Genomic DNA, 45,726 nt, shown 5'->3' with positions numbered 1-45,726 from the left:
GTCCTGGCACAGGCAGCGGGGACGACGCCTGATCGGGTAGCGGTTCATACGCTGCATCAACACGATGCCCCGAGCGTGGACTTCGATATTGAGGAACTGCTAGCTCCCCGGGGTTTGAGCGGCAGCACGTTCGACGTGGCGTGGGCCCGGGCTGCGGTTGCTCGGGTTGGGGAGGTTGTGTCGAGGAGTCTTGGCCAGCCGCGACGGGTGACGCACCTGGGGCTCGGGCAGGCGAAGGTGGATCGCGTCGCGTCAAACCGGCGGGTCCTGGGTCCCGACGGGAAGGTTCTTTACGCACGCATGAGTGCCTGCACGGATCCGGTCGCCCGAGCTGCACCAGAGGGCACCGTCGATCCGGACGTCAAGTTGATCAGTTTCTGGGACGGCGATGTGCCGCTGGTGTCGATGACCTATTACGCAACTCACCCCCAGAGTTTCTATGGTCGAGGGTCGGTCAGTGCGGACTTCGTAGGCTTGGCGCGGGGGCTGCGGGAGGCGACGGTGCCGGAGGCGGCGCATGTGCATTTCAACGGGGCGGGGGGGAATTTGGCCGCCAGCAAGTACAACGACGGTGCCCCGAGCCGCCGGTTCGAGCTGGCCGGCCGGCTGGCGGACGGCATGGCTCGGGCATGGGACAGCATGAAGAAGCAGGCCATCGGCGCGCAGGATGTCGGTTGGCGGGTACTGCCGGTGAAGTTTCCGATCCGGAGAGATCTTCACGAAGCGAAGTGCCTGAGCGTCCTGGATAATCCGAACGAGAAACTGGTCGAACGAGTGGTGGTCGCCAGCGAGCTGATCTGGATTCGCCGGTGTGCCCGGGGTGATATGCTCGACCTCTCACGGCTGCGTCTGGGCAGCGCCGACGTGCTGCACATGCCTGGTGAGCTGTTCGTCGAGTACCAGCTCGCTGCTGCGGCCATGCGACCGGATCGGTTTGTCTGCATGGCGGCGTACGGTGACTGCACGGTGCAGTATGTCGGCACAGAGATCGCCTACTGTCAGGGCGGCTACGAGACCGGGCGATGGTCGCGTGTCGCCCCGGAGACTGAGCAGGTGCTGATGCCGGCCATGCGGACGCTGCTGGGGTGAGACTCACGCAGTGTCGGAGTGAGCAACACGGGACCTGTGAGGGGCCTGAGTCTAGGCGGCCTTGACCTGCTTGTGGCCCGCCTGACGATGTGCTTTGTTCCGCCTCGGGTCACAAACCGCAAAGCCGTCGGCACCGGGAGATCGAAAAATGGTCGGCGCCTTCGCACTGCGGTAGGATGTCTATGTTACTGGAAGAAATCGATCGAAGCGATCGCTCTCCCTTCTGCAGCGAGGCTGGCATGGCATCCAAGACACTACTCCCTGGTTGGTTTGCATATGCGGTGATCGCGGCGATGGCGATGCTGCCAACCTCCGAGGCTGGGGTGCTCGAGGCGGCCGCCGAGCAGGCCCCCCGACCGAACATCGTGCTCATCCTGGCCGATGACATGGGCTTCTCCGACATCGGCTGCTACGGCGGGGAAATCGCCACGCCGAATCTGGATCGGTTGGCGGAGGGTGGGTTGCGGCTGACCCAGCTGTACAACACGGGTCGATGCTGGCCGACGCGGGCGTGCCTGATGACCGGCTACTACGCCCAGCAGGTTAATCGCGACCCGGCGGGGCAGCGTCCCGCATGGGCGGCCCTCCTGCCCCAGCTCCTCAAGCCGGCCGGCTATCGCAGCTACCATTCGGGCAAATGGCACGTGGACGGCAAGGTGCTGAACGGCGGGTTCGACCGCTCCTACCACTTCGAGGACTGGAATCGCTACTTCACGCCCACGGCCCATTTCCTTGACGATCAGCAGGCTCCGCCGGTCAAGCCGGGCGACGGTTACTACGCCACGACCGTCTTCGCCCAGCGGGCCGTTGAGTTCCTTTCCGAACATGATGCCCAGCATCATGGTGAGCCGTTCTTCCTCTACTTGGCGTTCATCGCTCCGCACTTCCCGCTGCATGCCCTGCCTGCGGACATTGCCAGGTATCGCGACCGCTACATGGCGGGCTGGGAGGTCGTTCGCCGAGCCCGGTGGCAGAAGCTGCGCGCGGCCGGGATCGTGGACTGCGAACTGTCGGCCAGAGACCCGAGCTTCACGCCGCGCTATCTCAAGCCCACTCTCCTCAAGCAGATTGGCTCCGGCGAAGTGGAACGCGCGGTTGCGTGGGATTCGCTGACGCCCAAACAGCGGCGGCTGCAGGCCACGAAGATGGCTATCCATGCGGCCATGGTCGATCGGCTCGATCAGGAAGTTGGGCGGGTGCTCGAGCAGATCCGCAAGATGGGAACCTGGGGCAATACTCTGATCGTCTTTCTCTCGGACAATGGGGCGGACGCCACGCTGATGGTCCGGGGCGATGGGCATGATCGAGCGGCTGATCCCGGCTCGGCGGCCTCGTTTCTCTGCCTGGGGCCGGGCTGGGCCACCGTATCCAATGCCCCATTCCGCCGGCACAAGATCTGGGTTCACGAAGGGGGCATCTCCACGCCGGGGATCCTACATTGGCCGGCGGGGATCCGAACCGGTGGCCAACTGGGCCACTCGCCGGTGCACATCATCGACCTGGTGCCGACGTTTCTCGAACTGGCCGGAGTGACTCCGCCGCGGGAGTGGAACGGACTCGCCCGTCCGCCGTTGCCGGGCCGAAGCCTGACGCCGCTGTTCGCGCGGGATGTCACGATCCCGCACGAGTGCCTCTTCTGGAGCCACGAGGGGAACCGGGCCTTGCGAGTTGGCGACTGGAAGCTGGTTTCCGAATCGGACGGCGGAGGCGTCTGGGAGCTCTACGATCTAAAGGCTGACCGGATCGAATCGCACGATCTAGCCGCCGTCCAGCCCGAGCGCGTCCGAGAGATGTCTGCCCTCTGGGAGGGGCTCAATCGCGAGTACGAACAGCAGGCTGGGAACTCGCCGTCCCGGCCGGCTCAGAGTCAGCCGCGATAGTGTCGATCACAACGAGGCCCAGGGGTGTGCTGATGGCGGGTGGCCTCAGCGCTCGGCAACAAGCTCATGGAGAAGATCGAACACGTGCCTGGGCCCTGAAGGGGCACATCCGTGCTCAGTGCAACGTGTATTGGCCGGAACAAGCCGATCTTTCTGGCGTTACCCTGGTGTCAATTGACCGCGAAAAGGGCGTGGTTCAGGCAAGAACGGCGTCCGGGGCCCCAGTGTGGAGCATACCGCCGTGTTGGGTTAAGCTGACCTGGCTGCGAGGGTCGGCAAACGACGGCCGAACGATTGCGGGCGGATGGTATGGCTGAAGACTCGATATTTCTTGGTGTGGCTGTTCTGCTCCTAGCCAGCGTACTGGCCAGCAAGGCGTCGGAACGTCTGGGGGTGCCGGCGCTCCTCATGTTCCTGTTGATCGGCATGTTGGCGGGTTCGGAAGGGCCGGGGGGGATCTACTTTGATGATGCCCGCACGGCCAAGTTCCTGGGCACCCTGGCGTTGGCCTACATCCTGTTCTCGGGCGGGTTGGACACCGATTGGCAAAGCGTCAGGCCGGTCTTCCGAACCGGCATGATCCTTGCCACTGCGGGCGTCTTCCTGACCGCCGTCCTGGTGGCCGCTTTTGCGGTCATGCGGTTGGGCTTCTCCTGGCTGGAAGGTCTGCTGCTGGGCTCGGTGATCTCCTCAACGGATGCTGCGGCCGTGTTCGCCATCCTGCGGTCGCGAAGCGTCAGCCTGAAGGGCCGGCTCAGACCGTTGTTGGAGCTTGAATCGGGCAGCAACGACCCGATGGCGGTGTTCCTGACCGCCACCATGGTGAGCCTCTTGCAGAATCCCAGCGCCCCTTGGTGGAGCGCGGTCCCAGCCTTCGTTCAGCAGATGCTCGTAGGAACGGCCGTGGGCCTGCTGTTCGGCAGGGGGATCATCTACCTGATCAACAAGATTCGGCTTGAGTACGAGGGCCTATACCCGGTCCTGACGCTCGCGTGCGTGCTGCTGGTTTTCGGGGCGGCCGACTTGCTGGGCGGCAACGGCTTTCTGGCAGTGTACCTGGCCGGGATCATCCTCGGAAACGGAGACTTCCTGCACAAGCGGAGCCTGATGCGGTTCCACGGCGGCCTGGCGTGGTTGATGCAGATCGCCATGTTCCTGACCCTGGGTCTCCTGGTTTTCCCCTCCCGCCTGATTCCCGTGATCGGATCCGGAGTGATGCTTTGCGGATTCCTCATGGTAGTTGCCAGGCCGGTGAGCGTCATGCTCTGCCTTGCAGGAAGTCGGCTGACGTGGCGCGAGAAACTATTGACTTCATGGGTCGGCCTGCGAGGGTCTGTCCCGATCGTCCTGGCGACGTTCCCCATGATGGCTGGCCTGTCAGGCGCGGACACGATCTTCAACCTGGTGTTCTTCGTGGTTATCACCTCTGTTCTTCTACAAGGCAAGTCCCTTCCGCTGGTTGCCAAATGGCTGGGGCTCGACAGGCCCCTTCAACGCAGGCCACGGACCCCCCTGGAACTCGAGCGAACGGAGGAAAGCGCCCGAGCGACCATGGCCGATGTCGTTGTCGGCCCCGACTCGGGTGCCGCGGGCAAACGGATCATCGAACTGGGGCTCCCGCGAGGCGCGCTGATCGTTCTGGTCAATCGAGACGGCGAGTACTTTGTGCCCAACGGCGGGACCGTTCTTCAGCCAAACGATGTGGCGGTGGTGCTCGGCGATCAGGATGCGATGAAAGCCGCCCAGCGGTTGTTCCACCTACAAGAGAACCCTGCGGCAGGTTGACCGTCGTTCGGGCCTGAACCCGCCACCCGAGGACCGGCGCGGCTCTCGGCCCCAAGAACGCTTGACGGCCTGCCCAGCCAACCGCCATCCGAAGGACAATCTGGCTGACATCGCATGAAGCCCGGGCCCTTCGCGATCTGACGCGATCCACACCCCACCGTATGCCAACGCACCAAGCCCTGTCCAACGATCGGATCGAGCTTCAGCCCCTGAGAGGCCGCCGGCAGGCCCTGGGGCGTGCATTGTGGCTTGTCGGAACGCCATCTATAATGCTCCGGTCACGATTCTCCGGCCCGTTCCGGCAGAGGAGCAGTTTCCGGTGGATACCACCAAGTCACAGACTCCCAATTTGAACGAATTTCTGCTCCGCAGGCTGCATTCGCTGACCGGCGTCGTCCCGATCGGTACTTTCCTGGTGTTTCACCTGTGCGTCAATTCCATGATTGTGCTCAGCCGTGGGGGAGGGGACCGTTTCCAGGCCGCGGTGGACCGAATTCACGCCCTAGGCGTGTTCCTGGTCCCGGCGGAGATTCTGTTCATCTTCCTGCCCCTGGCATTCCACGCCGCACTGGGCGTCATGATCTGGCGAGAGAGCAGACCCAACGTTCACCTCTATCCCTTCTGGTGCAACTGGCGATACACCCTGCAACGGATCACCGGACTCATCGTGCTGGTTTTCATCCTGGTGCACCTGTGGCACGTGCACTGGTTTGGCGAGATCGTTCCCGGAGGTGCCGGGGCCATGTTCGAGCCGGAACAGGCATCGGCCACGGCCGCCTGGGCGATTCAATATCACCGATGGTGGTCGATTCCGGTCTACTCGATTGGCATCATGGCCTCATGCTACCATTTCGGGACCGGCCTGTGGACGTTCCTGATCACCTGGGGCGTCACCGTGGGGCGGCAGGCGCAGTATCGAGCAGGCGTGGTCTGTGCGGTCATCGGCACGATTCTGGGTGTGATTGGGCTGATTGCCCAGATGGGGATGCTGGCTTACCCCAACGCCGCCCCCCGGCAGCCGGCCCCGGCGACCGCGATGGATGCGGCATGGAACCAGTCAGTTGAGGTTGGTCAACACGTATGGCAAAGCAACGGGTAGTCGTGGTTGGCGGCGGGCTGGCCGGCCTGGCCGCCACGATGAAACTGGCGGAGTTCGGCATCCAGGTCGACCTCCTCAGCTTGGTGCCGGTCAAGCGGTCGCACAGCGTCTGCGCCCAGGGCGGCATCAACGCGGTCAACCACGTGACCCGGGCGCTCGGCGATTCCGAGTACAAGCACTTCGATGATACCGTCTACGGTGGAGCATTTCTTCAGCACCAGCCACCGGTCAAGGAGATGTGCGACTGGGGTGAGCGGATCTGCGATCTCATGGACCGCATTGGGGTCATGTTCAACCGCACCCCGGAAGGGCACCGCGACCTTCGGCGATTCGGCGGCACGCTGTACAAGCGGACCGCCTTCGCGGGTGCGACGACCGGCCAGCAACTGCTCTACGCCCTGGACGAGCAGGTGCGCAGATGGACGGCCGAGGGGACCGTCACGCTGTACGAACCATGGGAGTTTCTCGGCCCGGTGATCGACGACCGGGGCTACTGCCGAGGCATCGTGGCCCAGGATCTGCGCTCGATGGAGATGCGAGCGTTCCGAGCCGATGCCGTGGTGCTGGCCACGGGCGGCTGCGGGGCGGTCTTTGGCAAGAGCACCAACTCGATTCTGTGCACTGGGGCGGCCGGCACCCGGGCCTTCAAGGCCGGTGCCCGCTACGCCAATCCGGAGTTCATCCAGGTCCACCCGACGGCCATCCCCGGGGCGGACAAGGACCGGCTGATGAGCGAGTCGGCCCGAGGAGAAGGCGGCCGAGTCTGGGTCCCGCGCAAGCCGGGCGACACCCGCGATCCGCGCGATATCCCCGCCCGCGAGCGCTGGTACTTCCTCGAAGAACGATACCCTCAGTACGGCAACCTCGTGCCACGCGACATCGCCACCCGCGAGATCTTCGATGTCTGCGTCAACCTCGGCCTGTCGGTCGTTCAGGGCGCCTACTGTGTCTATCTCGATGTGACCGAACTGCCGCCGACCTCGCTCAGGAAACTGGGCGGCATCATCGAGATCTACGAGAAGTTCCAGGGGGTTGATCCCCGAGTGGAGCCGATGCGGATCTTCCCTTCGGTGCACTACACCATGGGCGGCCTGTGGTGCGACTACGAGAAGAACGACCGGACCGGCGGACTGACCCAAGCTTCGCCGCGCAACCACATGACCAACATCCGGGGCCTGTTCGCGATTGGCGAAGCCGACTACCAATATCACGGAGCCAACCGCCTGGGGGCGAACTCCCTGCTGAGCTGCATCTTCTCAGGGTTGCTGGTCGCGCCCGGGATCGATACCTGGCTGCGCAGTCTGCCTGCGGGATCGGCCGCAGACCTGCCGACCTCGCTCTTTGACGCCGCCGTGGCCGAACACAAGACCCAGGAGGATCGACTCCGCAACAGCCGGGGCCAGGAGAACCCCTATACCCTCCACCGCGAACTCGGCCAAACCATGACGGCCAGTTGCACGGTCGTGCGGTACAACCGGACCATCGAGCAGACCCTGGCCAAGATCGACGAGCTGAACCATCGGTATCAGCATCTCGAACTGTCCGACGACGGCCAGTGGATGAACCAGAGCTTGAGCTTCGCCCGGGCACTGGGCGACATGCTGGTCCTCGCTCAGGTCATTGCTCGGTCCGCCTTGCTCCGGGACGAGAGTCGGGGTTCGCACTTCAAGCCGGATTGTCTCATCCCGCCGCCCAAGAGCGACGACCCGGATGAGATTCACACCGAGGCCCGCAGGTGGTGTGAGGCTTTCCGCCGGCAGAATGATCAGTGGCTCAAGACCACGATCGCCACCTATCGACCCGGCGGGACCACGCTTTCCTACGAAGCCGTGGATACGTCGTTGATCCCGCCGCGACCACGCACCTATGGCCTGGTCGGCGCGGAGGTGATCGAGCAGATGTGGCGGACCATGCAGCAGGAACAGAACAAACCCAGGGCGCGGGCCCATGACGCCAAGTGACGGTCCATGCGTCACGACCGCGGCCGGAAACCGAGGACCAGCGATCGATAGGCGGATAGCGAACATGGCTGAACGCAGAGTCAGGCTCAAGATCCGACGCCAGGATGGACCGGGCCAAGCCAGCTACTGGCAGGACTTCGACATTCCCTACGAAGCCCAGATGAACGTGATTTCCTGTCTGCAGCGCATCGCCGAGATCGGGCGAACGGCCCGAGGCGAGAAGGTGGCCCCCGTGGCTTGGGAGTGCAGTTGCCTCGAGGAGGTTTGCGGGGCATGCACCATGATCATCAACGGCCGGGTGCGCCAATCCTGCACCGCGTTGGTCGACAGACTCACCAAAGAAGAGGGCGAGGTCATCCGGCTCGAGCCGATGACCAAATTCCCCGTGGTCCGCGACCTGATCGTCGATCGCTCGCGCATGTTCGCCGACCTCACCAAAGTCAAGGCCTGGAATCCGGTGGACGGCTACTATGATCTGGGCCACCCCGCCCGGGTGTCACCCGAGGAACAGGAGATCGGCTACCCCCTCTCCCGGTGCATGAGCTGCGGCTGCTGCCTGGAGGCCTGCCCCCAGGTCGGCGAACCCTCGGGCTTCATCGGCCCGGCCGCAATCAATCAGGTGGCCCTGCACAACACCCACCCCACCAGCAAGGCGATCGCCCCCCAGCGGCTCGAGGTTCTCATGGGACCCGGCGGACTCAGCTCCTGCGGCAACGCCCAAAACTGCGTCAAGGTCTGTCCGAAGGAAATCCCCCTCACCGAATCCATCGCCCGCACCGGGCGGGCCATCACCGCCTACGCATGCCGCAAGTTCTTCGACCGGTGAGAAATGAACGCCGCCGTGGTATCCTGTTCACCCTCAGAAGAAGGGCGTCTGACCGCGGCCAGGAACCGAGGGTCGGCGACCCGGGACGTCCCGAACGAGATACGGCTCTTGTCGAAGGTAATCATCATGCAAACGATCTGGCGCATAGGCCTGCTTGTGTCGCTGTTGCCGAATGTCGTGCTCGCAGAGTCGAAGGCCGCTGAGCCGATATCCACCGACCGGCCCGCCGATCCGCTCAATCCACCCGTCGGTGTCTTCGCCGATGAGTGGTACACGGTCATGCTCAACGGGCACAAGTGCGGACAGATGCACATTCAGATGAAGCGTATCAAGGGGGCGGACACCGACATCATCCAGAGCTGGACGAAGATGAAGCTAAGCGTCCGCAGAGAATCGGTCGAGATCGGACTGGGCATCGATCAGAAAACACGGGAGACCATCGACGGGCGCCCAATCTCCTATTCCCAGACCCAGTATCTGGGCAAGAACCCGGTCACCACCAAGGCTACCTTCAAGGACGGTCAGGTATCGATCAGCCAGAGCCAGTTTGGCCAGGAATTGCCCACCAAGGTCCATGACCTTCCCCCCGGAGCCATGCTGGACTGGGCGGTCTACCGCGAGCAGTTCAAGCACGGCCTCAAGGCCGGTACCCGCTACGAGATCGGGATCTACGACCCCACCCTGTCGCCCACCAAACTGCTGCCCACCCGCGTCGAGATCATCGGGCCGGAGACCGTGGACCTGTTCGGCCGCAAGGTCGACGCCATCCGAACCCAGCAGAAGATACACATGCCGGGGACGTTCGGCCTGGGCGGCAGCGATCTGGAAACCGTCACCTGGGTCACCGAAAGCGGCGACGTCGTGCGGATGAAGATGACCGTCATGGACATCCCGATCGAACTGCTGGCTTGTTCGCGGGCGGTCGCCACCTCGGACAATGACCCGGCCGAATTGACTCTCAACATGCTCGTCAAGCTGAACCGGTCAATCGACCCGAAGGAAGTCCGCAAGATCACCTACCGGATCGGACTCAAACCGGGAACCGATGAGATCAAGATGCCCGACTTCCCGGAGACCAGCATCCAGAAAGTCACCGCCAAAGACGATGACAGCGTGACTTTGGTTGTCACGCGCCCGTCGGCCCACAGCGGTCCTAAAGCCACCTCCAAGCTCTCGGCGAGCGAGCGCGAGGACTACCTCTCGGCCAGTTCCTCCGTCAACTGGAAGGATGCGGAGGTCAGCAAGCTGGCCGACCAGGCCGCTGGCGACGAGGAGGATCCACGACAACTCGGCGAGAAGCTCACCCGATTCGTGAGCGAGCACATCAACAGCAAGAATCTCAGCGTCGGGTTCGCGACCGCCAGCGAGGTCGCCCGCAGCCGAGAAGGCGACTGCAGCGAGCACGGCATTCTCCTGGCCGCCCTGGGGCGAGCCAAGGGCATCCCCACCCGCGTGGTCACGGGGCTGGTCTACGCCGACGGGGGATTCGGTGGCCAGCAACACGTGCTGGTCGGCCACATGTGGAGCCAGTTCTGGATCGAAGGGGAGTGGGTGGATCTCGATGCCGCCCTTCGACAGACCGACGTCGATCCAAGCCACATCACCATGTCGGTCAGCGCCAACGGAGACGCCGGGCTCGCGGACATGGTCACCTCAACCTGGCTTAATCTCGGCCGACTGAGAATCGAGGTGATCGAGACGGAGTAGTATCCTGGCGACACGCTCCACTGGTCGCCCTACTGGAACCTCCGGACGCCGGCCCGCCAAGCCAAGCCGGCAGCCCTATTCCCCGGGACCTGGGCTCGTTGACGCTGACGCCCAATCATGGTACTGGTATCGCTACCATAGCCCTCCGTCTCGACAAAGCGGGGTGAGCTGCGAGGAGTTACAGTGTGAAGCAATATACTCCAGTCATAGCCATCGTCGGCATCATTCTGGCGGTCGTCTTGGTGGGGATGTTCACCGCCTCACCCCTGCAGTCGCCGGAAGCCAGGCTCTTCAAGCAGATCGATGCCCAGGTGGAGATCGCCAAGCGGATGTTGTGGGACTACAACCCTGCGGACATCCGGCTTGCGGCCATCCTGGGACCGTCGGCCAGCCAGCCCGCGGACGTCCCGACGGAGAAATGGCAGCAGACGCTCGCGGATCTGGAGCGAAACAGCTTCGACCAGTCCCTGCAGCAGCAGAAAGAGCGCGAGTCTGAATTGGGTAATTCCTATGCTCAATTGGCCGGCGTGTCTCCGCCCGACTCCGCCGAACCGGAGGGCGCTCAGGCCTACCAGACGCTTCAGGAAAGCCTGAACCGCAATGCCACCCTGCTTTCCGAGGCCCTCAAGATCGTCCAGGAAGCTCGCGGGCTGAGCGACGGAGAAGCCACCGGTGAGAATCACCCGACCGCGACGCGACTTGAGGCCATTCTGTGCTACCAGCAGGCCGACCTGAATCGCCGTCAGGCCGCCGTCCAGATCGCCCTGGCCGACCAAGCCCGTGAACAGTTCGACGCGAACGTCCTGGCCTGGAATCGACTTGAAGTGGAGGTGACCTCGATTGCCCGCGAACTCGGCCAGGAGCATGTTCTTGTCCATCTGGACGACACCGGCGTGCCGGCGTCGCAGACGGGGGCTGCACCGGCCGCCTCAGTCGACGAACCCGCCAAAGCCGTCGCGGGGCAACCCGCGGCCCAGCCGACCGCCGGCGCAAAGAAGAGCGGGCTCGGCAGTCTGATCAACAAGCTGCTCCATCGCAGCAAGAGGGACCAGGAGGCGCCCAAGCCGGCCACCGTCGAGGCCGCCAAGAAGGCCCCGGAGGCCGAGGTCGCCGAACAATCCGCAGAGAATACCCAGCCTCTGGACGCCCAGATCGCCAAGCTCACCGAACGGAAGGGCCAGGTGCAGGCGGCCATCGCCGCCGCTGAAAAGACTGTGGCGAAGCTGACTGAGCAGATCAAGGGCGTTCAGACGCGGCTGGCGGCCGCCCAGGCCCAGGCCTCGGAAGCCGAGCAGAAGATGTTCAAGCTGGAGGATGCGGGCGTGAAGTCGACCGACCCTGCAGCCCTGAACAACTTTGTCAAGGACTACAACGCCGCGTCGGCCGCCAACCGGGCAGCTTTCCGCGAGTCGACCATGCTGGCCCAGGGAGCCATCAAGGGAGCCAAGACGGACGCGGTACACGAGGACGACATCCTCAGCGCCCCGTTATCCGGGGATCAGGGCGCAGAGCGGGGCCTGGTTGCGCTCCAGAGTGATCTCAAGGCCGAACAAGGGCTGATCGAGTCGAACAACGTCCTGCTGAAGGAAATCCAAAGGCAGACCGCCGAGCTCAATCGCCGCCAGGACACACTGACCAAGCAACTCGCCCAGTTGAAGGCCGAGCAGGCCACCTTCGCGGAGCGGGCTGGCGAAGCGGCGAAGGCGGCGATCGCCGCCCTGCTCGAAGCCGAGCAGTTGGCCGCCAAGGGGATCGGATTGGCCGAGGGCGCTGGCCAACAGGCTGCTCGGCGGGCCAAGGCCGCGGCCGAGAACCGGATGCAGAACGCGGAGCGATTGAACCAGGATAATGCTCCGGAATCACGCAACCCACGCCTGACCCTGATCGCGGGCAACAAGTTCACCGCCGGCCACGCGATCGCCCTGGAGGGCGACATGGCCTATGTCGTAGCGATGACCCAGGCCCAGCGCGAAGAGAGCCTGCGACGGCACGCCCGACTGCTCGCGGTGCTTGAAACCCTCGGCGTCAAGCCCGAGGCCAGCTTGCTGCCCGAGGGGGCCAACGCCGCAGAGTTGCCCCAGGCGGTCGTCAAATCTGACGCCGCCGGCACGACTGCCGACGAGGCCCACGCCGCCGCGGTCAAGGCCGCTCGATCGGCCCTCGAAACCTACAACCAGGCGGACGACCCGCTCAAGCAGCTCTGGGTCCTGCATGCCAACCTCGGGGCGATCAACTACCTGCTGGCCAATCTGAGCACCGGCGACGAGGCCCAGCAGTACCTGGCCCAGGCTCGCCAGCAGTACCAGCGGGCGCTCAAAGGGCAGGAGGATCGCCCGGAAGCTCAGCCTTACAAGGAAGTGCTGGCAGGCATCGCCCCACCCGCGAAATGACGCCGCAGAACGTCGAGCCTCCTCCCGTCAGGGATTTGAGCGAGAGATACCTGTCATCGGCCTGATGGCCAGGACCGTCGCGGTCCGATGCCCGGGGCGATCTTCGCCCGTGGGAATAAGGATCGTCCTGCCGCTCAGGCTCGCCGAGGTCGTCACCGCAAGTGATGGCAAGCCCTGTGCGACCGCCCATCCATCTGCCCCGGTGTCGTAGACAAGGACTTCACGCCGGAAGCCCGGATGACCATTGCCCAGGGTAGCGCCCTGGGCGGCCAGTCGTCCGTCATCTCCGCCGAAGACCAGGATCTGACGATCGCCCCAGGCAACGACGGGGGCCGCAACCACCGCGTGAGGCAGGTCGGCGATGCGGCTCCATCCCTGTCCGGGGCGGTATCGGTAGGCGTCGGTCAGGTAGCGGCGTTCGGACAATCCGTCCTTCCCGGGCACCAGTTCGGCGCCACTGAAGACGTAGACCGCGCCATCCTGACCGACCACACAAGGGAAGATCCGGGCCGGGCCGGGCCAAGGCTCCAACTCGCGCCACCCGTCGCCGAGCCGATCCAGATCGAGAGCGAGGAAACGACGCATCGCCTGGGGGGCATCGGGGGCCGAACGCCCGCCGGCCACATAGACGGTGTCTCCGAGCCGGGTTCCCTCGAGATAGGCGGCCGGCCGGGACAGCGGCGGAAGGGTATCGAAGTGTACTCGCCCGTTCGCCAGGGTGAGCAGCCGGACCGTGTCGAAGTGCCGCTGGGCATCGCCGCCGCCGGCCAGCACCACGCCGCGTGGTGTCGTGATGGAGGCCCCGTAGGCCAACGGCGGCCCCAGGCGGCCCACCATTTCCCAGGCTCCCGCGCCCGGAGCCAGGGCGAAAACGCGGCCATCCCACTGCTTCACTCCCCCGATCCAGGGCGGCACCGAGAAGAACGTGCCTCCGGCCACAAGGAGGGTATTCCCGGCCAGGCCGGAATACGCTCCGCCGAGCCCCAGCGGCATCGGGGGCAGCATGCGGTATTCGAGACGAGGTGGTTCCACAAAGCGAAGCGACGGACGCCCACACCCCGCGCACACCGGCGCGAAGGTCAGCACGACACCGAGCAGGCCGCGAACCACGGCAACAGGCTCAAACAGGCGACTGAACCGCATCTCCCTGGTCTATCCCGTCACGACTTGCAGGGCAAGTCCCGCGCGCAGAGTCAGCTTGATCAGCATCCGGATCGACACGTCCGCGGAAGCATCCACCTTGGCCGGGTCCGAATCCTTCGCTGCCGGCCGTGCCGCGGGCAGCCAAAACGACGCCACCCCCGGGGACCAAACGCCGGGGGTGGCGTCAAGAGGCACTATGGCGTGCAGCTGCTTGAAGGTCAGTTCACGCACGCGGGATCGTAACTGTGGCCGGCTCCACTGTAGCACTCCTGGAACACGCCGAAGTCCGCCTGATCGACGTCGCCATCCTTGTCCACGTCGGCTCGCGTGCAACCCTGGATGGTCTGAGGAATCGCCGGCCCGCTGAAGCATTGGGCAAACCCGGCCAGATCGGTGTTGTCCACGTCCAAATCCTTGTCCCAATCGAAGGGGAACGGCTCGCTGAACTCGAAGATCCAGATCCAGCCTTCGGTCACGTTCTGAGTGGTGTCGCACACCACCATCTTCTTGCCGTTGTTGGAGAACTTGATGCTCGGATCGTGGAAGTTGATCTGGTAATCCGGGCGTGTCTCGCCCTCGCGGTAGAAGGAGACTTCCAACTGAGCCTCGCCGGTGACCGGATCGATCGACCAGAGCTGATCGAGGTTGTCATCGCCGACCCAGATGCGGCCATCTTTGGGGTTGACGCCCATCGAATCGAGATTGGCTAGCGTGACGCCGGTCACGGCGAGTTCACGCAGGAAGGTGCCGTCGGCCGCGAACTTGACGATCTTGCCGTTGTCGAAAGACACGTACATGACGATCTCGTTGCTGCGGGCCGGGTCGGGCCCGAAGGACATGCCGTCCATGTCGGAGGGGTATGCGCTGAGTGAGGACGTAGGCACAAGGAAGGTGCTGTAGCCCGTCAGGGGTGCTCCGGTGTAGAGCGCAGGCGGGAAGACGTACACGCCTTGCGGAGGGTTGTCGTCCACACCGCGATCGCCGATGATGATATCGCCCGGGCTGACGAGTGTGCTGGAGAAGCCCGGCGGCGCCGCGGCCACGGCGATCGGATCGTCGTCGCCGGAGCCGAGGAACGAGCTGATCACCGGCTCGACGATATAGGGTGCTCCACTGCTAGGGGAAACGACTCGGAACAGCGTGCCGGCGAAGTCATGCACCCACCAGAGGGTGCCATCCGGCGTGAAGGTCAAAGAAGAGGGGTTGGCAGCGCTGGCGATCTGCTCGCCGAGCTCATAGCTGTCATCGCTCTTGTGATTGATGCGATAGATGCCCCCGCCCGATCCTGGGGTGGTGCTGGCGGAGTTGTCCTTGGTGATGTAGATGGTGTCGTTATCGATCGGGTCGAACGCGGCGTCACCCGGATAATCGCCGTTGGCGAAGACCGCGGATGCCTTGGCGATGGTCGTGCCGACGGGCAAAACCACGCTGACCGCGGGCATGGTCAGATAGACCGAGGCGCAGGCCACGTTGTCCGTGGCCTGATGATCATCCAGTTGTAGCGTGAAGACGTAGCTGCCTTTGACCGGCAGGGTCACGGTGGTCACGGGCGCGGTCGGCGTGGCGATGGTCGCGGTCGCCGGCCCCCAGGCCTGCACCCACTGGTAGGTCAGCCCGGCGATTCCGCCGTCGCCGTTCGTGGAAGTGCTGCCATCGAGCACGGCCGTGGTGCTGCCCATGATCCCGCTGGGCGGGTCGGTCACGATGCGCACCGTTGGGGGGTGATTGGTTCCCGTGGCTTTCTTGAATATCCAGACGTAGCCTGGGGTGTAGGCATCGCTGACCGTGAACAGGCTTCCGTCGGCGTTGAACCGTAGCGAGGGGTCATTGAAATCGATGGTCGCGGGCACGGCCGCGCCGGTACGAGCGAACTTCAATTCCCGCTGGACGGTCTCGGTCGCTGGATCGATCGACCAGACCTCATCGAGGTCGTCGCTGGCCACCCAGATGCGGCCGGTGACGGGGTGAGTGGCAATCGCCGCCGGGTTGGGAGACGCCCCGGCGATCGACGCCTCTCGAAGGACGTTACCGCTGGGGTCGAGCTGCACGATCGTGCCGTTCGCGAACAGGGTATACAGGCTCGCCCCGTCGAGCGAGAAATCGAAGTCGTTGATGTTGATGTTATCGTAGGCCCCCAGCGTGGGAGTCGGGGCCATGTAGTTGATGAAGGCCAGCGGGTCGGTGGGCGTGCCCGGGTCGCCGGGTGTCGCGCTCGCGGTGTAGACGTAGAAGTCATTGGGAACGCTACCATCATCGTCCCGGCCGCGGTCGGCGATAATGATGTCGCCGGGCCTGGCTACCGCGCCGCTGAACGCCGCCGGAGCGGTTCCCAGAGCGATGGGATCATCGTCGGCCGCACCTCCGAACTGATCGATCGCGTGGTCAACCGTATAAGGCGATCCATTTCGTGGGGTGCGGATCGCGTACACGTCACCGGGGTAGTCCAGACAGGCGACCAGATCCCCGTTGCTGGCGAAGGCCAGACCGGACGGCCGGTCGAGTTGGGCGACCTGATCGCCCGGGACCATCGCCCCGCCGGGCAGGGTGTCTACGCGATAGACGCCGCCGCCCAAAGCGATGGTAGCGTCGACCGCTATGTACATCCGGCCACCGTCGGTCGGATCAAACGCGGTGTCGCCCGCGGAACTCGGCATGATCAGCAGCTGGTATGGATAGTATTCCCCCTGGTCAACGGAAACCTGCACAAGTTGTCCCTGCACCTGGCCGCCCATCGCCAACAACACCGCCAGGACACCGAGGGCCCCGGTCCGCGCAGAGCGATACCTCTTTTCCCCACAATTCGCGTTCATCATCCGTCCTCCTCGCTAGGTAGCTGTAAAGCCCCAGCTCCTGGTGCGTCCAGGAACCGGGATGCTCGTCAGATCGTCACTACTTGGCACGATACCGGGTGTGGCCATCCTCCGTGGTCTGCTCCAGATGCGGTTCATACACGGCAGCACTGGGGTTGTTCCAGCCGGTCGGTGGCCACTGCCAACTGGCCGTGTAGATGCGGGCCAGCTGCTTGGGCTTGGCGAAGACCACGTGGCCGTCCAGGAAACCGATATTAAGGCCGGCCTCCTTGTGGTTGTTCCGCAGGTCGGGAGCGTTGTTGGGATCCGTGTCGTCGGCGTCGATGAGCAGAATGGTGTCGAACGGCCGCTTGACCGTTCGATGGGTCTTGATGACGTGGCTGATGGTGACGTACTTGGTGTCGCTGACCTTGATGGGGACCAGCTTTCCGTCAATCAGGGTGTTGTCCGGGTAGCGGCAGACCCCGTCGTAGAAGCCCCAGACCTCATAGCTATGGCCTCCGCGGTTATCGGCCGCATCCGCTGCATTGTCATCAAGATCCGCCTGGTAGTTGGAGAGCGCCTCCTCGCCACCCCGAGGCGGCGGAACCACCTTGTCGGCGGGACTGTCGCGAACGATATTCTCGGTGCTGGGGCAGATCGCCACCCGGGGATCCCTCAAGTAGCGCGGGATGATGTGCAGCAGGCTATCGGTGCCGTTGTTGTAGTTGGCGGGGTTCCGGTTGAACATGTAGTTGCCGCCGCGGTCGCTGTCGGCATACTGGATGCACGCCATGTTCATCTGCCGGATGTTCTGAGAGCACACTCCGCGCCGGGCCTGCTCGCGGGCGATCGAGAGCGATGGGATCAGGATCGCGATCAGCAATGCGATGATCGCCACGACCACAAGGACCTCAATCAGGGTGAAAGCCGCTCTCCTGCATTCGCCATGACACGACATGATCGTTCTCCTTCAGATGATGCGTTCGTTCGAAGCTCTCGTCGCTCTCGAAGGCCCGCTTTGCGGTCCGAAACGACAGACTTGTCGATCGAAGCCGCATACTTGCAGGTCTTGTCGGCGACGCGCCCTCGAGCCAGACTTCGGATGAATCGGGACTTCTCCACTCTCACTCCGCCCTCCGCGGCCCTCAGCCGGGGTGGCGATCTCGATCACCGGCATTCCCGTCATCCACCTGGATCATAGTCTAAACGCACGTACCCGGGCCTGCTACAGAGAGACTGAAATGCGCCCTTGGGCTCGCGATGTGCCGCCACGAACGAACCAGGAACCATGGTCTCACAAAGGGCGCGCGCAAAAAACCCCCGCGAACTACGCTACGCGGGGGCCTTTCTCTTTTATCTCTGGCCCGCCATACGATCCCGTGCAGGCCTGGGGCCCGCACTTGGCGCAACTTATAAGTCCTAGTATATCGTCAGAATCCATCTTGTCAAGGAGGAGAATGGGGCTCAAGGCAGGCGAAATCGGCCGTGGCCCCCGAGCCTACAAAGCAACGCTGTAATACGCCGAAATCCGATTGATCCACGTCGCCATCGCGATCGAGGTCGGCCGTAGTGCAGAAACCCACCGCCGGAGTCTCGCCCGGGGCAGTCATGCAGTCTCCGAACAAGGCCCAGTCGTCTGGGTCGACGTCGGAATCCAGGTCGAAATCGCACGGATGGATCGCCGGGTCAACCAGCCAGGTCACCCCGCCCGGGTGATCCGTGATGATGCCATCCACCCCCAGGTCGATGAAGCGCTGGACGGCCGCCGTGTCGTTGACCGTCCAGACGAAAACCTGCATGCCGGCCTGGTGGATCATGGTCACGGTTGCATCGCTCACGCCACCTTGCTCCCAGGCGACGATCGACGCACCGGCGGCCTGCATCTGAGCGATTGAGCTGGCGGTGAGCGTGCCGCTCCCCAGGGCCCCCAGACGGATGGCGGGATTGAGGGCGTGAATCTGCGATAACAGGCTCCAGCTGAAGCTCTGGACGAGCACATCCTGCTGGATCCCGAGGGCACGCAACTGGGCCACGTAGGCTGCTGCCTTGCCGGATTTGGCTTCGATCAACGGGGTCACATCGGGGAGCATGGTCAGCAGGATCTCTTCGAAGGTGGGGACTCGCTCGCCGATGAAATCCGAGGAGAACCACGAGCCCGCATCCAACGCCTTGAGTTGGGCAAGGCTCAGGCTGGAGACTGAACCCGTGCCATCCGTCGTCCGGTCTACAGTGCTGTCATGCATGATGACCAGCTCACCGGTCGAGCAGGGCATCACGTCGAACTCGCCGAGGTGTGCACGGCCTGCCCGACACGCATTCTCGGCCGATAGCGTGTTCTCCGGTGCGATGATCGAGTTCCCGCGGTGCCCGATGGTGACCGGCCCGTGCCATCGCGGCCGATGCGGTGTTCGGCTGACGATCACGGCGGCATCGTCCAGGTAGCCGTCCAGATTGGTGCCAGACGGATCGACGGCATCGTAGGTGAAGACCACGCGATAGGCGCCCCGGGCCAGCGGTTCCTGATGGAAGAAGGGCGAGGGACGCTTGTTGGCCCGGACGCGGCCGGAGTCGTAGTGGCTCAGCAGGCCACCGGCGGTATCATAGACATCTACGGTGACCTTGGCCTGCCCGACATCCTGGAAGCTGTACAACCACGCCTCGGTGCGAAGGAAGAACCGGTTCGCGGAGTCGTTGAGAACTGTGCGATTGAGCCCGCAGTGGGGGAGAACGATCTCCTGACAGGCCACCGCCCGATTGGGATCGGTGTCCATACTCCGCTGTCCGCCGGCCAGCATCCGGCTACCCGATTTGGCCGGGACGCCGTCGAGCCCGGCCGGTCGAGCCCGGGGGTTTCCCGCGGTGACCGTCCACCCCTGCGTTCCAAGCTCGAAACTCGGATTAGCCAAGAGGTTGCGATCGAGCATGGGCGGCGACGGCCAGACGGTCGGCCGGAGGAACACCCAGGCATCGTCGATTCGACCATCGTTGTTGTTGCCGGCGGCCTTGGTGAACTCGGCCTCGAAGCGGATGAACCGCGTTCCTGAGGGCAGGGCGATGGTTGCCGATTCAAAGAGTGTCCAGGTGTCAGGGGCCTGGAGGCCCGAGGTGTAGGCCGCGGCCTTCACCGCCTGGCCATGGTCCAGAAAGTAGATGGTGAAGCGGACAGCGTCGGAATCGCCGGGGTAGCTGCTCAGGTACGCCCCGGCCTCCATCACCAGCAGATGGCTGTCGAGTTCGGCTTCGGTGAAGCCCCAGGTCAGCAGGTCGATATCCTGCTTCATCGCCGCGACCTGGCCAAGGCCCGAGGTGAAGCCACCCCCCATGCCGTAGTAATCCCCGCTGTGACCGGTGCCGCTCCCGTCCGTGCGGATCCCGCAGACATCGTAGCCAGAATTGAGCCACCCCTGAACGCCTCGGCCGGTCGTGTTATCGGTCTGGAGATCGTATTGCACGGTGGAGCCACTCTGGTAGACCGCCGCCGCGGCCGTGGAGTAATCCTCAAAGCTGGGATTGCTGAGCAGATTGGTGTGGTACAGACCGGCATGAGCGGCTGGTGATCCGAGGATCATGACCAGGCCGATAACCGCACTGCTCCCTGGGCCCCGAGCGTGGATCCGCAACATGAGGTTCGCCCTTCCCCTTTGCGGGACTGACTCCGCGACATACCTCTTTGGAGAATCTACGGTTCATGATACCCGGCCGGCTGGCCAGATACAAGGCGTGGCGAGAAAGCCGGGGTTGACGCCCGCGTTGATGGCCCGTATCACCGAAGCATGACCAAGCCAATGCTCACCTGCGGCCTAGCGGTGGCCGCTCTTCTGATCGTCGTGCCCGCGGCCCGGGCACACCCGCTGGGCAACGAGAGTGTCGTCCATTTCAGCATGCTGCATGTTCTGCCCGACCGGATCGAACTGGATTTCCTGCTCGACATCGCGGAGGGACCGTCGGTGATCGTGCGCCGCGACGAGATCGACGCTGACCGCGATGGCGAGGACACCGATGAGGAACTGAAGGCTTGGCTGGTTCGCAAGGCCGACCAGCTCGCTCCCCTGCTGGTCGCGAAACTCGACGGTCAACCGATCACGTTCAAGCCCATCCCCGAGGAAACCGACCCTGAAACCGGCCAGATCACCAATGCGACCCGCATCCTTCTCAAGCTGCCCGGCGTGGCGGGCATGCCCACGTATCGGCTTGTGGTCCGCTATTCCGGGCAGTTTCCTCAGCCGCTGACCACCGGAACACACGAACTCGCGTACGAGGACACTAGCTTTCCCGAGCGACTCGGCCTGATGCGCACTCTGCTCCGTCGCGAGACCTCGCCAGGTTCGGCCGGTGGCGAGTCGGGCGCGGCCGGTTCCGAGTCTGCGCGCAGCGACCCCACCGTCGCCGGACGGGCCGGGCCACGGGTCATCGTTCATCCGCCGCGGCCTCCATTCATGGATGAATGCCCGATGGATCCGCTGATCTACGAGCAGTACGACCCGGCCAAGATGCCACGGGAGAAGAAGACGCGGTTTCGATTCACCGTCGAGCCCGCCGGGGCGCTGAACACGGCGACGCAGGCGGTGACCGCGACCACCGCGTCCGTTTCGACCTCCGCCCCGGCCCTTGGGGCCGATCGAATCTCGTTCTACGTCACCAGCCTGAGTGATCCGCGCAACGACCCCGCCCAGCAAAGCAAGTACCAGCGTGACGCCGGCCGGCTGATCAAGCTGCTGCGCGAGCCCTGGGGCCTGACCGTGTTTCTCACCATCACCGCCCTGTGCTTCGGCTGGGGGGCCGCCCATGCCCTCATGCCCGGCCACGCCAAGACGCTGGTGGCCGCCTACCTCATCAGCCAGCGCGGCACCTGGTGGCATGCGGTGCTCCTGGCGGTGATCGTGACGATCACGCACACCGCTCTGGTCGTACTCCTCGGCGTGGTCATCTGGGCCTATCAGAAGACCCACCCCGACCTGGGACAGCAGCTCCAGCTCTGGCTGGGCACGATCGCCGGCCTGCTCATCGCCGGCATGGGGGCCATGCTCATCTGGCGGGCGTGGAGCGGTCGCAGCGGTCATCGCCATCACCATGATCATCACGACCATGGGCACGCCCACGATCCTGATCACCATCACCACCAGGAGCACCATTCCCTTGGTCACGAAAAGGCTTGCTCCGACAGCCACGGCCACGAGCACTCACCCGACCGTCCGCACCGCCACGGCGGCGATCCGGACCGGATCACCGTTCGACTGCTGCTCCTCCTGGGTATCACCGGCGGCATCGTGCCCTGCCCGACCGCGACGATCATCATGTTCCTGGGCATCGGCACGAACGTGATCCTGGGGGCCCTGTACGCCGTCGGGATCTTCAGTCTGGGTCTAGCTCTGACGCTGATGGCAATCGGATTCCTGGCCCTCTACAGCCGCCGGTATGCTTCGCGGCTCCTGTCCGAGTCCCGGCATGAGGATCGCTTATCTCCGCTCGGGCAGCGGCTTCTGCTGCAGCTTCTGCCGGCGGCCAGCGGACTGGTTGTGGTCACGCTGGGCCTGGCCATCACCGCTCACTACTTCTACTATATGCGCACCGGGCTCTCGCTGTTCGGCTGGATACAGTGGTAGTACGTTCTATGTTTCATATCGGTATTCTGCAGCACTTCTGGTGCGAGCCTGCGGTCGAGTTCGAGTCCGCCCTGCTGGACGCCGGGCACCTGATCACCACCGTGAACCTCTATAAGGGAGAACCGGTGCCTTCGCCGGACGCGTTCGACGGCTGGCTGGTCATGGGCGGACCGATGAACGTCGACGAGACCGACCAGCACGCGTTCCTGGCCCCGGAGCGACGACTATTGGCCGAACTCATCGCCCGGGACCGCCCGGTGATGGGCATCTGCCTCGGCTCCCAGCTCATCGCCCGGGCCGCCGGGGCCAGGGTTTACCCCAGACGTCCCAAGGAGATCGGCCTGTTCCAGGTGACCCCGGCGCCGGCCGCCGCCCGCGATCCGCTGTTCAGTCTGCTGGCCGGTCCCACCGAGGTCTTCCAGTGGCACGGGGACACCTTTGATTTGCCTGGGGGGGCAACGCTGCTGGCCAGCTCGAAGCGGTTTCCGCATCAGGCGTTTCGCCTCGGCCGGCGGGTCTACGCCATCCAGTTCCATATCGAGTGCAACCTGACCATCGCCCGGCAGTGGGTCCAGACCGGGGCGGCCGAACTGGCCGAGCAGGCCCCGGAAGACGACTTCGCCCAGTACGAAGCCCGGCTGGAGGGGGCCCTGGCCCGCCAGAATGCCCTGGCTCGGCAGTTCATCGGGCGATGGACGAGCCTGTTCGACAGACCGGGCGAATCCGTCTAACCCCTGGTTCGGCAGTGGATTACAGATGGTCGAGACGCCGCGGTTCGACTTGGAGCGTTGCCCGGCGGTGCAGTTGACACCCCGCGATTGGCGATTACACTAATAGATTCAGGCCAAAGTGTCGGCTGACCAGCAGACGGCCGCCGGTTTCGCGATCGGGCGGCTTTTTTGTCGGCCTCTTGGCGGGCTCGTAGCTCAGTTGGTTAGAGCGCGTCCCTGATAAGGACGAGGTCAGAGGTTCGAATCCTCTCGGGCCCATAGAGGTATTTTGTCACCACCTGCCACTAACGGACATCCGGGGACAACGCCTGCCTTTTCAAGGTCTTGCATCCGATCCGCAAATTGGCTTCGTGCTGGACGCCCGGCATGGCGACGGTTACGCCGGCGACGATGCCCCGACGGATCCTGTCCCTTGGCCAAGCGGCCCGAGGACCAGCGTTATGGGCAGCCGGTGGACGGGATCGTCGGGCCGGTCCAGCAGACCGCGAACGCGCTGAAATCTTCCCCGGTGATGGCGCCACGCTGGCCGGCCCGATCGAAGCATCGGCACTGCGTCGACAACGAATCACCGGGTGTCGAGCCGGTGAAGCACGTCTGGAAGACGCCGAAGTCCGCCTGGTCCACGTCCGAATCGCCGTCCGCGTCGGCCCACGGGCTGTTGCACGCCCTGGCGATCGTCACGTCCAGACCGGTCAGGTCACCCCCGAACCACGCGTTGGGGCCGTAGTTGACGACGAAGTCGAGTTTGTCGCCGGCCGCGACGGTGAGGACCTCGTTGTAGGCCACATGATTGGACGTGCCGCTGGCGGCAATGCCCAGAGGGGCGTAGCCGTAGTTGCCGTCGATGACCCCGTCAAGCAGGGATGTGCCGACGTAAACGGGACCGTCGTTCATGGTGCCGTTGAGCAGAATATGGACGTCGGTGGTGGTTTCCTCGCACCCGTAGAAGAGGGCGTCGACCGTGACGGTCATGTCGGCGGGCGCTGTCCAGCGGATCATCGGTGCGTAGGATCCGCCGTAGGCGGCGGGGTGCAGCATGACCTTATGCGGCGCCCACCACTGGAAGGGGCCGCCCTGGGGCACATCGCTGTTCGTGTAGAACACGCAGCCGGCGTTCAGGTCTCCACCGGGGTTGCCCCAGTAACCGATCTGCCCGTTGCTGCCCGGCCAGTCGTAATACGCCGGCCAGGTGTAGGATCCGTCGGGATAGACCGCAGGATCGAACGAATCCGCCAGATAGACGCCATAAGTCCATTGCCGGTGCGGATTGGCTCCCTTCGCGAAATCCCTGTCCAGGACCCAGTCGGTCACGGTAAGGTCGGCCAGCTTGGTGATGGTCACATCGAGGCCAGTCAAGTCGCCGGCATAGCCGTTGCCGCCGTACCCGCAAACAAAGTCGAGTTCGTCTCCGGCCACGAGATCGAGGACGGCGTTGTAGCCCACACTGTTCGACGTACCGGTGGCGGGGATCCCCAGGGGAGCATAGCCATAATTGCCGTCGATGACGCCGTCGAGCAGGTGGGTACCGGTGTAGCTGGGACCGTCGTACATGGTCCCGTTCAGCAGGATATGAACGTCGGTTGTGGCGTTCTCACACCCGTAGAACAGGGCGTCGACCGAAACCCTCATATCCGCGGGTGCCGTCCAGCGGATCACGGGGGCATATCCCCCGCCCAAGGCCGCGGGGTGGAGCATGACCTTTCGCGGCGCCCACCACTGTACTGGGCCGCCCAGGGGCGTGTCACTGTTGGTGTAGAACACAGCGCCGGCCCCGAGGTCACCGCCGGGATTGCCCCAGTAGCCAATCTGGGCCTCGCTGCCCGGAGAATCGTAATACGCCGGCCAGGTGTACCACCCGTCGGGATAGGAAGGGTTCAGTGCGTCCTCGAGATAGACGCCATAAGTCCATGCCCCGTTCGGGTTGGTTCCTTTGGAGAAGTCCCTGTCCAAGACCCAGTCGGTCGCGACGGCCGGCGAGGCTGGGCCGGCGACCAGAACCAAGGTTACGAGCACCATCAGTGCAGGCTTTCTCACGATCAAGCTCCTTTCTCTCACATTGCAGGAATCGGAGACACAGGCTTTCTCGGCTCAGACTGACGGATGGGGATGAGACATTTGCGCGAACGACACTCCTTCTCGCGGTCTTCCCTCCGAGACTCTGATGAGAGGCAAGCCCATGCGGCCGACCTCCGGCCCGGACTCGTACTCCTTCGCCACGACGCGACTTATCAACCAACTTGCGAACTGGCCTCCCGCCACCCGGATCGCAGGGGAGCGGATCTGGATCCGATATCCGAGGGAGCAATAGGTGGTAAGACATCTTACAACACGCCGGGCCTGTTGTCCAGGAAAAACAGGGTGATTGGAGAAAGTCGAGCACGGTTGATCGCCGGAGACAGGAGAAGGGCGGACCGGCGCCGTTTTCTCCAACGACCCTGCGTTGCCCCCGCTCAGCGTGACCTGTCGATCTGGCCACCACCGACCGGCAATCGATTCGAACCGTTCCGTGCTGTACACTGTCCCCGACAGACCGGTTCGAAGGGGGCCCAGGATCCGCTTTCTGAAGCCTCGGTCGCCAGTTGTCGGTCCGAGAGGGTGGTCGTTCATGCCAACGTGCCGTCGCCTGATCATCGCCATCATCCTGAGCCTGACGCCGGTTACCTGGGGCGGGCCGGCAGCCGAGAACGTCTCCGAGGAATCCGCGCGGGAGTGGATTCGGTACCTCGTACCGCTGCCCAAGCGGGTCGAGCTGACCGCGGCGGTCACCGTGCCGGGGTCAGAGGTGGCCGTGGTCATTTCCGGGGGTGCCGATCGGCTCACATCCCAAGCCCGAGCGGAGTTGTACACGGTCTTGGGCAGTGACGCCGGGCGAGGCGGTACTCTCTCCTTCACGATCAGACTCTGGGTCGGCGGCGAGGAGGCCGCCCCGCTGGCCAAGCTGCCGCACCGCGACCAGGCTTACCTGATCCGCCCGACGGGCGACGGTACCGGCCTGCTGCTTGTCGGCGGTGGTGAGCGTGGGCTCCACTACGCCGCCAAGACGCTGCAGCAGTTGGTGAAGGCCAAGGCCGCCGGTGGGAAGGTGCGGATCCCGCTGGTCACGATCACCGACTGGCCGGACATGGAGGACCGCGGCTTCTGGGGAGCGGACAGTTCCATGCATCTTCGCTGGATGTCCGACCGGAAGCTGAACTATGACGAGCAGATCTCGCACTGTGGGGTGGACAAGGACAAGGTCTGCTTCGTCAGGTACGCGCCCTACAAGCAGCGAATGATCGACGAAGGCCCGACGTACGGGATCAATCCCGTGCCGGTCGTGCTGCACCTCGAGCAGCTCCAGAATTCAGGGCTTTTTGAAGCCTATCCGGAGCTGGCGGGCAAGAATGGGCGTCCGGGCTCGATCTGCTATTCGAACCCCCTGTTTGTTGACATTCTCTCGCAGTGGCTATTGCTCTGGCGTGGCAGACCGGGCGTGAAGGAGGTCGACGTCTGGATGGCGGAGAACCTCGGGGGTGAGAAGGGCTGCCAATGCGTGTCGTGTGCCGGGCAGGACCGCGACGTTTTGGAGGCCCGAGCGATCGTCGCCGCGTGGAAGAAAGCTCTGGACAAGCAGCCCGATCTCGGCCTGCGCATTTTGACCAGCGAGGAGACCGAGAAGAGCAATCCCGAGGTTTTTGCCGAGCTGCCCAAGGAGGTGAAGATCTGGTACTACCACAGCCTCTTCACCTACAACGCGAGCGAGAAGCCGATGATCCGGCCGTACCTGCTGGGGGCGATCAAGGAGGGCCGCTGGCTTGGTGTCTGTGCGAACGTCTGCGCGATCGTAGGCACCTACCAGCCGTTCACCGGGGCCCACTTCATTCACTTCCGCATGAACGAGTTCGTGGACAAGGGGCTGTCGGGTTTGCTCGGCTATCCCGTGCCCACCCTTGACCATGTACGGTTCAACGCCGAGGCCGCCGCGGAATGGTCCTGGAATGTCAAGGGCCGCTCGCCGCACGAGTTCGCCCTCTCGTGGGCGGTGCGCCAGGGCTTCAAGGATCCGGCCCGGTTCGCCGAGTGGTCCGATGTCCACGGCCCGGTGGCGTGGGACGTCTACGGGAGCGAGTTTCCATCGGGCGAGAAGCGCAGGTTTCCGGGCAAGGTTGCCGAACTGCTCAAACAGGGCAAGCTGCCCGAGCTGGGCTTCGTTCTGTGGGACGTGTATGCCCTGCCCTGGGGCGATATCAAGTCCGTCGAGCAACTGGAGGGCGACTTCGAGCACGCGGCGAGATCGGTCGAGCTCGCCCGCGGGCTGGGCATCCCCGAGTTTCTCCAGGAGAGCCTGGTGGTCCAGGGTTACGTCAACGCCCTCAAGGCTCTTTGGGAGCTGAAACGGATCGTTCATTCCGGCGTTGTGGCCGAGGTCGACAAGCCGGCCGCCGGCAGAATGTTCAAGATGTACCTAGAGGGACTGGAGCAGGCCCGTGCCGCCCTGCCCGCGTGGGAGGCAGCCATTCCGGAGCGTTGGTCGAGCCAGAAGTACACAGACGCCGCAGTCCGAGTCGTCACCGCGATGATTGCGGAGATGAAGGCGACGGCCGGCGAGCTTGGCTGTGACGGCCGGTAGGTTGCGTTCCGAGGCCTGTCCGCGGCGGCCTGGCCCTGACGGCCCTGGGGCATCTTCCAGACGGACTCAAGGCACGAAAGGACGTTTCTCATGGGACCAGTTGATCGACGGTCGTTCCTTCGCGGGTCTCTGGGTGTTGCGGCCGGTGTCGTGGCTGGTGGTGCATGCCCGGGGAGTCGGGCGCAGTCGGCGGAGTCTGACCTGCCTCGACCGTGTCCGCCTGGGGCGTGGCGCAAGCACGGTGTGGTCCTGGCCCCAACCGAGCCCTGGGAGGGTGACCACATCCAGAACTTCACCTGCCCCTGCGAGCCGCTCGACAGGAACGGTTGGCGGCTCTGGTACTCGGTCTGCGGTTCGACCAAGGCGTACACGATCGCTTACGCCGAGGGTGAGCCGGGCGGCCCGATGAAGAAGCACCCCGTCGAGGGCCGGTCCGGGCGGCCGGGCGACGGGCCCTTTGCCCTCGGCCATCTGCCCGACAGGTGGAATCCCGTCCAGGTGGTGCACCTCCGGCTGGGCGACGGCAAGCATCGGATCTACTTCTGGGCGCACGGTCCCGGGATTGCCCGCTACCTGGCGGCGGACAGCGAGGACGGGCACGGATACCGGGTTATCGATCCGCGGCGGCCGGTCCTGTACCACCCGCACGACCGGGCTGCTTTCGGTGTGCCTTCGCCGGACGGGCTCGTACTCCATAAGGCCCCCAGCAAGGACCGGCCGGCGGACGAGCCGCTCGCGCCCTCGCACCTGATCTCCAACGATGCCACGAACGTCTACCAGCTTCCTGACGGGTCGTTTGAGCTGTACTCGGTCGGGCTGGTCCAGGTTCCCAAGGACGACCCGGCCTACGTCGGGGAAGACAACGCCCCCGGCCTGCTCCGGGTCGTGGACCGTTATGTTTCCGCAGACGGCCTTCGCTTCGAGCAGCGTACCCGGATCATCCAGCGTGACGCCCGGGACCCGGCGGATCAGCAGTTCTACTACCTTGCGGTCACCCGAACGCCCCAAGGGCGGGTGGGCATGCTCGGCCACTATCGCGTCCGAGCCCAGACCATGGACCTGGAGTGGTGCTTCTCGGCCGACGGCCTGAAATGGGCACGCCCGCGGCGTACTCCGTGGCTGCCCCGCGGCGACAGGAGCCAGCCGGATTCGTACGGCATTTACGCGTCCAGCTCGATCGTGCCGCACCAGGGTCGGCACCACCTCTTCTACACCGGTGTGAACAGCGCTCACAACGAGAAGGATTCACACGGCAAGCCGAGAACCGTGGTCATGCTTGCCACCGCCGAATCGCTCTGGAGCTAGGCTGCGAGCTTGCGCCGACCGCTGGGCTTGCGGGTTTCATGCCAAGTTGGAGGCGATCCCATGAGCTTCATCGCCATTCCGGATCGGCGTGGGAGGCTCAGGTGGGCCTTCGCTCGCCGCCATTGCTCCACAGTATACCGATCACGCGAAGCAGGACCAGTCCGCTGACCACGAAGACGGCCAGCAGAACCAGGGCCATGCTCATGCGGCCATAGAGGAAGTTGCCGACGGTGAACAGCGACGACCAAATGACCGTGCAGCCGGCCACCCATCCGAGCAAGGCCAGGGGGATGTTCTCGTGGCTCGCCGCCGCCTCGGTATCGGGAATGCCCGCCTCCCGGCGGATTCGAGCCCAGCCGGGTCCGAACGGTCGGACCTTTTTGTAGAACTCGACGAGCGTCTTGCGGTCGGTCTGCGGGCCCAGGAAAGCAGTCAGGATCCAGCAGATGGTGGTGAAGGCGATGGTGACGAGCAAGGCATGATGCGTGCTGAGTGATACTCCGTTTTTCTTGGCGATGAGCAGCGCGATCGACGCCGCGAAAGAGCTCACCATCGCCACGACTTCACACCAAGCATTGATCCGCCACCAGAACCAGCGGAGCAGGTAGAGAAGGCCCGTGCCCGCTCCGATCTGGAGGATGATATCGAAGGCGTCCTTGGCCGAATCGAGCAGGAAGACTGTTCCCGCCGAGCACAGAAACAGGCCGACGGTGGTGCACCGCCCGACGAACACGTAGTGCTTCTCGCTGGCGTGAGTGTTGATGAAACGGTGGTAGAAGTCGTGTACCAGGTACGACGCTCCCCAGTTCAGATGGGTGAGGATCGTTGAGGAGTTGGCCGCGATCAGGCCGCCGACCATGAGGCCGATGAAGCCCGTGGGCAGGAACTTGAGCATGGCCGGGAAGGCGATATCGTGCCCGAGCAGGCTCGGGTCCATGTCCGGGAAGGCTTTCTGGATGTCGGACAACTCCGGGTAGACGAGCAGGGAGCAGAGGGCGACCAGAATCCATGGCCAGGGCCGCAGAACGTAGTGGGCGACGTTGAAGAACAGCACCGCCCCGAGGGAATCCTTCTCTGATTTGGAGGCGAGCATGCGTTGGGCGATATAGCTGCCGCCGCCCGGCTCGGCTCCTGGATACCACACCGCCCACCACTGGACCGCGATCGGCATCACGAAGACCGCGATGGCAATGTCCCAGTTGCTGGTGAAATCAGGCAGGATATTCAGGTAGTGGAGGGTGGACTTGCCATCGGGTGAAAGCCGGGGGTCGGACAGAGTGCTTACCAGGGTATCGAGACCGCCGACGTGCTTGACGGCGAAGTAAGCGGCGGCGATCACCGCGGTCATCTTGATGAAGAACTGGATCATATCGATGACCAGCACGCCCCACAGCCCGGAATGGGCGGCGAAGACCACATTCAGTACTCCAACGAGGAGCAGGGTGGTTTGCGGATCCAGGTCGAAAAGCAGGTTGGCGATCTTGCATGCCGCCAGGTTGACGGTGGCCATGATCACGCAGTTGAAGAAGAAACCCAGATACACCGAGCGGAATCCGCGGACTACGCTCGCGGCTTTGCCGGAGTAGCGCAGCTCGTAGAACTCCAGGTCAGTCATCACCCCGGATCGGCGCCACAGCCGGGCGTAGAAGAACACTGTGGCCACGCCGGTCAGCACGAAAGCCCACCAGCACCAATTGCCGGCCACACCCTGTCGGCGGACGATGTCGGTTACCAGGTTCGGCGTGTCGCTGCTGAAGGTGGTCGCGACCATGGAAAGGCCGGCGAGCCACCAGGGCACCGACCGGCCGGAGGCGAAGAACTCGGAGGTATCCTTGCCCGCCCGCTTGCCGAAGAACAGGGCCGGGATGAAACAGATGAACAGGGACGCGAGGACGATAACCCAGTCGATGAGCTGTAGCTTCATGGAATCCGCCGCCGTGTCGAGAGCCAGCCGGGAGCCGAATGGTGATCCCGAGGATGCCATGCCCGCGACGGCCATATCCGCCGGGGCGATGTTATCCTACAGGCTTTTCGGCCGGCGTGAAACCGGCTGGGGCGGCGAGTGGGTGAGGATCCGGGCGGCCTGATCACATGACCGTGAAGTAGACCGTGGCGGCGAAGTCCATATTCTCGCGGGTCATGGTGGCCGGTTCACCCTGATACTGGCAGCGGTTCCTGGCGAGGCTGATCAGGTCGCGGGGCTGGCAGCAGCGGAACGGCCGGCCGGTCTTGCGGTAGTGTTCCTCGATCACATAGTCGACCACGTCCTCCTGGTGTTCGACCTCGAGGATCCGGCACATCATCTTAAAGAGGGCTCGGAACTCCTCCTCGGTCGGGTCGAGGACGTTGATCTTGTAGGGAATACGGCGGAGGAAGGCCTCGTCGACCAGGTCCTTGGGCTCCAGGTTGGTGGAGAAGATCAGCAGCTGGTCGAACGGTACCTGGATTTTCAGACCGTTGGCCAGGGCCAGGAAGTCGTAGCGCTTCTCCAGCGGGATGATCCATCGGTTGAGCAGTTCGAAGGGGTTGATCCGCTGGCGGCCGAAGTCGTCGATGACCAGCGAACCGAGGTTGCTCTTGAGCTGGGTAGACGCCTCGCTGATCTTGGTGGTTTCGTTGTACCGGACCTCGAGGGCGTCCATGGTGAGCTCGCCGCCCACGATGATGGTCGGGCGTTTGATTCGGACCCAGCGCTCGTCGAGGGCATCGCTCTTGAGCATCCCCTGTTGACTCTGGGGGATTTCCTGGTGGATCTCGGCGTCGTACAAGCGGATGAGGAAGCCGTCCACGTGCAGTGTTCGGGGAATGTAGACCTCGGAACCGAAGCAGCGGGTGATGCGTTCGGCGATGGATGTCTTGCCGTTGCCGGGGAATCCATAGAGGAACATACCTCTTCCGGAGTTGATTGCGGGCCCCAGGGTGGCGAACATCTGGTCATTGATGAGCAGGTCGCCGAAGGCCTCGTTAAGGACCTCCTTGCTTGGTCGTTCGAGGGTGATGGACTGGGCTTTGACCGACTCGATATAGGTGGCCAGCGGCACCGGGGCGGCGCCGACGTACATCGATTCCTCGAGGCACTTGCGGGCCCGTTCGCGTCCGGCGTCGGTGAGCTGGTAGGTGAAGTCGCCCATCACTGCCGTGCCCACGTAACCAACCAGCTGCTGCTGTTTGAGGTCGGCCAGCCGCTCGACGACCGGTGGTCGGGGCAGGGCCAGGAGAGACGCGATCTTGGCTCCCGAAGCCGATCCCACCGCGTGCAGGTACTTGAAGATGATCGAGTCGACCATGGCGTCGGTCAGGCCGGCCTCGACCAGATTCTTGGGTGCCCGGGGCCGGAACATCGGCTGGTCGCCCGATTCGGCGACGAGGTCCAGTAACTCGGTGGCAGAGGTCGTGGTCGTCGCCACCGGTGCGACTGGCGGCATTGCCGGCCCGGGATTCGCGTTCTTTTGAGACTCTGCCCGGATGGGGAGCCCCAGGGACTTCATCAGGAGCGTCGTGTCTTTGTCCATATTGAGCGTATCGGAGCATCGACGTCGGGTCTTGAGGTCGTGGGAAGGGTCGTCACCCGAGACCCGGCGGCGCTCCGCAGGTCTCGTCGCGGTCGGCGGACGCTCTGATCATGGTCGTTCACAGGCGCGGGATGGTGTTCAACTCCCGCTCAAGCTCGGTCCTGCTCAGGTCCTCCAGCCGCAGTTCAATCAGCCGTCCGATCCAGCGGACCAGCGTGTCCACGGTCGTGTCAGCCAAGGCGTGTTTCTCGGCGAGTGTGCCGGGCGTGGTGACAGGGTCGGGCAGGCCCCAGTGGACGACGATCGGGTTCCCCGCCCATCGCGGGGGAATCACGCAGGCGGCCGCATCGCAGACCGTGATGATGATGTCCTGCTCGACCTCGAGCAAGTCTTCGAAGCTCTTGGATGACTGCCCGGCGAAGGACAGTCCTCGCCGCCGAAGGGCTTCCATGGCCAGGGGGTGGATCTGACCCATCGGGCAGATGCCCGCGCTGGCCGCGAGAAAGCGCTGGCCGCCCAGGTGCCGCAGCACCGCCTCGGCCATCTGCGATCGGCAGGCGTTGGCCGTGCAGATGAACAGGACCCGGAAGGGAGCACGCATCCCCCGATGATAGGTGCCGCGGCTCATGGTGCCAAGCCGCAGGCGCTTGCGGCCATGGCTCCGGCGGATTAACGTCCAGCCATCATGATCAAGCGAGGGATGCTCCAGCATGCGGGTCGGCTTCTGGCCGGCTGGCGGCGAACACTGATTCTCACCCACCAGCGGCCGGACGGTGACGGACTCGGTGCCGTGGTGGCCATGAAGCGGGTCATTGAAGCCGGCGGTCGCCAGGCAACGGCGATGGTATACGAGGAGGTGCCCGGCCGATATGCGTTCCTGGCTGATCCCGGCTTTTTCGAGCGGTGGTTGGGGGGCGATTTGGCCCAGCTCGACGCCCGTTTTGATGGTCTCCTGGTCCTCGATACCCGCAGCTGGGCGCAGGTCGAACCGGCGGGGGGATACCTGCGGGCCAGCTCGCGGCCGCGGATCATCGTCGATCACCATGCCACCGGGGATGAGCTCTCGGGCAAGGCCGCTTCGATTGTTGACCTGATCGATTCGACGGCGGCCTCGACGTGCACGCTGGTCCACGAATGGTGCGAGACGATCGGGGCGAGCCTGGACGCTCAGGCGGCGCAGGCCCTGCTGGTCGGCATGACCACGGACACGGGTTGGTTCCGGTTCTCGAACACTGACGGGCGGACGCTGGCCGCGGCGGCGGCGTTGGTTGAGGAATCGGGGGCCCGTCCGGAAGAGCTCTTTGCCCGGCTGTACGAGTCCTGGTCTCCAGCTCGACTCCGGCTCAAGGCCCTGGCCCTGGCCAGCCTCGAACTCCACGCCGACAACACTCTGGCGGTCATGCATCTGGACCCGGACATGTTCCGTCGGGCCGGAGCGACGTCCGCCGATTCCGAGGAGCTGGTCAATGAGCCGATGAGCACCGCATCGGTCGCGGTGTCGGTTCTCCTGATCCAGCAGGACGATGGTCGGATCCGGGCGAACTTCCGCAGCAAGTCGCCTCAGGTCTGCGGGCGGGACGTGGATGTGTCCGCAGTCGCCGAGTCGTTTGGTGGCGGCGGGCATCGCCGGGCGTCGGGTGCGAAGATCGAGGGCGACCTGGCCGGCGTTCGTGAACGGGTGGTCAAGGCGCTGATGGAAGCGAGTAGATAGCGACTCCGATGGGCGATTCGTCACCTGCACGCACGGTTTGGGTTGAGGTACAGCCGCGGCGGTATCCGGTGATCATTCGCCCCGGTGGGCTAGCGTCATTGGGCGCGATCCTGGCGGAGCATCTCAAGGCTCCGCGGGCGTTTCTGATCACCGACCGCAACGTAGGGCCGCTGTACGCGGACCAAGCCGCCGCCGCCCTGCGCGAGGCGGGTTTTGAGCCGACGGTGTTCGCGGTCGAGCCGGGCGAAGGTTCGAAGAGCCTGCAGACTGCCGGCCGGATCTACGATGCCCTGGCGGCGGCGAAGATCGATCGGGCCTGTCCGGCGGTATCGCTCGGGGGTGGCGTGGTCGGAGACCTGACCGGTTTCGTGGCCGCCACCTGGCTCCGGGGGATCCCCTTTGCCCAGTGCTCGACGACGGTGGAAGCCAACGTCGACGCGAGCGTCGGGGGCAAGACGGCGGTGAATCATGCCAGCGGGAAGAACATGATCGGGGCCTTCTATCAGCCGCAGTTCGTGCTCATCGATCCTGACACGCTCAGGACCCTGAGCGAGCGCGACTACCGGGCCGGCCTGGCTGAGAGCATCAAGCACGCGGTCATCCGCGACGCGGACTTCTTCGACTGGCACGAGCGGCACGCGGACGAGATACGGACCTGCCAGGTGGATTGCCTGCCGGAGCTGTTCGAGCGCAACGTGCGCATCAAGGCGGAGATCGTCGCCCGTGATGAGCGTGAGATCACCGGCCTGCGGGCGCTGCTGAACTTCGGGCACACCGTGGGGCACGCGATCGAGTCGGCCATGGCCCGGCGCGGTCGGCCGTGGCGGCACGGTGAGGCCGTGGCGGCCGGCATGGTTGCGGCCGCGGAGATCGCCGTGGCGGCGGGAAGACTGGATCGGGCCGCTGCCGAGCGGATCGTCGAGTTGATCGGACGCGTCGGCTTGCCGACCGCCGCGCCGCTGGCCGACGCCCACGATGAACTGTGGCGGCTCATGCAGGCCGACAAGAAGGTCAGCGCCGGCAGACTGCGGTTCGTTCTGGCCGACGCCATCGGCCGGGCGAGGCTGTACGACGACCTTCAGCCCCCGTGGATCCAGGCCGGCGTCGCGCGGGCGGCCGGCTGAGATGCTCACCGCCGCCCTCTGCACCATTGCATTTGGCCGCGGCGCCCGGTAGAGTGCGAGCCTTGCCATGACGGACGTACTGGAAAGGAAACCACGATGAAAACGACATCCAGGGCGGTTATTCGAGGGCTGAGTCTGCTCACTCTCGCCATGGTGCTTTCAGCCTTGCTAACCGGTTGCGGCAAGAAGGACGAGGAGCCCAAGGTCGGCACCCGATCTGGCAAAGTCGCTTCGTACGACAAGGCGACGGGCGTAGTCCAGATGAAGGTTTTCGATCCCGACCGCAAGGAAGAAGTCACCGTTCCGGGCATCCTCGGGCCACAGGTCGAAGTGATCATCAACGGCGCGATCGCGACGCTGGACGACGTCAGGATTGACGACAAGGTCAAAGTGACCGGGACGAAGGTCAAGGAGGACGGCAAGCGGAAGTTCATTGTCAAGAAAGTGGAGGTCGAGCGGCCGATGGCCGACACTCAGCCGTCATCGGCCTCGGCGCCGGCCAGCTCGGCCGACGGGGAGTAACCCGCCTCGCGTGCATCACTGGGAGGCGCCTGCACAGGAGCCCAGCGGCCGACGATCGATCGCCGCCATCTCCGTCGCACCTGGCGCCCCCCGGAGCCGGGACGGGCGGATTCCTGACCAGGCATTACCTGTCCTTGAAATACGCCGTGTTGATCTGGGCGTACTTCTGCCACTCAGCGGGGAGTTCCTCTTCCGGAAAGATGGCCTTGACCGGGCACTCGTCCACACACAGGCCGCAGTCGATGCACGTTTCCGGATCGATGTAAAGTTGGGGTGCGGTGGCGAAATCGGCCTCTTCCTTGGTAGGGTGAATGCAGTCCACCGGGCAGACCGCCACGCACGCGGTGTCCTTGGTGTTGATGCAGGGTTCGGCGATGTAGTGAGGCATGGATTCCTCCAGCAAGCACGGTCCGGCCCGGCGGTGATTCGTCATGCGAAGCCCGGGACGAACGATTTCCTGCGATTATAGTAGTGACCGGTGGCGGGACAAGGGCCCCTGGGCATTCCACGGAGCCCGAGCGGCTCATCTCGTTGCCAGGGATCGCAGGCTCAATTCTCGTTTGAACGACTGGGCTGAAGGCAGACCGGCCCGCGGCACCCAATAGACTGTTCGTTCTTGGCCGGGTGGCAAGTCAAAGAAGTTGTCTGAAAAACGGCCCTCCCACCGATCGGCTGCCAATTCGAGGCCTCGGACCGCGACGCGGCTCCGGATGTCGATGCGCATCGCTCCGCGTTCGGCCCGGACGCTCGGTCGCAGATTGGGGGAGGGCCACTCGATGTACTTGGCCGGGCTGAAGTAGTGGATGTTCTCGGAGAGCATCTTTCGCCCGCTGAGCAGGCGGACGTGGACCAGTTCCTGGTCCGGGTGGGACAGCCCGAGTTCGCCGTACGCGAGGGTCGCGACGCGCCGCGACCTGTTGGCCGGCAGGCGCAGGTTCATCCTTCGACGGTGGAGCAGCCGTCCGCTCATCGTCCAGGCGGCGGTCTCCAGTCTCGCCGCCCGCCCCGTCGCGGCATCGCTGGTCACCCAGACCTCCAGGTCGGTGGGCCCGTAGACCGTCTTGCCGACCGGCCGCAGGCTGACCAGGACAGGGGAATAGAACCTGCGAGTAGCGTACCAGAGCCCCTTGGGGCGACCCTGCGAATCCACTGCTGACCAACTGGCGACTGGCCAGCAGTCGTTGAACTGCCAGTAGAGAACTCCCCCGGTCGTCGCCGGCCAGAGCCGCCGCCAGTGCTCGACGCCGGTCTTGATCGCCTCGGCCTGGGCGATCTGGGAAAGATAGACGTACTCGTCGAGATCCCTGGGCACGCCGTAGCCATGAGCCAGGAACTTCATGTTCCGCGGATGCCCGTCCTCGCACTTGTTGTGATGGTCGATGACTCGGCTGAACAGGTGGCGATCTTCGGGGGCGGTGAACTCGCGGATCGTCCTGGCCGCGGGCATGCTCTGAAAGCCGAACTCACTGACGAAGCGGGCCTTGCTGTCGTGGTACTTTTCCGGGTTCTGCCAGAAGATGTAGACCGACCACTCGTGCCGGTCGCCGACGTTCGGGTCGTTGGCGCTGGAGCCGCCGTATGGGCTGCCCGGCCAATACGGCCGTGACGGGTCGAGCTTGGCGCAGGCCGCCGGGAGAATCTTGTCGTAATACACTTCGCCGAAGCGGCCCGGTCGCGGCGGCCACCACTCGTCGAAGCCCCATTGGTTCTCGTTGCATCCGCACCACAAGGCCAGCGACGGATGGTTGCGCAGACGCCTGATCACGTGTTCGGCCTCACGGCGCACCCTGGCCTGGAGGGCCTTGTCTTCCGGATACTCGGCACAGGAGAACATGAAGTCCTGCCAGACCAGAATGCCCAGCTCGTCGCAGATCGAGAAGAACGTCGGCGTCTCGTAGATTCCGCCGCCCCACACCCGCAGCATGTTCATATTTGCATCCCGGGCGTCGGTCAGCCTGGCCCGGTAGCGGTCCGGCGTGAATCGCGGCAGGAAGCTGTCGCCGGGAATCCAGTTCGCTCCCTTGCAGAACATTGTCCGGCCGTTGACCCGGAAGCCAAAAGACTCGCCCTGGGAATCCTTGCGCCGGACCAGCTCCACCGACCGCAGACCGATGCGACACGTGCTGGCGTCGGCCGCCACCCCATCCACCTCGAGGGTGGCCGCCAACTGGTACAGGTCCTGCCGACCCATGCCCACCGGCCACCAGAGCCGCGGCCGATCGACCACCATTCGCGAGCGGAGCGACTGCGCGCCTTTCTTGAGCCGGGCGCGGATCAGGGCGTGCCCGGCCCGGTGGTCGGATTCAACCAGGTCGAGCTTCACCACCGCCCGGCCGGCGACATGGGCGTCGATCTCAATCTCGACGTCGAGCACCGCCTGCTTCTGCGACAGGCTGACGGTTCGCGCGCCCAGATCGCGAATTTCGGCCGATTCGATCCCGCGAAGCCGCACGGATTGCCAGATTCCGCTGGTCATCAGCCGCGGACCCCAGTCCCAGCCGCCTGAGTACTGGGCCTTACGGATGAAGTTGCGCGGCTCGAAGAACATGGACTTGTACTGCGTCTTGGAGCGGTCGGCGAGCCGCTGAGCTTCTCGCCGGGGTGAGGCGAACTCGACCTCGAGTGTGTTCGTTCCCGGCCTCAGGAACCGATCCACCCGGAACCGCCAGTCGTGAAACATGTTGTCGGTCGTGCCGACCTTCCGACCGTTGAGGCGAATGGTCGCGAAGGTGTCGAGTCCGTCGAAATCCAGGAACAGGGCTCGCGAGGTGTTGAGGACCTCGGCGGGGGCGTTGAACGTCCGCCGGTAGACCCAATCGCAATCCTCCACCCAGCGGACATCGAGCTCGTTCATGCGGTAGAACGGATCCTCGATCTCCCGGTTGGCGAGGAGGTCGGTGTGGACGGTGCCGGGCACGGTGGCCGGCAGCCATCGTGGTATCCGCTTGTTCCCCGGTCCGGCCTGAGTGAACTCCCAGGTGCCATCCAGCTGGATTGACCGATTCATGCTGATCGCTTTCTTCCCTGCGCGGCCGGCCTTCACCCCGCCGGGACCCGGGCAGACCTTGAGCCGGACCCATATTCCGGCAGCCCTACCCAACCGGCTGGAGAGCCGCTGAGAGGAGTCAGTCGAGGTATCGAACGCCGAAGGCGGTTGCGCCGGGCGAGCTTCCCCGCAGAACCGTCGCGGTCTTGCCGGTCTTGGCCGCATAGGCGGCACAGGCTTCGTCCAAGGTTGCCTGAGCCGTGGGCGTATCGGTCATCAGCACGGCGACCGCGCCCCCGCAGCCCCCGCCGGTCACCTTGGCCCCGAACAAACCCTTGGCGACCCCTGCCCCCCGTATCAGACTGACCAACACGTCGGTTTCAATGCTGCCCATCCCGCAGCGCTGCCCGTAGCTCCAGTGAGAGGCGTACATGAGTTCGCCGGCCTCGGTCAGGGTAACGCGATCCTGGGTTCGCCGCACCCGGGCCAACCGCTCCAGGAAACGATGTGTGCGGTCGTTCTCGTAGATGTGATGTTCGGTACGCGAACGAATCTTGTAGATCCGGCCGGGGTCCACCGACGCCGCCAGATCTTCCGGCGGGTCGTACTCCCCGAGGAAATCACGGCCTTTCATCTTGACCGGAAGCTCGTTGCGGAATCGCCGGACGTATTCGCTCGGAGCGATGTTTGCCAGATAGCCGCCCAGTGGGTCTCCGTTCGTGCCGGAGGTCCGCATGAGTCGTTCGATGAAGAACTTGCCGATCAGCGCCGAAACGCGGTTGTCGGCATAGCGCTGGTCGTAGATTGGAAGCCGGACCCCGCTGTCCACCGCGGCGAACCTGACATCCTGCGGGAGGGTGAGGGTGCCCATCATGGTGTCCGACTGGCAGCGGATCTGGAGCAAGACACCGGTCTCCCCCCACAGACAGGTCTGGTGATCGACCAGGCCGGGCTGGGCCCCGACCACGTGGGTGTTGGCCTCCCGGCAGACGGACAGCAACTGCCCGTCGGAGATCTCGACTTCGAGCACGGCGACCAGGGCCTTGGCGACCGCCACCTGAATGGCCGAAGACATTCCCAGTCCCGCCCGGGCGGGGACGTCGGACTGGATCACCAGCGACAAGCCGCCGCCGAAATGCGGCACCAGGCCCGCTCGCAACATTCCGAGGCACACGCCAGCGATATGCCGCACCCATGGCGACGTCTCGAACTGGGCGGCCAGTGCCGACGGCGTGGCCACCCGCCCGTCCGCCTGGTACAGCGCGGCCAGCGGAAACTCCGCCTCGGCCGGCTGGCCGGATTCGGTCACGCCGAGGGATCGTAGGACGATCTTCTGGTCCTCCCGCCGTCCGGCGGCCACATAGACGCCCCGGCCCAGCGGCAGTTGAAGGGCCAGGGCACCGCTGAAATCGGCCATGCCGCCCATGCAATCGAGCCGCCCCGGGGCCCGGGTGACGACCATCGGGCGACCCTGGTCGGACGGCCAGCGTGAGCGGCAGAACTCCGCGAAGTGCAGGAAACCCGCCTCAAGCACGTTCTGGGTCGCCGTCGCACTCGTCGTCCCCACTGTTGCCTCGTCCACCGCTGCGGAACCCGCCATATCCTCGAACCTTCCCTTCACGAGTCGGTTGGCTCACATACCTGCTGCAAGACGCTCTCTTCCACGTAGATCGGCGTGTCGCTGGCCACTCCAAGGGCGATGGCATCCGACGGCCGAGAGTCCACCTCGATCAGCTTCCCGTTCTGCCGGATCACCAGCTTGGCGTAGAACGTGTGCTCCCGAAGGTCGTGAACAACGATTTTCTCCAGCTCGCCGTTCAGGTCCCCGATCACATTGGCCAGCAGATCATGGGTCAGCGGCCGAGGCAATGGGGTGCTCTTGACGCGGCGGTCGATGGCCATGGCTTCCGTCAACCCGATCATGATCGGGAAGTGCCGGGCGCCGTCGCGCTCCTTCAGGACAATCATCTGTTGCTCGCTGGTATCGCTGATCACGATCCGAGCGAGGTCCATGCGGACTTCCATGACGTTCTGCTCCGATGGAGGCGAGACTAACTGTGCGGCCAGACAGTGTCAAGCAACGCGCGGGCTTTGATTCGAGCGCGTTTTTCCGCCATCTCTGAGCCAGGGCCAAGTACTTGACAAATGCGATCTTAGGACTCCTATCGCCCGAATACCGCGAAGGCGTTGTCGTGCCCGGGGATAATCTCGTCGGCCACCTCGAGAATGTCCATGAACGAGCGCTTGGCCTCCTCCACGTCCTCGGCGTGCTCCCAGACGCGTCCGCCTTCGAAGTAGTCGCGCGTCACGACCGCATCTCCGGCGACGATGGTGGTGCGAGCCGGGCCGGCCAGCAGCAACCCGGAGGCCCCGGGCGTCACGCCGGCCGTCGGATACAGGTGCACCGCTGGGGTGAGCTTCTCGGGTGCCGACTGAACCCTCTCCAGCAGCGACTCCTCGGCGCCGATCAAGCCCAGGAGTTCCTCCTCGGACTGACCTTTCCCTGCCGGACCTTCGTCGAGCAGATTCCGTCTCATCTCCGCCAGATGGCGTCGCATCGCTTCGATCTCCGGCTCGTGCATGAGCCAGGTCGACTTGCTCAGCGCCGGCAGGGCTCGGCGGTGGGCGGGCCGGAAGTTGGTCAGGAATACGGTGTCGATGTCGCCGACGCCGATACCAGCCCGTTCGTCCAGCCGTCGAACGAGCAGTTCGGCCGGCAGTCCGGGATCGATCAGGATGGCGGTCGACCCGCTGCGAACCAGGGTGGTGGTCGAATGAGCCACTCGCCTGGCTTCCTGCTCATTCCAGAACCGGTTCCGGCTCAGCGTGCCGATGCTGACAATGGTATGGTTCAATGACATCCGTGCCGCCCCGCCGCCGCGACGATGGCCGCCACCAGGCCGGCCACGTCATGCGAATTGGCCTCGGCGCTCTCGACATACCCGGCCTGCCGGATTGCCCGCGTGGTGACTGGTCCGATACCGGCCAGCTTGATCGTCCGCAGCCGCTCCGCCCGCTCCCGGCCGATCAATTTCAACAGGTTCACGAACGACGAGGGACTGGTGAGCGCGATCCAGTCGATGTGGCCGGCATCAAAGGCCTCGAGGAAGCTGCCGGGCAGGGATTCGGGACAGGCCGTCCGGTAGATGGGCAAGTCATCGCAGACCGCTCCCGCCTCCCGGAGGGCCTGGGGCAGCTGTGGCCGGCCGAGATCGGCCCGCAGTAGAAGCACCCGCTGGCCGCGCACCCCACGCTGGGCCAGAGTCTCCGCGAGGACGTCGCCCACCGCTTCGCCCGGAACGAGATCGGCGCGAAGCCCCCGCTCCAGCAGCCTCCCGGCGGTGGCTGCCCCCACCGCGGCGACCCGAACGCCGCCGAGGGCCCGAGTATCACCGCCCACGGCTTCGAGACGATCCCACAGGGCATCGACCCCATTGACGCTGGTTACCACCAGCCAGGAGTACTGGGCGATCGACCGCAGGGCCTGATCCACCGACCAGTAGTCATCCAGCTCGGCGATCTCGATCGTCGGGGCTTCGATGACTTCGGCTCCCGCGGCGGCCAGGGCCCCGGCCAGGGTGCCGGCCTGGTCGGGGGCCCGAGTGACCACGACCGTCTTGCCGAACAAGGGGCGACGCTCAAACCATTCGATGCTCTCGCGCAGCCGCACCGTCTGGCCGATGACCACCATGGCTGGCGAACCCAGCTCGTCGATCTCCTCGGCCCGATCGGCGATATCCCCGAGCGTGCCGACGACGGTGCGCTGCTGAGGCCGTGTGCCCCAGTGAATGACCGCGGCCGGAGTGCTGGCGGACAGGCCCGCCTCGATCAGTCCCTGACAATTCTCCTCGATGTTTTTGAGACCCATGTAGAAAACCACGGTCTCCATCCGGGCCAGAGCGGCATAGTCGGGCGGATGGGGGTCATCCGGCTCGGCATGGCCGGTGACCAGGGCCAGCGACCGGCTCAGTCCCCGGTGGGTGAGCGGGATACCGGCGGTCGCCGGTGCCCCGGACGCGGCGGTGATTCCCGGAACGACCTCGTATCGAATGCCGGCCTCGGCGAGCCGCAGGCACTCCTCACCTCCCCGGCCAAACACGAAGGGGTCGCCGCCTTTGAGGCGGACCACGCGTTTGCCGGCCCGGGCGTGACGGATCAGGGCGGCATTGATCTCGTCCTGCGACCAGGCATGCTGACCCCGCCACTTGCCCACAAAGACTCGTTCCGCGTCCGGCCGGGTGATATCCAGCAACTCCGGTCCGACCAGCAGGTCATGGAGGATGACATCGGCCTGACTCAGCCGCACCGCCCCTCGCACCGAGATCAGGGCGCTGTCGCCCGGTCCAGCGCCGACCAGGGCCACGGTACCGGGTTCGAACTCGCCGACCCCGCCGGCCAGGCGTTCAAGGGCTTCCAGATGTGCCGTCCACACTCCGATGACCCGCCTCCCGCCGTCGAGCTGATCGCCTTGTCCCCGCTCCAGGGCATCAGTAGAATAACCGCCTTTGAGGCAAGCCGAAACCGGACCGCCGTGCTTTCCACGAGGAGGACCTGTGAACAGGATCGCCCGATCGATACTCGCCTCGGCTACCCTGCTGGCCGCTGCCTGCGGCTTGGCCATGGCCGTTGCTTCCGCCGCCGAGCCGGCCTCGAAGCCGCCCGAATCCGCGCCCGGCCCCTCCTCCGCGCCGGCCGGAAGGATCGATCCGGCCATCGACAGAATCCTCGACCGCCTGGAACGCAAGGGCGATACCGTGGACAGCATCGAAGCGGTCATCGAGTTCACCAAGATTGATCCGGCCCTGGACGAGACCCAGGAGTACAAGGGCATCTTGCGCTTCAAACAGGCCAAACCCAACCCCCGGTTCTTCATTCGCTTCGACGAGCACAAGCAGGACAAGGTCGTCAAGAAGAAGAAGCAGTGGCACGTCTTCGACGGCCAGTGGTACATCGAAACCCGCGATGACAGCAACGTGATCACCAAGCGACAGATGGTCCGGCCGGGCGAGGCCCTGGAAGTCTTCAAGCTGGGCCGCGGCCCGTTCCCGCTTCCCTTCGGGCAGAAGAAAGCCGACATCCTCAAGCTCTTCAGCGTAGCCCTGGCACGGCCGGGGCCCAAGGATCCTCCCCAGACCGACCACCTGGCCTGCACACCGCTGCCCAACACGGACCTGGCCAAGAAGTACGCCACGGTTCATCTCTATATCGACAGGGCGCTGGATCTGCCGATACGCGTCCAGACGGTTGAGAAGGAGGAAGAGAAGGAGATCATCGCCAGCTTCTCCTCCATTCGATTGAACACCGGCATGGTGGCCAGCCAGCTCGACATGCCCCCCATGCCGGACAAGCAGATCGACACCATCCCGCTCGAGGCTGATGCCAAGGATGGCGCGGGCCGCTAGCAGGTTGCCGACCGGCGGCGGTATTCTCGACGGGGGTTGTGGTTTGAAATCAGGAGTCATCAGGCCCACCCGTCCGGGAGGTACGCTACGTATGACCATCCGATCGAATCGCAGGAGGTTTCTCAAGACCGCCGCGGCCAGTGGAGTAGGGGTTCTGCTCCTCCCCCGGCACACCGTCATCGGCTTTGCCGCCAACGAGAAGCTCGATCTCGCCTTGGTCGGCGCGGGCGGCCAGGGGGCGTCGAACGCTGGCAACGTCGCCTCGGAAAACGTCGTGGCGATCTGCGACGTGGACACACCCTACGCCGAGAAATCGTTCAAGCAGTTCGACAAGGCCAAGCCGTTCGTCGATTTCCGCAAGATGCTCGACAAGATGGACAAGGCGATCGACGCGGTGGTGGTCAGCACGCCCGACCACACCCACGCGGTGATCGCGGTCGCGGCCATGAAACGCGGCAAGCACGTCTATTGCGAAAAGCCGCTCACCCGGACCGTGGGCGAGGCCCGGGTCATGCGCGAGACGGCGGCGAAGTACAAGGTCGTCACCCAGATGGGCAACCAGGGCTCGGCCAGCGAGGGTCTTCGCCGAGCGGTGGAACTCGCCACCGGCGGCGCGGTCGGCACGATCCAGGAAGCGCATGTCTGGTTCAACGGCGGCAACGGACCCCGAAACCGCCCCAAGGACAAACCGCCGGTCCCGGCGGGTCTGGACTGGGATCTCTGGCTGGGGCCGGCCCCGGTCCGACCGTATCATCCGCAGTACGTTCGCGGCAAATGGCGGGACTGGCGAGCGTTTGGCACCGGCACCATGGGCGACTTCTGGTGCCACACGGTGAACCTCGCCTTCCGGGGGCTCCAGTTGGGTCTCTTGTGGCAGCCCGCGCCCGGCACGTCGGCCGGCGTCATCCGCGTCGAGGGTGAGGCCTCGGAAATCAATCCGGAGACCTACCCGAAGTGGGCGAAGGCCCGTTACCAGTTTCCGGCCCGCGGCAACCTGCCACCGGCCAAGATGACCTGGTACAACGGCGGGCCTCGGCCACCCGGCGAGGCCTTGCCCGAACACGCCGTGACCGAGCACGGCTGCGCCCTGGTCGGGGCGAAGGGCACGGTCTTCTCGGATTGCCCGTGGAACACCCGGTACAAGCTTCTCCCGGAGAAGAGATACGCCGGCTTCAAGGGCCCGCCCAAAACCCTGCCACGGTCGCCCGGCCACCACGCCGAATGGATCAAGGCCTGCAAGGGCGGCCCCGGGACGTTCTCTCCGTTCGACATCGGCGGCCCGCTGACCGAGATCGCCCTGCTCGGCGGGATCACCCTCCTCGTCGGTGAGCCGATCGAGTACGACCCGGTGGCGGGCAAGATCGTCAACTCCCCCAAGGCCGATGCCCTGCTGCACCGCGAGTACCGCCCGGAATGGACGCTCTAGCCCAAGTTACTGAGTTTGGCAGCGTCAGTGGTCCTGGCGATAGCGCCAAGGCCGTTTCCTTCTGAAAGTCTTCACTACATTTGCGCAGCCTCTTCGAGGTATCGCAGCCGCTGGGGCATGGTC

Annotated in this window: 33 protein-coding genes and 1 tRNA gene; 19 read left to right on the top strand and 15 right to left on the bottom strand. The window is 64.7% G+C overall.

All coding sequences use genetic code 11. The features are described 5' to 3' along the window. The 8 genes from KA354_18850 to KA354_18815 all read left to right on the top strand — a co-directional run. Window positions 1-1,089, top strand: a 1,089-nt coding sequence (locus tag KA354_18850; protein ID MBP7936706.1) for a hypothetical protein, incomplete at its 5' end; no start/stop codon positions are given. A gap of 239 nt (window positions 1,090-1,328) precedes the next feature. Beyond that, window positions 1,329-2,969 (top strand): arylsulfatase, encoded by a 1,641-nt coding sequence (locus KA354_18845; GenBank protein MBP7936705.1) that lies wholly within the window; start codon window positions 1,329-1,331, stop codon window positions 2,967-2,969. A gap of 309 nt (window positions 2,970-3,278) precedes the next feature. Continuing rightward, entirely contained in the window at window positions 3,279-4,754 is a 1,476-nt protein-coding gene (locus KA354_18840) for a potassium/proton antiporter (protein ID MBP7936704.1), read from the top strand. Between the two features lie 319 nt (window positions 4,755-5,073). Continuing rightward, a complete protein-coding gene (locus KA354_18835) occupies window positions 5,074-5,853 on the top strand; it encodes a succinate dehydrogenase (GenBank protein MBP7936703.1) in 780 nt (259 codons plus the stop codon). Beyond that, window positions 5,835-7,814, top strand: a complete 1,980-nt coding sequence (gene sdhA, locus KA354_18830; GenBank protein MBP7936702.1) for a succinate dehydrogenase flavoprotein subunit — start codon at window positions 5,835-5,837, stop codon at window positions 7,812-7,814. The genes KA354_18835 and sdhA overlap by 19 nt, the downstream gene beginning before the upstream one ends. A 64-nt stretch (window positions 7,815-7,878) precedes the next feature. Beyond that, window positions 7,879-8,640: a succinate dehydrogenase iron-sulfur subunit gene (sdhB, locus tag KA354_18825; GenBank protein MBP7936701.1), complete on the top strand. Its 762-nt coding sequence runs from the start codon at window positions 7,879-7,881 to the stop codon at window positions 8,638-8,640. 126 nt (window positions 8,641-8,766) lie between these two features. Continuing rightward, window positions 8,767-10,347 (top strand): transglutaminase domain-containing protein, encoded by a 1,581-nt coding sequence (locus tag KA354_18820; protein ID MBP7936700.1) that lies wholly within the window; start codon window positions 8,767-8,769, stop codon window positions 10,345-10,347. A gap of 185 nt (window positions 10,348-10,532) precedes the next feature. After that, window positions 10,533-12,737 (top strand): hypothetical protein, encoded by a 2,205-nt coding sequence (locus KA354_18815; GenBank protein MBP7936699.1) that lies wholly within the window; start codon window positions 10,533-10,535, stop codon window positions 12,735-12,737. A gap of 27 nt (window positions 12,738-12,764) precedes the next feature. Here the strand turns inward: KA354_18815 and KA354_18810 are convergent, their stop codons facing one another. From KA354_18810 to KA354_18790, 5 genes are all read right to left on the bottom strand, one after another. Further along, window positions 12,765-13,880, bottom strand: a complete 1,116-nt coding sequence (locus tag KA354_18810) for a galactose oxidase (protein ID MBP7936698.1) — start codon at window positions 13,878-13,880, stop codon at window positions 12,765-12,767. A 9-nt stretch (window positions 13,881-13,889) separates the two neighbouring features. Continuing rightward, complete coding sequence (locus KA354_18805) at window positions 13,890-14,111, bottom strand: hypothetical protein (protein ID MBP7936697.1); 222 nt, start codon at window positions 14,109-14,111, stop codon at window positions 13,890-13,892. Continuing rightward, on the bottom strand, window positions 14,099-16,693 hold the full coding sequence (locus KA354_18800; GenBank protein ID MBP7936696.1) for a hypothetical protein: 2,595 nt from the start codon (window positions 16,691-16,693) through the stop codon (window positions 14,099-14,101). The genes KA354_18805 and KA354_18800 overlap by 13 nt, the downstream gene beginning before the upstream one ends. Before the next feature lie 76 nt (window positions 16,694-16,769). After that, window positions 16,770-17,630, bottom strand: coding sequence for a prepilin-type N-terminal cleavage/methylation domain-containing protein (locus tag KA354_18795; GenBank protein MBP7936695.1), 861 nt, complete (start codon window positions 17,628-17,630; stop codon window positions 16,770-16,772). Window positions 17,631-18,117: 487 nt separating this feature from the next. Next, window positions 18,118-20,295 carry a hypothetical protein gene (locus tag KA354_18790; protein MBP7936694.1) on the bottom strand — a complete coding sequence of 726 codons (2,178 nt, stop codon included), beginning with the start codon at window positions 20,293-20,295 and terminating at the stop codon, window positions 18,118-18,120. Window positions 20,296-20,445: 150 nt separating this feature from the next. Between KA354_18790 and KA354_18785 the strand changes: the two genes are divergently transcribed. The 3 genes from KA354_18785 to KA354_18775 all read left to right on the top strand — a co-directional run bounded on the left by KA354_18785 (window position 20,446) and on the right by KA354_18775 (window position 23,264). Continuing rightward, window positions 20,446-22,275 carry a hypothetical protein gene (locus KA354_18785; protein MBP7936693.1) on the top strand — a complete coding sequence of 610 codons (1,830 nt, stop codon included), beginning with the start codon at window positions 20,446-20,448 and terminating at the stop codon, window positions 22,273-22,275. Between the two features lie 8 nt (window positions 22,276-22,283). Continuing rightward, window positions 22,284-23,006 (top strand): type 1 glutamine amidotransferase, encoded by a 723-nt coding sequence (locus KA354_18780; protein MBP7936692.1) that lies wholly within the window; start codon window positions 22,284-22,286, stop codon window positions 23,004-23,006. Between the two features lie 184 nt (window positions 23,007-23,190). Next, a tRNA-Ile gene (locus KA354_18775) sits at window positions 23,191-23,264 on the top strand. Between the two features lie 180 nt (window positions 23,265-23,444). Here KA354_18775 and KA354_18770 read toward each other — a convergent pair. Next, window positions 23,445-25,040, bottom strand: a complete 1,596-nt coding sequence (locus KA354_18770) for a hypothetical protein (protein ID MBP7936691.1) — start codon at window positions 25,038-25,040, stop codon at window positions 23,445-23,447. Between the two features lie 571 nt (window positions 25,041-25,611). Between KA354_18770 and KA354_18765 the strand changes: the two genes are divergently transcribed. Further along, entirely contained in the window at window positions 25,612-27,615 is a 2,004-nt protein-coding gene (locus KA354_18765; protein ID MBP7936690.1) for a hypothetical protein, read from the top strand. 90 nt (window positions 27,616-27,705) lie between these two features. After that, a complete protein-coding gene (locus KA354_18760) occupies window positions 27,706-28,920 on the top strand; it encodes a twin-arginine translocation signal domain-containing protein (protein MBP7936689.1) in 1,215 nt (404 codons plus the stop codon). A 97-nt stretch (window positions 28,921-29,017) separates the two neighbouring features. Here KA354_18760 and KA354_18755 read toward each other — a convergent pair whose 3' ends face one another. Then, the gene (locus KA354_18755; protein MBP7936688.1) at window positions 29,018-30,844 is read right to left on the bottom strand and encodes a Na+:solute symporter; all 1,827 of its coding nucleotides are present in this window, start codon (window positions 30,842-30,844) and stop codon (window positions 29,018-29,020) included. On the opposite strand from KA354_18755, the gene KA354_18750 reads away from it, so the two are divergent. Further along, a complete protein-coding gene (locus KA354_18750) occupies window positions 30,843-31,007 on the top strand; it encodes a hypothetical protein (GenBank protein MBP7936687.1) in 165 nt (54 codons plus the stop codon). The two genes, KA354_18755 and KA354_18750, sit on opposite strands and share 2 nt — an antisense overlap. Here KA354_18750 and KA354_18745 read toward each other — a convergent pair whose 3' ends face one another. Together KA354_18745 and KA354_18740 are read right to left on the bottom strand one after the other, a co-directional pair. Further along, on the bottom strand, window positions 31,008-32,432 hold the full coding sequence (locus KA354_18745) for an AAA family ATPase (protein MBP7936686.1): 1,425 nt from the start codon (window positions 32,430-32,432) through the stop codon (window positions 31,008-31,010). 118 nt (window positions 32,433-32,550) lie between these two features. Beyond that, complete coding sequence (locus tag KA354_18740; GenBank protein MBP7936685.1) at window positions 32,551-33,144, bottom strand: arsenate reductase ArsC; 594 nt, start codon at window positions 33,142-33,144, stop codon at window positions 32,551-32,553. Here KA354_18740 and KA354_18735 point away from each other — a divergent pair. The 3 genes from KA354_18735 to KA354_18725 all read left to right on the top strand — a co-directional run bounded on the left by KA354_18735 (window position 33,118) and on the right by KA354_18725 (window position 35,789). Further along, window positions 33,118-34,143, top strand: coding sequence for a bifunctional oligoribonuclease/PAP phosphatase NrnA (locus KA354_18735; GenBank protein MBP7936684.1), 1,026 nt, complete (start codon window positions 33,118-33,120; stop codon window positions 34,141-34,143). The genes KA354_18740 and KA354_18735 overlap by 27 nt on opposite strands. Window positions 34,144-34,151: 8 nt before the next feature. Further along, the gene (aroB, locus tag KA354_18730; protein MBP7936683.1) at window positions 34,152-35,267 is read left to right on the top strand and encodes a 3-dehydroquinate synthase; all 1,116 of its coding nucleotides are present in this window, start codon (window positions 34,152-34,154) and stop codon (window positions 35,265-35,267) included. Window positions 35,268-35,363: 96 nt separating this feature from the next. Beyond that, on the top strand, window positions 35,364-35,789 hold the full coding sequence (locus KA354_18725; GenBank protein MBP7936682.1) for a hypothetical protein: 426 nt from the start codon (window positions 35,364-35,366) through the stop codon (window positions 35,787-35,789). A 124-nt stretch (window positions 35,790-35,913) separates the two neighbouring features. Here the strand turns inward: KA354_18725 and KA354_18720 are convergent, their stop codons facing one another. From KA354_18720 to cobA, 6 genes are all read right to left on the bottom strand, one after another. After that, the gene (locus KA354_18720) at window positions 35,914-36,177 is read right to left on the bottom strand and encodes a ferredoxin family protein (protein ID MBP7936681.1); all 264 of its coding nucleotides are present in this window, start codon (window positions 36,175-36,177) and stop codon (window positions 35,914-35,916) included. A gap of 135 nt (window positions 36,178-36,312) precedes the next feature. Continuing rightward, a complete protein-coding gene (locus tag KA354_18715) occupies window positions 36,313-38,796 on the bottom strand; it encodes a glycoside hydrolase family 2 protein (GenBank protein ID MBP7936680.1) in 2,484 nt (827 codons plus the stop codon). A 118-nt stretch (window positions 38,797-38,914) separates the two neighbouring features. Then, the gene (locus KA354_18710) at window positions 38,915-40,375 is read right to left on the bottom strand and encodes a hypothetical protein (GenBank protein ID MBP7936679.1); all 1,461 of its coding nucleotides are present in this window, start codon (window positions 40,373-40,375) and stop codon (window positions 38,915-38,917) included. A gap of 17 nt (window positions 40,376-40,392) precedes the next feature. Next, entirely contained in the window at window positions 40,393-40,800 is a 408-nt protein-coding gene (locus tag KA354_18705) for a bifunctional nuclease family protein (protein ID MBP7936678.1), read from the bottom strand. Between the two features lie 137 nt (window positions 40,801-40,937). Further along, on the bottom strand, window positions 40,938-41,636 hold the full coding sequence (locus tag KA354_18700) for an MBL fold metallo-hydrolase (GenBank protein MBP7936677.1): 699 nt from the start codon (window positions 41,634-41,636) through the stop codon (window positions 40,938-40,940). Continuing rightward, entirely contained in the window at window positions 41,627-43,489 is a 1,863-nt protein-coding gene (cobA, locus tag KA354_18695; GenBank protein MBP7936676.1) for a uroporphyrinogen-III C-methyltransferase, read from the bottom strand. Before cobA ends, KA354_18700 begins: the two co-directional genes overlap by 10 nt. A 40-nt stretch (window positions 43,490-43,529) precedes the next feature. Here cobA and KA354_18690 point away from each other — a divergent pair, with 40 nt between their 5' ends. Then, window positions 43,530-44,177: a hypothetical protein gene (locus tag KA354_18690; GenBank protein MBP7936675.1), complete on the top strand. Its 648-nt coding sequence runs from the start codon at window positions 43,530-43,532 to the stop codon at window positions 44,175-44,177. 91 nt (window positions 44,178-44,268) lie between these two features. After that, window positions 44,269-45,603 (top strand): Gfo/Idh/MocA family oxidoreductase, encoded by a 1,335-nt coding sequence (locus KA354_18685; protein MBP7936674.1) that lies wholly within the window; start codon window positions 44,269-44,271, stop codon window positions 45,601-45,603. The last annotated feature ends 123 nt before the right edge of the window (window positions 45,604-45,726 follow it).

The sequence above is a fragment of the Phycisphaerae bacterium genome, assembly GCA_018003015.1.
Lineage (GTDB): Bacteria > Planctomycetota > Phycisphaerae > UBA1845 > PWPN01 > JAGNEZ01.
The sequence above is the reverse complement of the archived record's forward strand: the minus strand, read 5'-3'. Positions and strand labels throughout refer to the sequence as shown.

Excerpts from the sequence above, each read along its gene's own strand:
- KA354_18750 (MBP7936687.1), top strand. The coding sequence starts at position 30,843 with ATGGAATCCGCCGCCGTGTCGAGAGCCAGCCGGGAGCCGAATGGTGAT.
- cobA (MBP7936676.1), bottom strand. The coding sequence starts at position 43,489 with ATGGCCGGATCGATCCTTCCGGCCGGCGCGGAGGAGGGGCCGGGCGCG.
- KA354_18685 (MBP7936674.1), top strand. The coding sequence starts at position 44,269 with ATGACCATCCGATCGAATCGCAGGAGGTTTCTCAAGACCGCCGCGGCC.
- KA354_18780 (MBP7936692.1), top strand. The coding sequence starts at position 22,284 with ATGTTTCATATCGGTATTCTGCAGCACTTCTGGTGCGAGCCTGCGGTC.
- sdhB (MBP7936701.1), top strand. The coding sequence starts at position 7,879 with ATGGCTGAACGCAGAGTCAGGCTCAAGATCCGACGCCAGGATGGACCG.
- KA354_18705 (MBP7936678.1), bottom strand. The coding sequence starts at position 40,800 with ATGGAAGTCCGCATGGACCTCGCTCGGATCGTGATCAGCGATACCAGC.
- KA354_18725 (MBP7936682.1), top strand. The coding sequence starts at position 35,364 with ATGAAAACGACATCCAGGGCGGTTATTCGAGGGCTGAGTCTGCTCACT.
- KA354_18735 (MBP7936684.1), top strand. The coding sequence starts at position 33,118 with ATGATCAAGCGAGGGATGCTCCAGCATGCGGGTCGGCTTCTGGCCGGC.
- KA354_18795 (MBP7936695.1), bottom strand. The coding sequence starts at position 17,630 with ATGTCGTGTCATGGCGAATGCAGGAGAGCGGCTTTCACCCTGATTGAG.
- KA354_18790 (MBP7936694.1), bottom strand. The coding sequence starts at position 20,295 with ATGTTGCGGATCCACGCTCGGGGCCCAGGGAGCAGTGCGGTTATCGGC.
- KA354_18800 (MBP7936696.1), bottom strand. The coding sequence starts at position 16,693 with ATGATGAACGCGAATTGTGGGGAAAAGAGGTATCGCTCTGCGCGGACC.
- KA354_18765 (MBP7936690.1), top strand. The coding sequence starts at position 25,612 with ATGCCAACGTGCCGTCGCCTGATCATCGCCATCATCCTGAGCCTGACG.
- KA354_18700 (MBP7936677.1), bottom strand. The coding sequence starts at position 41,636 with ATGTCATTGAACCATACCATTGTCAGCATCGGCACGCTGAGCCGGAAC.
- sdhA (MBP7936702.1), top strand. The coding sequence starts at position 5,835 with ATGGCAAAGCAACGGGTAGTCGTGGTTGGCGGCGGGCTGGCCGGCCTG.
- KA354_18745 (MBP7936686.1), bottom strand. The coding sequence starts at position 32,432 with ATGGACAAAGACACGACGCTCCTGATGAAGTCCCTGGGGCTCCCCATC.
- KA354_18710 (MBP7936679.1), bottom strand. The coding sequence starts at position 40,375 with ATGGCGGGTTCCGCAGCGGTGGACGAGGCAACAGTGGGGACGACGAGT.
- KA354_18820 (MBP7936700.1), top strand. The coding sequence starts at position 8,767 with ATGCAAACGATCTGGCGCATAGGCCTGCTTGTGTCGCTGTTGCCGAAT.
- KA354_18845 (MBP7936705.1), top strand. The coding sequence starts at position 1,329 with ATGGCATCCAAGACACTACTCCCTGGTTGGTTTGCATATGCGGTGATC.
- KA354_18755 (MBP7936688.1), bottom strand. The coding sequence starts at position 30,844 with ATGAAGCTACAGCTCATCGACTGGGTTATCGTCCTCGCGTCCCTGTTC.
- KA354_18720 (MBP7936681.1), bottom strand. The coding sequence starts at position 36,177 with ATGCCTCACTACATCGCCGAACCCTGCATCAACACCAAGGACACCGCG.
- aroB (MBP7936683.1), top strand. The coding sequence starts at position 34,152 with ATGGGCGATTCGTCACCTGCACGCACGGTTTGGGTTGAGGTACAGCCG.
- KA354_18740 (MBP7936685.1), bottom strand. The coding sequence starts at position 33,144 with ATGCTGGAGCATCCCTCGCTTGATCATGATGGCTGGACGTTAATCCGC.
- KA354_18760 (MBP7936689.1), top strand. The coding sequence starts at position 27,706 with ATGGGACCAGTTGATCGACGGTCGTTCCTTCGCGGGTCTCTGGGTGTT.
- KA354_18785 (MBP7936693.1), top strand. The coding sequence starts at position 20,446 with ATGACCAAGCCAATGCTCACCTGCGGCCTAGCGGTGGCCGCTCTTCTG.
- KA354_18715 (MBP7936680.1), bottom strand. The coding sequence starts at position 38,796 with ATGAATCGGTCAATCCAGCTGGATGGCACCTGGGAGTTCACTCAGGCC.
- KA354_18810 (MBP7936698.1), bottom strand. The coding sequence starts at position 13,880 with ATGCGGTTCAGTCGCCTGTTTGAGCCTGTTGCCGTGGTTCGCGGCCTG.
- KA354_18840 (MBP7936704.1), top strand. The coding sequence starts at position 3,279 with ATGGCTGAAGACTCGATATTTCTTGGTGTGGCTGTTCTGCTCCTAGCC.